This is a genomic window from Marinomonas hwangdonensis (assembly GCF_003721245.1).
Taxonomy (GTDB): domain Bacteria; phylum Pseudomonadota; class Gammaproteobacteria; order Pseudomonadales; family Marinomonadaceae; genus Marinomonas; species Marinomonas hwangdonensis.
Window position 1 is genome coordinate 1 of sequence record NZ_RIZG01000013.1, and the last position, 57671, is coordinate 57671.

The 57671-nt window shown below is 45.6% G+C and carries 51 protein-coding genes, 3 tRNA genes and 3 pseudogenes (1 of these 57 running past the window's edge); 9 read left to right on the forward strand and 48 right to left on the reverse strand.

Annotation, left to right across the window (positions count from 1 at the left end):
• Window positions 1-898, forward strand: a pseudogene (locus tag EBI00_RS14855) (hypothetical protein); the annotation flags it as partial.
• A 317-nt stretch (window positions 899-1215) separates the two neighbouring features.
• Here EBI00_RS14855 and EBI00_RS14860 read toward each other — a convergent pair.
• The 23 genes from EBI00_RS14860 to EBI00_RS14970 form a co-directional block, all read right to left on the reverse strand.
• Window positions 1216-1773, reverse strand: coding sequence for a hypothetical protein (locus EBI00_RS14860; protein WP_123096727.1), 558 nt, complete (start codon window positions 1771-1773; stop codon window positions 1216-1218).
• 156 nt (window positions 1774-1929) lie between these two features.
• A complete protein-coding gene (locus EBI00_RS14865) occupies window positions 1930-3252 on the reverse strand; it encodes a hypothetical protein (protein ID WP_123096728.1) in 1323 nt (440 codons plus the stop codon).
• Window positions 3253-3455: 203 nt separating this feature from the next.
• Entirely contained in the window at window positions 3456-4181 is a 726-nt protein-coding gene (locus EBI00_RS14870) for a DUF2971 domain-containing protein (RefSeq protein WP_123096729.1), read from the reverse strand.
• Between the two features lie 381 nt (window positions 4182-4562).
• Entirely contained in the window at window positions 4563-4880 is a 318-nt protein-coding gene (locus tag EBI00_RS14875; RefSeq protein ID WP_123096730.1) for an antibiotic biosynthesis monooxygenase family protein, read from the reverse strand.
• Between the two features lie 327 nt (window positions 4881-5207).
• Window positions 5208-5471, reverse strand: a complete 264-nt coding sequence (locus EBI00_RS16295) for a type II toxin-antitoxin system RelE family toxin (RefSeq protein WP_123096731.1) — start codon at window positions 5469-5471, stop codon at window positions 5208-5210.
• On the reverse strand, window positions 5458-5691 hold the full coding sequence (locus EBI00_RS14885; protein ID WP_123096732.1) for a ribbon-helix-helix domain-containing protein: 234 nt from the start codon (window positions 5689-5691) through the stop codon (window positions 5458-5460). The genes EBI00_RS16295 and EBI00_RS14885 overlap by 14 nt, the downstream gene beginning before the upstream one ends.
• Window positions 5692-6096: 405 nt before the next feature.
• A complete protein-coding gene (gene xdhC, locus EBI00_RS14890; protein ID WP_123096733.1) occupies window positions 6097-6969 on the reverse strand; it encodes a xanthine dehydrogenase accessory protein XdhC in 873 nt (290 codons plus the stop codon).
• Window positions 6966-9332 (reverse strand): xanthine dehydrogenase molybdopterin binding subunit, encoded by a 2367-nt coding sequence (gene xdhB / locus EBI00_RS14895; RefSeq protein ID WP_123096734.1) that lies wholly within the window; start codon window positions 9330-9332, stop codon window positions 6966-6968. The genes xdhC and xdhB overlap by 4 nt, the downstream gene beginning before the upstream one ends.
• Window positions 9325-10863 carry a xanthine dehydrogenase small subunit gene (gene xdhA, locus EBI00_RS14900; protein ID WP_123096735.1) on the reverse strand — a complete coding sequence of 513 codons (1539 nt, stop codon included), beginning with the start codon at window positions 10861-10863 and terminating at the stop codon, window positions 9325-9327. Before xdhA ends, xdhB begins: the two co-directional genes overlap by 8 nt.
• 354 nt (window positions 10864-11217) lie before the next feature.
• Entirely contained in the window at window positions 11218-12585 is a 1368-nt protein-coding gene (gene lpdA / locus EBI00_RS14905) for a dihydrolipoyl dehydrogenase (RefSeq protein ID WP_123096736.1), read from the reverse strand.
• A 3-nt stretch (window positions 12586-12588) separates the two neighbouring features.
• Entirely contained in the window at window positions 12589-13425 is an 837-nt protein-coding gene (locus tag EBI00_RS14910; RefSeq protein WP_123096737.1) for a 2-oxo acid dehydrogenase subunit E2, read from the reverse strand.
• Window positions 13426-13429: 4 nt separating this feature from the next.
• Window positions 13430-14866: an NAD-dependent succinate-semialdehyde dehydrogenase gene (locus EBI00_RS14915; RefSeq protein ID WP_123096738.1), complete on the reverse strand. Its 1437-nt coding sequence runs from the start codon at window positions 14864-14866 to the stop codon at window positions 13430-13432.
• Window positions 14867-14876: 10 nt separating this feature from the next.
• Window positions 14877-15881, reverse strand: coding sequence for a biotin/lipoyl-containing protein (locus EBI00_RS14920; RefSeq protein WP_123096739.1), 1005 nt, complete (start codon window positions 15879-15881; stop codon window positions 14877-14879).
• The gene (locus EBI00_RS14925) at window positions 15881-16864 is read right to left on the reverse strand and encodes an alpha-ketoacid dehydrogenase subunit beta (protein ID WP_123096740.1); all 984 of its coding nucleotides are present in this window, start codon (window positions 16862-16864) and stop codon (window positions 15881-15883) included. Before EBI00_RS14925 ends, EBI00_RS14920 begins: the two co-directional genes overlap by 1 nt.
• A gap of 19 nt (window positions 16865-16883) precedes the next feature.
• Complete coding sequence (locus EBI00_RS14930) at window positions 16884-17864, reverse strand: thiamine pyrophosphate-dependent dehydrogenase E1 component subunit alpha (protein ID WP_123096741.1); 981 nt, start codon at window positions 17862-17864, stop codon at window positions 16884-16886.
• A gap of 21 nt (window positions 17865-17885) precedes the next feature.
• Window positions 17886-18278, reverse strand: a complete 393-nt coding sequence (locus tag EBI00_RS14935; RefSeq protein WP_123096742.1) for an FmdB family zinc ribbon protein — start codon at window positions 18276-18278, stop codon at window positions 17886-17888.
• Window positions 18279-18346: 68 nt separating this feature from the next.
• A complete protein-coding gene (locus EBI00_RS14940) occupies window positions 18347-19648 on the reverse strand; it encodes a M24 family metallopeptidase (RefSeq protein WP_123096743.1) in 1302 nt (433 codons plus the stop codon).
• A 31-nt stretch (window positions 19649-19679) separates the two neighbouring features.
• Complete coding sequence (locus EBI00_RS14945) at window positions 19680-20480, reverse strand: SDR family NAD(P)-dependent oxidoreductase (RefSeq protein ID WP_123096744.1); 801 nt, start codon at window positions 20478-20480, stop codon at window positions 19680-19682.
• Between the two features lie 471 nt (window positions 20481-20951).
• Window positions 20952-21998: a LacI family DNA-binding transcriptional regulator gene (locus EBI00_RS14950; RefSeq protein ID WP_123096745.1), complete on the reverse strand. Its 1047-nt coding sequence runs from the start codon at window positions 21996-21998 to the stop codon at window positions 20952-20954.
• Window positions 21999-22196: 198 nt separating this feature from the next.
• Entirely contained in the window at window positions 22197-23702 is a 1506-nt protein-coding gene (locus tag EBI00_RS14955) for a sugar ABC transporter ATP-binding protein (protein WP_123096746.1), read from the reverse strand.
• Window positions 23699-24700 carry an ABC transporter permease gene (locus EBI00_RS14960; RefSeq protein WP_123096747.1) on the reverse strand — a complete coding sequence of 334 codons (1002 nt, stop codon included), beginning with the start codon at window positions 24698-24700 and terminating at the stop codon, window positions 23699-23701. Before EBI00_RS14960 ends, EBI00_RS14955 begins: the two co-directional genes overlap by 4 nt.
• Before the next feature lie 13 nt (window positions 24701-24713).
• The gene (locus EBI00_RS14965) at window positions 24714-25685 is read right to left on the reverse strand and encodes an ABC transporter permease (protein WP_123096748.1); all 972 of its coding nucleotides are present in this window, start codon (window positions 25683-25685) and stop codon (window positions 24714-24716) included.
• A 201-nt stretch (window positions 25686-25886) separates the two neighbouring features.
• Window positions 25887-26837, reverse strand: coding sequence for a sugar ABC transporter substrate-binding protein (locus EBI00_RS14970; protein ID WP_123096749.1), 951 nt, complete (start codon window positions 26835-26837; stop codon window positions 25887-25889).
• A gap of 163 nt (window positions 26838-27000) precedes the next feature.
• Between EBI00_RS14970 and EBI00_RS14975 the strand changes: the two genes are divergently transcribed.
• Window positions 27001-28809 carry an ABC transporter substrate-binding protein gene (locus EBI00_RS14975; protein WP_123096750.1) on the forward strand — a complete coding sequence of 603 codons (1809 nt, stop codon included), beginning with the start codon at window positions 27001-27003 and terminating at the stop codon, window positions 28807-28809.
• Between the two features lie 129 nt (window positions 28810-28938).
• Here the strand turns inward: EBI00_RS14975 and EBI00_RS16210 are convergent, their stop codons facing one another.
• The 3 genes and pseudogenes from EBI00_RS16210 to EBI00_RS16220 form a co-directional block, all read right to left on the reverse strand.
• Window positions 28939-30480: a GH36-type glycosyl hydrolase domain-containing protein gene (locus tag EBI00_RS16210; protein ID WP_338322930.1), complete on the reverse strand. Its 1542-nt coding sequence runs from the start codon at window positions 30478-30480 to the stop codon at window positions 28939-28941.
• Window positions 30481-30627: 147 nt separating this feature from the next.
• Window positions 30628-35338 (reverse strand): annotated as a pseudogene (locus tag EBI00_RS16215) (glucoamylase family protein); the annotation flags it as partial.
• Between the two features lie 27 nt (window positions 35339-35365).
• Complete coding sequence (locus tag EBI00_RS16220) at window positions 35366-37786, reverse strand: hypothetical protein (RefSeq protein ID WP_241557058.1); 2421 nt, start codon at window positions 37784-37786, stop codon at window positions 35366-35368.
• A 163-nt stretch (window positions 37787-37949) separates the two neighbouring features.
• On the opposite strand from EBI00_RS16220, the gene EBI00_RS14985 reads away from it, so the two are divergent.
• Entirely contained in the window at window positions 37950-38777 is an 828-nt protein-coding gene (locus tag EBI00_RS14985; RefSeq protein WP_123096751.1) for a PRC-barrel domain-containing protein, read from the forward strand.
• Window positions 38778-39054: 277 nt separating this feature from the next.
• Window positions 39055-39459: an MAPEG family protein gene (locus tag EBI00_RS14990; RefSeq protein WP_158600771.1), complete on the forward strand. Its 405-nt coding sequence runs from the start codon at window positions 39055-39057 to the stop codon at window positions 39457-39459.
• Window positions 39460-39551: 92 nt separating this feature from the next.
• On the opposite strand, the gene EBI00_RS14995 is transcribed toward EBI00_RS14990, so the two are convergent.
• Window positions 39552-40280: a VIT1/CCC1 transporter family protein gene (locus EBI00_RS14995; RefSeq protein ID WP_123096753.1), complete on the reverse strand. Its 729-nt coding sequence runs from the start codon at window positions 40278-40280 to the stop codon at window positions 39552-39554.
• A gap of 264 nt (window positions 40281-40544) precedes the next feature.
• On the opposite strand from EBI00_RS14995, the gene EBI00_RS15000 reads away from it, so the two are divergent.
• Complete coding sequence (locus EBI00_RS15000; protein WP_241557059.1) at window positions 40545-40766, forward strand: hypothetical protein; 222 nt, start codon at window positions 40545-40547, stop codon at window positions 40764-40766.
• A gap of 20 nt (window positions 40767-40786) precedes the next feature.
• Here EBI00_RS15000 and soxR read toward each other — a convergent pair whose 3' ends face one another.
• Entirely contained in the window at window positions 40787-41236 is a 450-nt protein-coding gene (soxR, locus tag EBI00_RS15005; RefSeq protein WP_067217913.1) for a redox-sensitive transcriptional activator SoxR, read from the reverse strand.
• Between the two features lie 131 nt (window positions 41237-41367).
• Between soxR and EBI00_RS15010 the strand changes: the two genes are divergently transcribed.
• Complete coding sequence (locus tag EBI00_RS15010) at window positions 41368-42561, forward strand: MFS transporter (RefSeq protein WP_158600773.1); 1194 nt, start codon at window positions 41368-41370, stop codon at window positions 42559-42561.
• Between the two features lies 1 nt (window position 42562).
• Window positions 42563-43084: an NADPH-dependent FMN reductase gene (locus EBI00_RS15015; protein ID WP_123096755.1), complete on the forward strand. Its 522-nt coding sequence runs from the start codon at window positions 42563-42565 to the stop codon at window positions 43082-43084.
• Between the two features lie 167 nt (window positions 43085-43251).
• Here the strand turns inward: EBI00_RS15015 and EBI00_RS15020 are convergent, their stop codons facing one another.
• The 6 genes and pseudogenes from EBI00_RS15020 to EBI00_RS15040 form a co-directional block, all read right to left on the reverse strand.
• Window positions 43252-43572, reverse strand: a complete 321-nt coding sequence (locus EBI00_RS15020; RefSeq protein WP_123096756.1) for a chaperone modulator CbpM — start codon at window positions 43570-43572, stop codon at window positions 43252-43254.
• A 3-nt stretch (window positions 43573-43575) separates the two neighbouring features.
• Window positions 43576-44547, reverse strand: coding sequence for a DnaJ C-terminal domain-containing protein (locus tag EBI00_RS15025; protein WP_123096757.1), 972 nt, complete (start codon window positions 44545-44547; stop codon window positions 43576-43578).
• Window positions 44537-44698 carry a hypothetical protein gene (locus tag EBI00_RS16320; protein ID WP_241557060.1) on the reverse strand — a complete coding sequence of 54 codons (162 nt, stop codon included), beginning with the start codon at window positions 44696-44698 and terminating at the stop codon, window positions 44537-44539. Before EBI00_RS16320 ends, EBI00_RS15025 begins: the two co-directional genes overlap by 11 nt.
• A gap of 60 nt (window positions 44699-44758) precedes the next feature.
• On the reverse strand, window positions 44759-45481 hold the full coding sequence (locus tag EBI00_RS15030) for a carbamate kinase (protein WP_241557061.1): 723 nt from the start codon (window positions 45479-45481) through the stop codon (window positions 44759-44761).
• Window positions 45456-45710, reverse strand: a pseudogene (locus EBI00_RS15035) (ornithine carbamoyltransferase); the annotation flags it as partial. The gene EBI00_RS15030 and the pseudogene EBI00_RS15035, both read right to left, overlap by 26 nt.
• On the reverse strand, window positions 45695-46279 hold the full coding sequence (locus tag EBI00_RS15040) for a hypothetical protein (protein WP_241557062.1): 585 nt from the start codon (window positions 46277-46279) through the stop codon (window positions 45695-45697). The pseudogene EBI00_RS15035 and the gene EBI00_RS15040, both read right to left, overlap by 16 nt.
• A 220-nt stretch (window positions 46280-46499) precedes the next feature.
• On the opposite strand from EBI00_RS15040, the gene adhP reads away from it, so the two are divergent.
• On the forward strand, window positions 46500-47534 hold the full coding sequence (gene adhP / locus EBI00_RS15045) for an alcohol dehydrogenase AdhP (protein WP_123096758.1): 1035 nt from the start codon (window positions 46500-46502) through the stop codon (window positions 47532-47534).
• A 43-nt stretch (window positions 47535-47577) separates the two neighbouring features.
• Window positions 47578-47823, forward strand: a complete 246-nt coding sequence (locus EBI00_RS15050; RefSeq protein WP_123096759.1) for a DnaJ domain-containing protein — start codon at window positions 47578-47580, stop codon at window positions 47821-47823.
• A 5-nt stretch (window positions 47824-47828) separates the two neighbouring features.
• Here the strand turns inward: EBI00_RS15050 and EBI00_RS15055 are convergent, their stop codons facing one another.
• The 14 genes from EBI00_RS15055 to EBI00_RS15125 all read right to left on the reverse strand — a co-directional run.
• A complete protein-coding gene (locus EBI00_RS15055; RefSeq protein ID WP_123096760.1) occupies window positions 47829-48569 on the reverse strand; it encodes a Crp/Fnr family transcriptional regulator in 741 nt (246 codons plus the stop codon).
• 152 nt (window positions 48570-48721) lie between these two features.
• Window positions 48722-49609, reverse strand: coding sequence for a F0F1 ATP synthase subunit gamma (locus EBI00_RS15060; RefSeq protein WP_123096761.1), 888 nt, complete (start codon window positions 49607-49609; stop codon window positions 48722-48724).
• Entirely contained in the window at window positions 49606-51138 is a 1533-nt protein-coding gene (locus EBI00_RS15065; RefSeq protein ID WP_123096762.1) for an alternate F1F0 ATPase, F1 subunit alpha, read from the reverse strand. The genes EBI00_RS15060 and EBI00_RS15065 overlap by 4 nt, the downstream gene beginning before the upstream one ends.
• Window positions 51135-51947: a F0F1 ATP synthase subunit B family protein gene (locus EBI00_RS15070; protein ID WP_123096763.1), complete on the reverse strand. Its 813-nt coding sequence runs from the start codon at window positions 51945-51947 to the stop codon at window positions 51135-51137. Before EBI00_RS15070 ends, EBI00_RS15065 begins: the two co-directional genes overlap by 4 nt.
• A gap of 3 nt (window positions 51948-51950) precedes the next feature.
• Entirely contained in the window at window positions 51951-52232 is a 282-nt protein-coding gene (locus tag EBI00_RS15075) for a F0F1 ATP synthase subunit C (RefSeq protein WP_067217971.1), read from the reverse strand.
• 17 nt (window positions 52233-52249) lie between these two features.
• A complete protein-coding gene (locus tag EBI00_RS15080) occupies window positions 52250-52981 on the reverse strand; it encodes a F0F1 ATP synthase subunit A (RefSeq protein WP_123096764.1) in 732 nt (243 codons plus the stop codon).
• Window positions 52978-53337, reverse strand: a complete 360-nt coding sequence (locus EBI00_RS15085; RefSeq protein WP_241557063.1) for an N-ATPase subunit AtpR — start codon at window positions 53335-53337, stop codon at window positions 52978-52980. The genes EBI00_RS15080 and EBI00_RS15085 overlap by 4 nt, the downstream gene beginning before the upstream one ends.
• Window positions 53324-53716, reverse strand: a complete 393-nt coding sequence (locus tag EBI00_RS15090; RefSeq protein WP_123096766.1) for an AtpZ/AtpI family protein — start codon at window positions 53714-53716, stop codon at window positions 53324-53326. The genes EBI00_RS15085 and EBI00_RS15090 overlap by 14 nt, the downstream gene beginning before the upstream one ends.
• Window positions 53713-54129, reverse strand: a complete 417-nt coding sequence (locus EBI00_RS15095; protein WP_123096767.1) for a F0F1 ATP synthase subunit epsilon — start codon at window positions 54127-54129, stop codon at window positions 53713-53715. Before EBI00_RS15095 ends, EBI00_RS15090 begins: the two co-directional genes overlap by 4 nt.
• Window positions 54104-55615 (reverse strand): F0F1 ATP synthase subunit beta, encoded by a 1512-nt coding sequence (gene atpD / locus EBI00_RS15100; protein WP_123096768.1) that lies wholly within the window; start codon window positions 55613-55615, stop codon window positions 54104-54106. The genes EBI00_RS15095 and atpD overlap by 26 nt, the downstream gene beginning before the upstream one ends.
• 830 nt (window positions 55616-56445) lie before the next feature.
• Window positions 56446-56522 (reverse strand) — tRNA-Asp (locus tag EBI00_RS15110).
• A 52-nt stretch (window positions 56523-56574) separates the two neighbouring features.
• Window positions 56575-56650 (reverse strand) — tRNA-Val (locus EBI00_RS15115).
• 32 nt (window positions 56651-56682) lie between these two features.
• Window positions 56683-56759, reverse strand: a tRNA-Asp gene (locus EBI00_RS15120).
• A gap of 214 nt (window positions 56760-56973) precedes the next feature.
• A protein-coding gene (locus tag EBI00_RS15125; RefSeq protein WP_123096769.1) for a pseudouridine synthase crosses the window boundary here: on the reverse strand, window positions 56974-57671 show its 3' portion. 4 nt of this gene lie beyond the right edge of the window; 698 of the gene's 702 nt are visible here — the last part of the coding sequence; its start codon lies off the right edge, out of view; it ends in the stop codon at window positions 56974-56976.

A 57671-nucleotide genomic window follows, 5' to 3' on the forward strand; every position in this document is an offset into this window, starting at 1 on the left:
TGTTACCGACTTAATCGCATGTTCCCTAGACGAAAGAGCGGACTTGATAATTTCATCATTAAACTCATCCTCAGAAAATGAATTCAATGCCCTCAGCGCTACTGGTTTTAAAGAGCTATTTTCAACATTAAAAACGCACTTCCCAACACTTACATCAGTGTTACATCAAACTTTTGAAATTGAAGATAATGGAGAGCTAGATGTCGATAAACTTAGAGCATTAAGTATCACTCCCCACGATATTCTTTATATGCTATCAAATGAAGACATTAAATCAGTTCGTGACAATATGGGGGTGAGCAGACGAGGAAATCCACGCTTAGTTATTTTAGAAAGCTTTGCTGATGCTACCGATAAGCTAATTGAAAATTACGCATTATTAGCAAAAAGAGATCTTGCAGGCCTAAAGAATGAGGGAATAGAGATTTCTGAAGTTGATATTGGAGTTAAATTTGAAGAGGTAACTAAAGCTATTTTTGAACAACTTGGTCTTGACGTAGATGAAGATTTAAGAAGGTCCATCAATACTTCAAAAGATAAAGCCGATATTATTATATCATTGAGTGAGGATGATATAATCATTGGTGAAGCTAAAACTTGTAAGAACGGGGATTTTGCTAAATATTCAACTACATCTCGCCAAGTTAAAGCCTACGTTAATCGCTGCGAATCTTCTGGAAAGCGTGTTGCTCAGGTATTAATTATTGCACCATCATTTTCGAATGATTTTGTAGAATCGGCCGAGATGGATACGGAAATAAACATTTCCTTATTAGAGGCATCGGGGCTTAAGCTGATATTTGATGCATTTAAATCTAGAAGAAATCCAAACTTTTCTGCTAAGCTCTTTACAAAGGGTGGTTTATTAAAAGCAGAATTAATTGCTAAAAATATTTAAGGATACATCAAGAACTGCTCTATATTGATAATATCATTTTTCTGATAACGCAGGCTAAGATCCTATATTAACATGTTGAATATGGTATTTTAGCCTACTAAACGAAGCGCAGCTGAAAGACATAGGCATAACCGCATCGGACGTGAATCAAGAGGCGAGAAACTGGTTTGGAATTGATTTTTTGGTTAGAGGATAAGGGCACGTGGTGCGGGTGCTCTTTTTGCAGGGTTGCGCTTTCTTTAAAAAAGGTTGTCCTCTAACACTTGCAACACACGCGAGTTTGCGAGTCGCAGTGCTTGCGATTGTTATGACACATTTTAAAAAGTAGGCCTCATCATCTCGTCTGGATATGGGAGACTACAATTGATATCTCTTAAAAAACCAAGATAGTTCTCTACATCTTCATAAAATTCGTATGCTGTTCCAATGGGACGGTCTTTAAATGCATGTATTGCATTTCGCCGTTGTTGGACTCTATCTAAAAAAGAGAACCACTTTTCATTGACTAATTTCTTTTTTCTAAAAAACTGCTTTAGCTTTTCAAAAGCCAAAATATCAGGATCAATCTGATCATTAGTCTTATAATTCAAATACTTATCTTCATCATTACTATAATCGTCAAGATAGACTGATACAAACAGTTTCATGCTACCTTCAACAAGTACCCCCAAGTTAACCCAAGCTAAAATTAGATCTCCACTTTCGTTTTCTTTGAGTGATGACCACTTTCGTAAGGAGTGTGATAAAGAGACCTGCCAATCCAATCGAGATTTCGACATTAACTTGGCAGCGTTGCTTGGCGCCCAGTCGTGGCTATTGCTCCAAAACTCTGCCAGTTGCACATTTCCGGAAATTATTTTCTCGACATTATCCATGCTCTTGTCGCTTCCTCCATTGGGTCATAACGCCGCCAGCAGAGGGTAGAAAACGCAGTGCGGAAGTTTCTCTAGTGCTATTTTCATCTGACCCTAAATTCCTCTAAATTCCTAAAAAATCAGTGCTAGTTACCTAAAGACAATTTAGATTTTTTATTATATCTTCAAGAACTTTGGATCCAATAAAATTTTCACACCACTTGGCATTAAGTAGAAACCTATCTTATTCGCTTTTCTTTTCTCTAAAAAGTCTACAGCTTTTTTATTTTCTGAAATTAGTGAAGCAGAATAGAGAGTTATAGAAATAGATATCGCATTGCTATTTAACCAAGCACCAGAGTAATAATATTTTTTATTCTTAGAATCAAAATTTTCAGCACCTGATGGTACTGTTTGATAGTATTTTTCTTCTAGAGCATCAGGAATTATATAGCCATATTTTTTCTCCATTCCTTTCTGCATTGACTTAAAAGAGGCGCCTTTTACGATATAATCGTCAACCTCTACTGTTCTCTCTATAAAAAGTTGCCAAAATGGATAATACATCACATTAGAAAAAAGGCTTAACTTATGCTCTTCCTCTAAATCTACAGCATCTAAAGACAAAAGATATTCTAAAATTTCTTCTGGGTTTTTCTTGTTTTGATGAACCATCTCGATAATCATAGGAGATTCATACTCTGACGCTTTTTTATTGACAGAACCTAAGTCGACATTTTTCGAAGAAAACTCTTTCAGAGTATTCAGATCTCCAGAAATCAGCGACTCTTTAAGAGATTTAAAAGATAGGAATGTAGCCGCCTCAATATTTTTAGTTTTGTTATTTATTGATATGTTATTTTCTAAATTCTTAATAGCGCTCTCGTATATATTTTTTTGAATTTCTTTTTGCTCTATAAGTGTTTTATTCGAGCTAGAAAGAACTTCATTTATTTTAAGCTGCTCCTCAAGCGATATAGCTAAAAGATTTTTTGATTTGTTTATGGCCTCATTTATTTTTATTTGTTCATTCAGAGAATCTAATAAAGCTTCTTTTGAAACCTCTAAAGTGGTATTTGTTTTTTCATTCTCACTCAGTATCTTCTCTTGAATCTCTTTAATTATTTCTAATGAAAGAGATTGATTTTGCAACACTTCAACCACTTCTATATTAGAAGCTAGAAATCCTTTATTCTCTCCTTCTATACTTTTATATTGAATTGAATAATAGTAAGTAGTCAGACAGACTATACTGAAAAATATAGTACTTAATGCTACTGGAGCAAACCATATCCCTTCATATCCAACTGGCGGTTTTGATGTTGGCACAGCTAATCTAAAAAGTGCCATAATAATGAAAAGTGTTAATGAGGCTAAACCAAGCCATAAAGCAAATGGTGCAATAGGTATTAAAAAATCACTAATAAATGAAACCACAGTACCGGCACCAATACCAACGCTTGATACTTGCTTTATGATTCTTGAACTTAAACTCTTCAATTTATAATCCTTTTTATGACTCTTAATTTTTTAGTAATAGCTTTTTCTTGCTGCTAACGCTCTAATTTTTGGCTGAATTACAGTACAGCAGAAAAGCAGCCTCAACTTGTAAAATTATGCAGTGTTAATTCATAAATTCTATTAACGCTTCTAACAGGTGATCATAAAAGCGCAGCGTTTTTGGGGTCACCTGCTTACTCTTGTTAAAAACCTTTCCAATCCCGATGCAACCCAACGAAGTTATCTTGAGTTAGCTTTATTTCACTGCATTGCGGGCAATAGTCTTTAGTTCCTGTTCGATCTGCCATATAGATTCGAGAACCAGTTGAGATAAATTGAACGCCCTTGACTAATCTCTGCTCACTCATTCTATACGTTTTCAATCCCGGTTTGCAGAGTTTGAGAATGTGTAAAAGCATATCAACTTTTGATTTGTCAGCTCTGCTCCCGAATGTTATCGACTTAATGCTAACTGGTAAGAATTCTTCATTTCCGTCCAATAAGCAACGACTCTCCCCCTCATACTTCCATGGCTTTTCTTTATATATGAGTATCTCAGCTGCTTTCTCTCGAGAGATATGGCGCTCAGTTAATGAAGGCTTCTTTAAATATGAAACCTTATGAACCTCTTGACCATCTAAGAGCTGAAGCTCAATAAGACATCCTCTCGCACCATCAGCATAGTGAGACCACATTAAAGGGTTATCCTTATCTCTACTGAAGCAAACCACTCGAAAATCCTTTATTAACTCATCCCACTCCTGTTCTTTTTCCTTAGGAATTGTTCCATCAATTTTTATCACCCCTTCCATAGGATCGTTAAGCTCATGATGTCGAGCTGCGTACAACCTTTCTTTCAGAAGTAAATCAAGTAAGAACTCAAAATTATTTAGTGATTTATATTTATAGAAAGTTTGCACCTTACTCACGATGAATTCCATTCTAAGGTTTTTAACAATTAAGGGTTATACTGCAGCGTAGCTGTGGCTATAACCCACTGTTGAACGGCTGCGTTGCTATATAGGTGATTTGCTTTTTTCATGGTAGGACTTCCCTGTTATATAACTCGCTCAATACCAAAGCCTGTTTGGACTATGCCGCTTCAGATCGTCGTTGATCGCCGCTATGTCGATTCTTTATTTGCTCTTTTTAGCGCGATTTGATCCGAGAGGCAAGTAATTCCCTAAGCCCTTATACCTGATCCGCTTTATACACTGATAGCACCAAGTGGTAACGCTTGCTATTTTTCATCTGACCCTAAATTTCCACAGAAAGAAGCGCAGCGTATTGAGATAGGATGCATTGGTTTGCTAAATACCGTAGTCGCGCTCTACTTTCGATATGCGAGTTTTGAATGATGAATACCATTTTTCATGGCCAAGTTTTTGGGCTTGTTGATGCTCTGCATGTGCTTTCCACTGCCTAATGGACTCAAGATCAGACCAATATGAAACAGTAATTCCAACATCCTCTCGTGCCGATTCTATGCCTAAAAAACCTGGTTGTTTTAAGGCTAGTTCGACCATTCGATCTGCCATTTGACCATAACCGCTATCACCTTCAGTGCGGTGAGATGTAAAAATTACCGCGTAGTATGGCGGATTAGGTGTGTTAGCGATGAGAGACATCTTTGCTCCTTTAAGTACTCAACATTATGTTCATACGCATACGCGCTATTCTCTTTATCCATTGATACTAAAAGACTTTCTAACCAGCCACCAGTAAAAGCTCGCAGTTTTTGATTGCTTTTCAGACAAGGCAGAGTAAAAACTCCGAAGCGCCAAAGAACCCCATCTTCCGTCTTCCCCTTGAAGAAAGGGGAAGAAACTTGTCCGCAGTTTGAATGAGTTATTCGTTAGAACAATGGAATTTCCTTAAAAAAGCTGCTTCGCTAATCGCGCGCTACGATTGAAGATAGTGGGTGTTGTGGGGCAAGGCTAACGCCGAGAGTGAAGCTAATTATTTTTATATACAGAAGATCTGTGTGCGACTTTGATCACGTTTATGATCAATATATCATCCCTTATCTCATAGATAATCCGATATAAACCTTGCCTTACACGATAGTTATCCAATCCCGATAGTTTGATGCAGCCTTCTGCTCTTGGGTTGTCAGCGAGACTTTCGATCTTTTGCAATATTTTGGGTACGTCTTTTTTAGGAATATTCTTAAAATCTTTGCTAACTGACTTTTTGAAAGAAATTTTATATTTTGCCATTCGCTTTTAGCTCATTTAGAAAAATTTCATAAGTCACCTCTGGCTCATTTACTCGTTCAGATATGGCAGCAAGGTCTTCTTGATCTTCTCTCATCAGCAAGCGTACCGCTTCATCAATTAGTTCTGAAATAGAAACATCTGATGATGCCGCTCGCATTTTTAGCGCTTGATGGATCGCAGGCTCAAAGTAAATGGTTGAACGTTTTGATAAATTACTCATGTCATACCTCGACGATTTTTTTGGAGTCTCAACATTGTAGCGCTATAACGTTAAAACATCAAAAAGCTAATTTATACGAGCAAAACGAACGCCAAGAGCGAGGTCAAACGGCTAGGCAATAACCCCTCCCTCGCCCTCCCCTTGGAAGGCATAAGGGGAGGGAAAAATTACGTTGTCGGGCTAAAGCCGCGACCTAAAAAAAAATTTAAATCAACAACTTACAAGGTTGATGCGGAGCAAGGCCAACGCCAAGAACGAGGTCAAAAGACTTTAACCACCGCTAAACAAGCTAGAATTGAAAAATGACATTCCTACGAGGTAGGCGGTACTTTTCTTTAAAAATACAGCGAAGGAGGAATGTCATTTGTTTCAATTCAACCCCAAAAGCTCATTTTAATCTGCTAACTAAACCACTGAGCTTTCTTTCACGTCACTTAAAGCGTTGTTGATTTCTTTCCAAGTCAGTCCGCTGCCCTTTTTCGTTTCTGCTTTGGTTTGGGTGATTTGGATGATTTGCCCTGCGATGGAGATGGCGATTTCGAAGGGTTTCTTGCCTGCGATTTCGTTTAAACCCACTGGGCAATGTACTGAGTCGATTTCCGCTTGGCTAAAGGAAGCGCTGACGAGGCGTTTTTTGAAGCGCAGGGCTTTGGTTTTCGAGCCGATTAGGCCGATGAATCGGCAGTCTTTTCGATCCAATAACGCTTCCACTAGCTGATAGTCCAATGCGTGGTCGTGGGTCATGACTAAGGCGATTTCGTTATGGCCCATGTGGTCGATGTGATCTAACATGGATTCATACAAAAACGGTGTGACGTTACTCGGTAAGCCTTTGATGTTGTGGTCTTGAGCGAGATTCTCACGGCTGTCGACCCATGAGATTTTTGCCTGCATGTTTCCCAATACACTCACTAAAGTGCTTGCTACGTGTCCCATGCCAAAGATGGTGATTTTGTTGGCTGGCTCTGGAAAATATTCCAACAATACGCTGACTGTGCCGCCGCAACATTGGTTGGTCTTGGCGGCGAGCGGAAAGTTTTCCAACACATGAGAAGGCGAAGACGCATCTTGCAACATCGCGCGGGCTTTTTGGCAAACAGCGTATTCCAGCTGTCCGCCGCCGATGGTGTCGAAGCTGTGTTCCTCAGTAATGATCATCTTGCTCGATGATTCCCGAGGCGCAGAACCTTGGGTGCCGATCACGGTGGCAATCACCCAAGCTTGCCCTGCTTTTTCTACTTCCTGTAAAGCATGAACCCAACTCATGGAAGACATCATAGGCTTGCTTCCTTCGCTACTTCTCCATTAACTCCTGCTTTATGATTTTGCGCGGCTTGCATGGCGTAAAAAACCGCTTCTGGTGTAGCTGGTACAGCTAATGGTGGCGAGATCTTGTGATCGGCAACCGAAGCACAGGCGTCTTTTAACGCACACCAAACGGAAATCCCTAACATCAATGGCGGTTCACCTACGGCTTTAGAACGATAAACCGATTCTTCACTGTTGGAACGATCAAACAGTTTGACGGTGAATTTTTCAGGAATATCCGCTGAAGTTGGAATCTTGTAATTCGCAGGGCTGTTGGTGGTAATGCGGCCTTTGTCATCCCAGCTTAATTCTTCTGAGGTGAGCCAGCCCATGCCTTGTACAAACGCGCCTTCGATTTGGCCGATGTCGATATCCGCGTTAATCGAATCACCCACATCGTGCAAGATATCAACCTGCGTGACTTTGTATTCGCCGGTAAAAGTATCGACGATCACTTCGGCCACAGCGGCGCCATTGGCAAAGTACAAAAATGGTCGGCCTTTGGCCGCTTTGCGGTCGTAGCCAATTTTGGGTGTCTTATAAAAACCCGTAGACGACAAAGACACGCGGTTCATGTACGCCAATTTGATGAATTCAGGAAAGCTCATTATCTCGCTGCCTAGAATGACTTGATCGTCTTCAATAGCGAAGGCATCGGCGGCGATAGCAAAATGCTCCATGGCGAATTCTTGCAAGCGACCTTTAATCGTCATTGCGGCATCCAGTGCCGCCATGCCGTTCAAATCCGTTCCTGCTGATGCCGCGGTTGGCGATGCGTTTGGCACTTTGTCAGTACGAGTAGAACCCACGTTGACACGTTGGTAATCAATGCCAAAGGCTTTGGCAACAATCTGCGCCACCTTGGTATAAAGTCCCTGCCCCATTTCCGTTCCGCCGTGACTTACATGCACACTGCCATCAGTATAGATATGCAGCAAAGCGCCCCCTTGGTTTAAGTGTTTCGAGGTAAAGGAAATACCGAACTTAACAGGCGTGAGCGCTAGACCTTTTTTCAGGAAAGGATTCTGTTTGTTGAAGGCGTTAATCGCCTCGCGACGAGCGCGATAATCTGAGCTTGTTTCCAATTCTTCGATAAGCGTCAGCAGCACATCTTCGTCAATTTTTTGCCCATACGGCGTGGTGTCTTTATCCGTTTGATAACAATTGAGTTTGCGAATATCCAACGAATCTTTGCCTACCGCGCAGGCGATTTCTTCGATGACATTTTCCGCCAGTAAAACACCTTTAGGTCCGCCAAAGCCTCGAAAAGCGGTATTAGACACCGTGTGGGTTTTGCCGCGATAGCCGCTGATGCGAGCGTTCGGCAAGAAGTAAGCATTGTCCGCATGGAACATAGCACGATCGACGACGCCGTCTGACAAATCTGCGGTACAGCCACATTTGCCCACCATGTCGTATTCTGCCGCGAGGATTTCCCCTGCATCAGAAAAGCCCACTTGGTAGCTGTTCCAGAAGTCATGACGTTTGCCAGTTTGCACCATGTCATCTTGGCGTGGCATGCGATATTTCACCGGACAACGGTTACGTACGGCGAGCACTGCTGCCATACAACCTAAAACAGCCGCTTGAGATTCTTTACCACCAAAGCCGCCGCCCATGCGTCGTACTTCGACAAGAACTTGTGCCACTGGCAATCCCAGCACACGCGCCACCAGCTTTTGCACTTCGGCAGGATGCTGAGACGAAGCGAATACTTGAACGCCGCCATCTTCATTGGGAGTCGCGACACTGATCTGCCCTTCCAAATAAAAATGCTCTTGGCCTTTGATGTACATGTCCGATTTAAGCTTGTTTGGCGCGCTTTCTAGTGCGCCCTTGGCATCGCCACAGCTGATGGTGTGAGTTGGCAAGACAAACTCTTGGCGCTCTAACGATTGACGAGGATGCAAGGTTGCTTCTCGCGGTTTATATTCAATCTGCGCCAGCGCAACCGCTTGTTTGGCAGCGCGTAGACTGGTGGCTGCGACCGCAAAAATCGATTGCCCGATGAAGTGTACAAAATCGCCAGCCAGCAGCAAGTCGCCACTCAAAACAGGCGATACATCAATTTCGCCGGGAATATCTGCCTGAACGATTACATCCACCACGCCTGGATAGGCGCGAACTTTGTCCAAATTAATCGACACAATATCGGCGTGTGCTTCGGTCGATAACCCCGTCGCCACATGCAATTCATTTGGCCATTCAGGCATGTCGTCAATGTAAACCGCTTGCCCAGTTACGTGTTTGATAGCCGATTCATGTACGGGCAACAGTCTATTATTAGCAGCGTTTTTTGCGCCTAAAGTAAAATCTTGTGGAAGTTTACGCATGATTGCTTGCCTCCGAACCAGTCGATAAAATTGAGTCGCTGACAGCATGACCTGAGAAAGTCACCACGTCGGTGCCGTTCAGTTCCAGCCACGCTTTGCGGATCAGGTTACAGGCCATATCCAATCGATAATTTGAGCTGGCTCGCATGTCACTCATTGGCGTTAATTCACTGCGCAATGCTTCGATGGATTGGTTTAACGCTTGCTCGTCATTGATCAGTTTACCTGTCAACGCCGCTTCGGCTTTTAATCCACGAATCGGTGTGGCTGCCATGCCACCAAATGCCAAACGCACGTCAGTTAACGTACCATTTTTCTCTTCAAATCGAACCGCCAACATGACACTGGAAATATCGTCTTCCATGCGTTTCGAGACTTTATAAAAACGATGGAATTGCGCGAGCTTATCGAGAGATACGTCAAACGAGGCGATCATCTCATCTTTCGCTAGTTGCGTTTGTTTGTAGCCTTGGTAAAAGTCCGCGATATTCACCACTCTTGTACTGCCGTCGTTTTTAAGCAATTGAATGTCTGCATCAAACGCCAATAATAATGGCGGTAAATCGGCAATCGGTGAGGCATTCGCGACGTTGCCGCCAATCGTGCCGCGGTTACGAATTTGTCTAGAGGCAATGCGACTTAGCAAAGCATTCATCTGCGGGTAAAGCGTCTTGCTGAAATCTTCCAACTCGCTGTAAGTCACCGAGGCGCCGATGGTCAAGGATGTTTCACCAATGTGTAAATGTTTTAGCTCGGCCACGCAAGATACATCGATCAAGGCGTCAAAATCACGATAGCGTTGAGTGTTTTCTAGCATCAAGTCTGTGCCACCGGCGATCAAGGTCGCTGCTGGATTGGATTTCAACGCGTGCGCGAGTTGCTCTAAATCGGTAGGTTGTAAATAGTTGCTGCTGTCATGTGGTTCTGTTTGTAAACCTTCAAGCTGAGTTTTGATACTGTCGTTTTTACTCATCAGCTCGACATAAGGCGTTTCATTAGAGCCTTCAATCATCGGCTCTTTAACCATTGACTCTTTAAACATGGACTCTTTAAACATGGACAAGCCCGCATCAATGATCGGGCGATAGCCAGTGCAACGACATAAGTTGCCAGAGATCGCATCGCAAACCGCTTCACGGTCGATTGGCTGTTCGCTGCTCTGTTTATTTTCATAAAGCCCAGCCAAGGACAATACAAAACCTGGCGTACAAAAACCGCACTGAGAGCCATGAGATTCTACCATGGCTTGCTGCGCTGGGTGCAATTCACCCGTCTTGGACAAATACTCAACCGAGACAACATGCTTTCCCGTCAAAGATTGCATTGGTGTGATGCACGAATTTAGCGTCGAATACGTCAGTTCACCGTCCTCCAATGCTCCAACAAGAAGCGTGCATGCACCGCAATCGCCAGATGCACAGCCTTCTTTTGTCCCCGTTAATCCACGCTTCTCTCTTAGGTAACGCAAAGCGGTAAAGTCGCTAGGGAGCGTGTTCTCTTCGATGAGCTCATCGTTTAGTATCAATTTCAAAGCGCTCTCCTTATTGAAAATAGTGTCTATGATGGTGGCTGTAATAATAGTTGAAATGCAAAAAGCTGACCAATCGTACAAGGTTTTAATTAAAAACTAATAATACTGACCTAACAAGCAATCTAGCACTTTTTATCTGCATTTTTTACGCTGGAGATCATCACAGTCTGCAATTTTGCGAACGCAATGTCGTGGCCGTTAGATACAAAAAGTCGCGAGCTTGCCTTTCACAGAGCCAAAAAAAACCAGCCTTAAACCCATAATAAAGGTTTAAGGCTGGTAAAAGACACTCATAGAGAGAGGTTAGATTAGGTAGATCGTAAGAAAACGAGCGTGATTTCGATCGTTACAGTACTATAGATCGGTCAAAGTACCGAGCGCTCTTTCAGCAGCAAAAGCTAGGGTTTCTGACAGTGTCGGATGAGCATGAACAACAAGGGCAAGGTCTTCTAGTGTGGCACACATCTCTATTGCCAATGTGAGTTCTGCTAACAATTCACCCGCATTCATACCAATGATGGTACCACCCAAAATACGATGTGATTCCGTACAGTAGACAATCTTAGTCAAACCGTCATGGCCGCCAGACGCCAGATTTCGACCACTGGCAAGCCAAGGAAAGGACGTTGTTTTCGGCTGATAACCCTGTTCTTTTGCCTCTTCTAGATTTAATCCAATCCAAGCCAATTCGGGATCGGTATAAGCCACAGAAGGAATCAAAGAGGTATTCATTTGCACTTTATGACCGCAAATAACCTCGGCTGCGACTTTGCCCTGATGCGTCGCTCTATGCGCTAACATTGGCATGCCGGTGACGTCTCCAATGGCAAAAATGTTCGGTACAGACGTACGACATTGATCGTCTATGGTAATAATGTCTTGCTGATTACGATGAATGCCAGCCGCATCACAATCAATCCCATCAGCATTTGAACGCCGACCAACCGATGAAATAACCACATCATAATCTCTGCTGTGCCCGTCGCTAAATGCCAGAGAAACCCCTGTATCCGAAGGAGTCACTTGGTCAACTGAAGTACCCAAAAGAAATTCACAACCAAAGTTACTAAGCTGTTGACGGAGTATTTTTACCGCCTCTTTATCCACCATGGGCAACAGATCTTTACTAAGCTCAACCAATGTGACCTTTGAGCCAAGAGCGCTGTAAATGGTCGCCATTTCCAAGCCAATAATGCCCGCCCCAACAATAGCAAGATTTTCAGGCACCTCAGGCATTTCCAAAGCGCGAGTAGAATCCCAAATTCGTTTGTGTGTTGGCCAGTTAGCTAACGCAACAGTGCGTGAACCCACGGCAATAATGGCATGCTCAAATGTAAAAACATCGTTCCCTGCTTGTAAGGTATTAGGCCCAATAAATACCCCTTTTTCATGAACCACTTTCACTTTTCGACGAGAAGCTAATCCGCCCAATCCACCCGTTAAATTGCCTACTATTTGATCCTTACTGTTGATCAACTTTTTAATATCAATTTTAGGAGGCTGGAACACAACACCATAATGTTCAGCCTGTTTGGCTTCGCGAATAATTTTCGCAACATGCAGTAAGGCTTTAGAAGGAATGCAGCCTTCATTAAGACAGACACCGCCTAGGGTATCTCTCCCTTCAACGATTAAAACATTTAGCCCAAGGTCTGCTGCACGAAAAGCGGCCGCATAACCTCCTGGTCCGCCACCGAGTACTAATAATTGAACGTCTGCCATGATTTACACCATCAGTCTTTTTGGCTCATCAAGTAGAGAGCAAAAATATTTAAGGAATTTGGCGGCTTCTGCCCCATTGATCACACGGTGGTCGTACGTTAAATCAAGGGGCAGCTTGCTTTCGGGTAAAAACACTTCACCATTCCACACAGGCTCCACTACCGTTTTTGTAATACCGAGAATAGCCACCTCTGGTGGATTAACGATCGGTGTGAAGTGTGTCCCTGAAATACCACCAAGGCTTGAAATCGTTATTGAGGCACCACCAAAATGGCTACTCTTCAACTTTTTCTCTCTCGCTGCAGTCGATAATTCAATGATTTCATTAGCAATTTCAACAAGGCCTTTTTTGTCTGCGTTTCGAATAACTGGCACAACCAAACCATAGTCCGTGTCGACCGCAATACCAATATGAACGTAACTTTTTAGTACTAACGACGAAAAGTCTGGGGTCAATGAACTGTTAAAGCGAGGGAATTGCTTCAATGCTTTTGCCAACGCTTTAACAAAAAACGCCAATGACGATAGCTTGACGTTTAACGACAGCATTTCATCTTTTAAGGAACGCCTAAAAGCTTCGAGTTGATCCACATTCGCTTTATCACCATGGGTAACTGTTGGAATCGTTTGAGAAGCGACCAACAGATTCTCTGCCGCCAATAAAGCAATTTTACTCAAAGGCTCTTGCGTCACTTCACCATAAGCACTGTGATCAACTTGCCAATATTTAGCCGCATTTGAAGCCGGATTTGATTGTGATGTACCCGTCGATTCTACATCGCCACCAGCAAAAGCCTGCGCTCGCTTGGAAGGCGTCGTATTGGGAATGAGTGTTTTCATCTGATCACCACACCGTTGAAATATATTGTGATTCCATGAATTCTAATAGACCTTCATGACCGCCTTCACGACCTAACCCTGACTGTTTTACGCCACCAAATGGCGCGGCTGGATCAGATACTAAACCGCGGTTTAAACCGACCATACCAAATTCAAGTTGTTCGCATATCTGCAAGCCACGCTTCATGTCTTCTGTAAAGACATAAGCGACCAATCCATACTCCGTATCGTTGGCTCTTTTTATGACATCCGCTTCGTCACTAAAAGTTTGAATAACAGCAACCGGACCGAAAATCTCATCGGATAAACACTCTGCGCCCTCTGGCACATTGCTTAGGACCGTTGGCGGATAAAAGAAGCCAGATCCGGTTGGTAATTCACCGCCCAACTCAACTTTCGCGCCACGTTGCACAGCATCGTTAACAAAGTGACTCACCTTGTCTCTCGTAGCCGCATTCACCAGTGGCCCAACATCCACACCCGTTTCTAAACCGTTGCCCATTTTCAACTTGGACATGGCTTGAGTGAATTTTTCTGTAAACACATCCGCAATAGATTCATGCACATAGAAACGATTTGCCGCTGTACAGGCCTCGCCTAAATTGCGCATTTTTGCCAGCATAGCGCCCGTCACCGCAACATCGATGTCGGCGTCATGAGCCACAATGAGTGGCGCATTGCCGCCTAATTCCATAGCAGGCTTTAAGACTTGATTAGCAGACTGCTTGAGTAAGTTTCTGCCAACCGCGGTTGATCCAGTAAAAGAAACCACTCTTACTCTAGGGTCATTCATAATGACCTCAGAAACCTCTCTGGGGTGTTGAGTTGGGATAACATTAACCACCCCTTTTGGCACACCCGCTTCTTCTAGTAAGGCAACCAACGCCAATAAGGTTAATGGCGTTTCCGTCGCTGGCTTAACGATAACGGTGCAGCCTGCGGCTAATGCAGGGGCGATTTTTCTTGTGCCCATTGCTGCAGGGTAGTTCCATGGTGTGATCAAATACGCGATCCCCGCCGGTTTATGGTGAACAAGAATTCGAGCACCACTCGACGGCGCGGTAGATAAAATACCATCTGCTCTCACCGCTTCTTCGGCAAACCAACGAAAGAACTCAGCAGCGTAAACCGCTTCACCCATGGCGTCGTTACTCGCTTTGCCATTTTCTAAGGTAATAAGTTTGGCAAACTCTGGCAAACGCGCCGTCATTAATTCAAACGCTTTGCGAAGAATCTCACTACGCTCACGTGGTGTTTTTCCGCGCCATGCTGGCGCCGCATTGGCCGCTGCGTCTAATGCCAAAGAGGCATCTTCTGTCTCCGCGGATGCACAATGGGTTAACACCGTCTCATCAGCAGGGTTGATCACATCAAACACCTTCTTCGAAGATGAATCACGCCATTCGCCATTGATGTACAGCTGATTTTTAAAAATAGTCATAACCAGATTCCTATAGCAATTGACGAAGAGGCTGCGAAATTCGACGTGTTATTTCAGATAACAACACAATGGCTTGTTTCGGACGAATAACGTTCGTATCAAAACGCAATTCAACCGTCCACTGCTCCCCGCCAAACACACTGATATTCAACTTAGCGTCGCTGTCTAATTCAAACCCGGCAATGGATGACTCGGTAAAATCCCAAAGACTGACAAAACCGTTTTCATCCTGTGATTTTTGCAAATCCCCCAACCCCACAAGATCAGGATTAAGCAGACAACAATCATCAGCTGGAATGACCACACTGCAGTCGAGATCAGACTCAATGACCTTGGTATAACGCAATGCACCAGCGACCAACACCGCAAGCAATTCGGCACGAGATACAGACAATTCATCCGACGCTAACCACTGTTCTGTTACGACTATCGCATCTGGACTGACGACACTGTGTACTTTCCCCATACTAGATGCGACGTGTTTTTGTCGGATTTTTGGCTCATAAGCCATCACGTCAGCCGCATGGATCGGTTGTTGTACCCCGTCATCCGTCAGATCCGATATCGCTATGCCGCGGTCTCTTAACAAGGATTTCGCTTTAGGAGACGCGAGAATTTTCCCACCAACGGACGGCAATTCTGTTTTTACCAATCCCGTATTATGAGATGGTTGTGGCGTTGTCACTTGAACAGGCGCTTTTTCAGCGACAGGGGCTTCAGTAGTGACCGCCTTGCTGGTATCTACTTCTGGGCTAGCTGAGTCAAGATCTGACTCAGGCTGCGCGGTAAGTTGAGCAATAACATCTCCAACGGGCACTTCCGCACCCGCCTCGTATTTCACATGAGACAGGTAACCTTCATACCTAGATTCAATGTCTTGAACGGCTTTGTCTGTCTCAACAGACATAACCACATCACCTGAAGCGACCCACTCTCCTGGCTGTTTAAGCCATTCAGCTATAATCCCGGTATCTTGGTTCATGCCAAGAACAGGCATAATAATATCGTGTGACATTAGCGTTCTCCCGTTACAAGCTTAACCGCTTTATCGGCCACTCCAGCAGCCGTTGGTACGGTGAGATCTTCTAATGCTGGAGAAAATGGAATAGGTACATCCATCGCGCCCATTCGAGTCAACGGGGCATCTAAATAGTAAAATGCTTGTTCATTTAATCGAGCCACAATCTCTGAGGTGACACCAAAACTTTGATGACCTTCATCCACCACGATGGCACGTCCTGTTTTCTTAACAGATTCAACCAAAGTGTGTTCATCTAATGGTGCGATGGTACGGACGTCAATGACTTCGGCACTGATGCCTTTTTCTGCTAGGATTAAGGCCGCTTCTTCACAAACCTGCACCATTGATGATGTGCCGATCAGTGTAATGTCTGTGCCTTGTGAAATAACATTAGCTTGTCCAAACGGAATGAAATATTCCTCTTCAGGAACAGGACCTTTCATTTGATATGACAGCTTATCTTCAAAAATAACCACTGGGTTGTTATCGCGAATGGCTGTTTTCATCAAGCCTTTAACTTCATAAGGCGTAGATGGCATCGCAACTTTAATACCAGGAATATGTGCAACAAGGGCTTGTAGACTTTGACTGTGTTGAGCCGCACTTCGTCGCGTAGCACCCATATTCGTGCGCACGACCAAAGGAACAGTCAGCTTACCCCCAGACATGTAATGCTGTTTAGCGGCTTGGTTAGCGAGCTGATCCATGATCAAGTAAATGAAATCCCCAAACATCAAATCCACAATGGGTCTCATACCTGTTAAAGACGCACCTACGGCCATTCCCATAAATCCGGGCTCTGAAATTGGCGTATCTAGAACGCGCTGTGTACCAAACTCTTCTACTAAGCCTGATGTAACTTTGAACGGCGTGCCCGCTTCAGCAACATCTTCGCCCATAATAAAAACCGTTTCATCGTGTCGCATCTCTTCAGCAATGGCTTCGTTCATTGCTTGCGACCATGTAATATTTCTCATTAAAATTCTCCAGTCTCTATTAATCGACGAACACGTGCATATCGACTTCGGATTCATCTGGATATGGAGCATCCAGCGCATAACTCACGGCATCGGCAGCCTCTTTTTTTATTGCCGCTTTGAACTCATCCAACTCTTGCTGAGTCGCCCATTCATTGGAAACAAGCACCTCGGCCAAAAGCAAAATGGGGTCACGCTCCGTTTTCCAATGCTGCTCTTCTTCTTTGCTGCGGTAATAGGTTCTATTAACATCACCAACGTGGTGACCATGATAACGATAAGTATCCAAGACAATAAAAAATGGACCTTCTCCTTCGCGAGCACGTGCCACTAATTTTTCTGACAGCGCATTCACTGCAACAAAATCTTGACCATCGACTCTATGTGTCTCAATGCCAAACGCCTCAGCTCTGGCTGTCAAAGAGCCAGCCGCCATCTCGTCAACATGCGTGTATTCCCCATACATGTTGTTTTCACAAGCATATATAACAGGGAGACTCCACAGCGCGGCCATGTTCATTACTTCATAGAGCAAGCCTTGCCCTAGGGCACCATCGCCAAAGAAACACACAGTAACATCGTCTTTGCCTAACATTTTAGAGCGAAGTGCTGCGCCCGTTGCTATCCCCGCACTGCCCCCAACAATCGCATTTGCCCCCAAATTACCGTTACTTTGGTCAGCAATATGCATTGAGCCACCTTTGCCTCGGCAGTAGCCTTCTTCTTTTCCAAGCAGCTCACAAAACATCAATTTAAGGTTGGCCCCTTTAGCAACACAATGACCGTGCCCTCGGTGCGTACTGGTGATATAATCAGTACTTTTTAAAGCCTCACAAATCCCTACGGCAACCGCTTCTTGGCCGCTGTACATGTGAGTTAAACCTGGCATTTTTGCGGTTAGGTATAATTCATTCGCATTGTCTTCAAATTCTCGAATGGTCACCATTTGTCGATAAGCTTGCAGTAAGCGTGGTATGTCTTTTGTTGTTAGATTTGTCATTTTCCACTCTCTCTAATTAAATTAATGATTGTGACCACAGCTTGAACCATGACTATGACTATGTCCGCAACCAGAACCATGACTGTGACTGCTGTGCTTTTGCTCACTGACACCGCCAGTTACTGTACGACGACTATCAATCGAGCCGTAGCGTGGCGTTTCACGAGAATTGGCAAACATTTGCTGTGCAAGCGCACTGTTTGATGCGCATCCACATGCTGTGGCGGCAGGGGATTTTTTATTCACCTTGACGTGCTCTCTGATTCCGTTGTAACGAATCGAAACACCTGGAACAATCACTCTAACGAGCTCTTCGCCCGTTTCTGGGTGTTGCGTGTATCGCGGATCGGCCATTTTTTGCATGAAGTCAAAGCGTTCGCCTGTTGCTGTAGATTCGTAGGTATAGATAGGCATAAAGCCTCCTTAAAAAAAATCGACGGCCAAAGAACCGAAAGGTCAATCAGCCGTACAGAAGCTCATGTTTAGTATGGATTCGCCACAAACAAATCTTGCGCAGGAAACAGGGTAATCACTCGACAACCCGTCGCCGTTACCACAATTTCTTCTTCAATTCGCGCGGCGCCGTTACCATCAGCAGCAGGGCAATAGGTTTCCAAAGCAAACACCATCCCTTCTTTAAGCTCAAATGGGTTACCGAAAGACACAAGACGACTAATAATCGGCCGTTCGTGCAACGCAAGTCCCAAACCATGTCCGAACTGCAAACCAAAGGCTTCCATTTCAGAATCAAAACCAAACTCTTGTGCTCGCGGCCAAACAGCGGCGATTTTGTCGGTTGTCATACCAGGTCTTACTAATGCAATGGCATTGTCAATCCATTCTCTTGCTTTAGCATAAGCGTCCACCTGAGCCTGTGTTTTGCTACCAACATTTAATGTGCGGTAATAACAGGTGCGATAACCCATGTACGACTGGATGATATCGAAAAACGCTTGATCACCAGGGCGATACATGCGATCGGTGAAATTGTGAGGGTGTGGTGAACAACGCTCACCTGAGACGGCGTTGATTGCCTCAACATCATCTGAACCATTGTCATAAAGAAACTTATTGGCAATGGCCACTAACTCGTTTTCACGTTTGCCAGGTTTTAGTTCGTCTGCAATCAACTGATACGCCCCATCGACCATAGAGGCAGATTGGTTGAGTAAGATGATTTCATCCATACTTTTAATTTGGCGTGCATTCAACATCACTTGCTGAACATCACGAACCTCAATACCCTCTTTCTGTAATGCAAACAGCATGGGGGGCTCACATACGTCGACACCGATTGGCATACCGAAGACGCCTTCCTGTTTTAGCAAGTCGGCAATCTCTTTCGCGGCATTGGCAAACAATCCTGCCTCTTCACCAACCGAACCACGCAACCCCAACATACCAGCACGCCAGTGGTCTGTTTCAAACCATGGATTGTGTAAACGGTGATGAGCGGCGGCGCTACCAAAGTCCCAAAGATAAGGATCTGAATTACCAGTAAATAACGCATAACGACAAAATTTGTCCCGCGACCACTCACCAATAACGCTGCTGGTTAAATAACGGATATTGTTATTATCGAAACACAACATTGCACCAAGATCTGACTCTTGTAGTGCCTTGCGTGCTCTGGCAACTCGATAACGATGAAGCCGTCTAAAGTCGACACGCTCTTCAAAGTCGACATTCATCCGACCTGGGGCAGGAATGGGAACATCCCAATTCCAACGAGGGTCTAGATCAGAAGTGATTATTTCTTTGTTGCCTGGAGTAATAATTGTCATAAATTCACCGTTATTTTTATTTTTGTAGCCGCTACTGCATTATCATGCCGCCGTCGATCATTAATAACTGACCAGTCATGTAGTCAGAATCCGGTGCTGCTAAGAATACAGCGGTACCCACAACATCTTTCGGATAGGAATAGCGCTTCATCAGAATCATGTCAGCCGCTAACTGATCCATTGAATCGCCTTCTTTCTCGAATTTACCGATGGCTACTAAGTCTTTATCTAGTTGTTCCCACAGCTCAGTTCTCACAACACCTGGACCATAGCCATTGACCGTAATGTTATGATCAACCAAGGCTTTGGCACCGCCATTGATCATGGCTAGCACAGCGTGCTTAGAGCAAGAATACGGAACCACATCATCAAAAGCTTGGCGCGAAAGAATAGAGCCCACGTTGATGATTTTATAAGGGCCATTTTCTTTACCCTGCGCAATCATCTGTTTTGCGGCTTCTTGCATACCCACTAAAACGCCCCAGGCGTTTACTTTCATGATCTGATTCCAGTTTTCTTCAGTGATATCTAAAAACATTAACGGTTTGTTGATGCCGGCATTATTGACGATGACATTTAAGCTGCCGAACGCGTCCACAGTAGCCTTTACCGCCGCAACCATTTGCTCTCGGTTAGTCACATCAAGTGACACTGCAATCGCTTCACCACCTTCAGATTGAATTCTTTTTACTACTTCTTCGCAGCCGCTAACATTCAAGTCAGCCACACATACTTTTGCACCTTGCTTTGCGTACTCTTCTGCAACCGCAGCCCCCATCCCTTGAGCAGCGCCTGTGATCAATACATTTTTTCCAGCTAAACGTTGAGACATTTTGTTTTCCTCACTATTTTTATTAATTATCGTTTTATGTAGCCGTTGCTCTTTAATCACTTCAGAAATAAAGAAAGGCTAACTGCTTTTCTTGTCGCGGTTTCTTCGCTTAGAAACACTTAGGCAAAAAAAGGGGTTTGCAACTGCATGAAAGACCAATTTCACTTCAGAATTTCATAATCTAATAACACAACTCTGTACTGGTGATTAATTATACACCCAAATTCATGCAATCGATTACACCAGCATTATGCTAAACGGTCAACCTTGATTTGGCTTTTTCATTAAAAAAACACTAGATAAATACCAATTTTTGAGTATTTATTAATCTAATTAGCGCTTTTGCCAATAAAACTAAACAAAGCTAGCTACTTTGAACAAATCAATCAAAAATCATTTAATGCAATCGATTGCATTGGAATTTAAATTTTTACTAATCCCGCAATCAAGCAGACCAAACAACAGAAGCGCTCAACGCTTACTGCCGTTTGCAGCGGCCGTCGACTGTCGAACAACCAAGTGCGGTGACATCAATAGTCGCTGTTTGCTGGGCCATGGTGCATTAATTTCTTGCAACAGCATTTTAGCCGCTTGAACACCAATTTCCTGAAAAGGCACCGATATCGTTGTAATGGATGGGTTCACTATGTCAGTCAGTGGCATATTGTTAAATCCGCAGATTGAAATATCCTCAGGGATTCTCAAATTCACTTTTCGACACGCTTCAATCGCACCCAATGCCATCAAATCATTTGCCGCAATCCAACCTGTTGCAGCACATCCTGAACGCAAATACTTTTCGGCCGCATCTCGCCCTGCCTCAACACTAAACGCGTAGGTATCGTCTTGATCATAATCGACGATATCAAAGGCGATATTTCTTTGTAAGCAGAAACCTTCAAACGCCTCACGACGCCTCAAACTTTGTAAAATTGTATTCGGGCCTGACAAATACACTAGGTGCTTATGTCCTAGTGAAAGCAAATGATTAACCGCTAAATCAATACCGTGCTGCTCATCGCTTAACACTTGATGAACTAACTCGCCTTTACGTATAGAACGATTAACCAAAACAAGTGGCACATTTTGTGAGATACACTCGTTAACACTCTCATCCTCTAAAAACGCGCTGGCAATAATAAGACCATCGACGTTGCGCATAATAAGACGCCTTACTTCTTCTAAAGCCTCGTCCTGATTGTTGTTGCTGGCAACAAAAATAGTCACGTAACCTTTACTGGACAAGTAACTCTGAATGCCTTTAATCATGGGTGGAAAGATAGGGTTGAGAATATCCGGAATCACAACCCCTATCGTGTTTGTCACCTGAGTTCTTAGTGAGGCTGCACCAATGTTGGGGATATAACCCAGCTTTTGTGCCATCTCACGTACACGTTTTATCTGGTCTTTTCCGATCAAACTTTCAGTCTTTGGGTTTAGAGCACGAGATACTGTTGCCGAGCTAATGCCCAACTTATCTGCTATGTCTTTAATTCGTACCCGTTCGCGCTTAGACATCTACCTTTGCCCCATTAGAGTTTTTCCAGCCGTCCATATTATGCAAACACAATCTGCATGATTCGGTTTACAGGCCGCTATTTTCATATACAACTCTTTCTTTGTCGCGCATTTCTAGTCGATCAAACCATTTTATTCGTGTAGAAACACCGCTATTTTTGAGTATTCGCTCTACATACAACCAACTATTCGACGCCATCAAGCTAATTTGGAAACCCCCGAAATCGCTTGAACTAGGTTATCTTCTGTTACTTCTCCACATTCAAATGTCCTGGTAACGCGGCCCGAATACATGGCAACAATACGATCAGACACATGCATCACTTCAGGCATTTCTGAACTAATCACAATAACTGCAAGCCCTTTTGACGCCAGTTTACGCAATAATTTGTGGATCTCTGACTTAGAGCCAACATCAATCCCACGAGTGGGTTCATCCACTATTAATACGTTAGGCTTCATGGACAGCCATTTTGCAATAACGATTTTTTGTTGGTTGCCACCAGAAAGGTTACCAACATCCTGCTTCCATCCTGGCGTGCGTATGTCCAAGCTGTCTCGATACTGATCGAAGATCGCAATTTCAGCGCCCTCAGCCACAAAAGGACCCGCCGTAATATCGTCGACTTGTGGCAAGGTCATATTGTCACGACAGTTCATCCCTAACACCAAGCCTTGCCCCTTGCGGTCTTCAGGTACTAAAGAGATCCCTTTTTCAATCGCGTCCCGCGGTGATTTAACGTCAATGACTTCGCCATTTAACAAAATCTCACCGCTACTCTTGTTACGTAAACCAAACAAGGTCTCAGCAATCTCTGTTCTACCCGCACCAACCAGTCCGTAAAACCCCACCACTTCACCACTGCGTACTTGAAAAGACACATCGTTGAAGGCTTTACCTGAACTAAGATTGCGCACTTCTAAGGCTATTTTTCCGAGTTCGTGGTTTGACTCTTTTCTGGTTAGATCAAGCTTACGCCCAATCATCATTTGAGTAACACCTTCTTCATCGGTGTCTTTGGTCGCGACAGATCCTTGGTATTGGCCATCACGAAGCACAGAAATACGATCTGTAATTTTAAAAATTTCTTCCATACGATGGGAAATGTAGACCACGCCAACATCATTTGCCTGCAAATCAGAAATCACGTCAAAGAGTACGCGTTTCTCAGCATCGGTGAGAGACGCCGTTGGCTCATCAAAAATAACGACTTTAGCCTCAACCGTAAGCGCACGCGCTATTTCCACCATCTGCTGATTCGCAATCGATAGATCTTTAACTAGCGTCTTTGCATCAAATCCCACTTTAAGCTTCGCCAAAATCGCGTCGGTCTTTTGATAAAGCTCATGCCAATCAACTCGGCCAAAGCCTTTTGTAGGCAGCTCGCCAAGGTACACGTTTTCAGCAACACTCAACTCTTCAGCAAGACTCAACTCTTGATGAATAAATACGATGCCTAATGCCTTTGCTTCAAGCGGACCATTCATTACCACTGGACGTTCGTTAACAATTACTTGGCCTTCATCTGGCTGGTGAATACCGCCCAAAACCTTCATCAACGTCGATTTACCCGCACCATTTTCACCCATTAGTGCGTGAACTTCGCCAGGAAGGACAGACAAGGAAACACCATCTAGCGCTCTAACTCCCGGAAAAGTCTTAACAATATTTTCCAGTCGTAAAACAGGGGTTGGAGTATTCATACTTTTAATTCCTCTCGTCCTTTGATATTAATCTGACGATCTAAAAAGAGCACAAGAATCAAAATACTGCCGATTACCAAATTAACAGTGGAAGTATCCGCTCCAATATGACCAAGCCCTTTTCGTAGTAGCTGAATAGCAATGACGCCGCCTAACGTAGACAGAATAGAACCTGAGCCACCTGTCAGTTTGGTCCCTCCTAACACGACCGCTGTAATAATCCACAACTCATAGAGCTGTCCATCATTGGGATTAACCGAACCACTTTCAGAATAAAAAACGACAGCGGATAACGCAGCTAAAAAGCCGATCAACATAAAGTTGATCATCATGTGAGGCCCAACACGTATACCTGCATTGACTGCCGCTTCACGATTGTTACCAATAGCATAGGCGTTTCGTCCGTGCACTGTGCGGTTCATTAGGTACCAAATGGCCGCCGTCACAACGAGTAGAAACCAAGTGGCCGTGTGCAAACCTAAAAACTGAGCTTCTGCAAAATCTACTAACGTCCAATTCAAATGCGACGTCGGATTTTCCCCATTGAACATGAAAACCAATCCACGAAAGCCCAGCATAGAGCCAAGGGTAACAATAAAAGCGTCAACCCCTGTCTTCCAAGCGATGAGTCCGTTGATCGCACCAAGGAGCGTACCGACTAGTAATGCGGCCCCCCAAGCGATAGGAATAACCCAGTCCCCAAGTCCTTCGAACATAGGAGAAGACATCGTCTCTAAGAGAACGATCGCTGCGATAGCAAAGGTCGCTCCTACACTAAGATCGATATTACCGTTTATCATTATGATGGCCATGCCCATCGCTATGATGCCTATGGGAGCAGACTGTTTAAGCAATAACAGCATGTTGTCTACATCCATAAAAGCCTTATCACTTAAAGATAAGTAACTACCAGCAACACTAAAGAACACCAACTCAAAAAGAATAAAGATCCAAATGGGGCTGGCTTTCAGGAGTACTTTTACATTAATTGATTTCATAACTACTCCCTACCTACGCCAGAGGTGACCACAATTTGCCTCGTTTACCCGCAATATCGAGCCAGACAGCCAAAATAATAATGACCCAGGTAACCACAAACTGCACATAGAACTGCAAACCCATTAACAACAGGCCATTCTGAATAAAACCTAACATCAAGACACCTACTACCGTTTTCGCTATCGTACCTGCACCGCCTAGTAACGAAGCTCCCCCCAAAATAACGGCTGCTAGCACTTCTAGTTCTAAACCCTGACCAACCGTATTTTGACTCCCCAATGAACGGCTCGCTTGAATCAAGCCTGCCGTAGCCACACAAAAAGAAGAGATTAAATAACAGAAAAACACGGTTTTACTGCGGCTAATGCCTGAAAATGTAGCAGCAGTACCATTACCACCAACGGCATAGATTTTTCGACCAAAAGGCGTTTTCGACAGAATAATACCGAGCAAGGCCGCCAGTAACGCAAATATCAGGATCGGCACTGGAATGCCCATAACACTGTCCTGCCCAAAAAAGCTGAACCAAGAGCTCTTATCTGAGATGTCCATATTTTTGCCGCCAGAATACGTCAGCGTAAGACCATGTATTGCGGACAACATCCCAAGAGTCACTATTAACGAATTGAGGCGAAGATAACCGACTAAGAAACCGATTAAAGCGCCTAATAAAAGAGTGAGGCTGAACATGGCAAGAATGGCGAGTACAGGGCCAATTTTGTCATGGAGATCTAACACAACGATAGTGGAGAAGGACATCATCGAGCCAATCGATAAATCTAGATTCCCACTCACTACCACGAACGTGACACCAAGCGCCATGACACCAATAATAGCGGATGAACGAATAACACTAAGTACATTGTCAGCCGATATGAATTTTGCTTCTGCCAGCGCAAAAACGAGCATAAAGATTACAAAGGCTGCGAGTATTCCCTGTTTACCGAGAAAACGTATCGCCTCATCTTTACTGAGTCTCAACATCCGATCCTCCAGTGAGTGCACATTATTTAATTTTTATTATTAAAACTGACCAGCACACTAATCAGCAACAAGATTATTAGGCCTTGCGTAGTTGATAACTAAGGGGGTCCAACTACGCTCGCCTTAATAAATAAAAAGCTAAAAACACAAAAGCCTAGGTAACAGTCATAAGCAAACGCCATAGACTGTTACCGATTATTTTTAAAAAACAGGCTTGGTATAGTTACTCATATTATCTTGCGTGATCTTAGGAGTATCGAAATAGTTCAAGAAGGGAACGTCTTTGCCATTGAGAACATCAACCGCAGTCTGCAATGCTGCTTTAGCATCATCGACAGGTGACTGATAAATTGAGCCCCAGTATTCACCGGCTGCCATGGCTTCATATCCAACCGCGAAATTAGTGGCGCCAACAAAAATAATACCATCACGACCAGCGGCTTTCGCTGCATTCAACGCACCCACGCCCATGTTGTCGTCACCAGCGTAAACACCATCAATGTTGTCGTATTTAACCAGGAACGCTTCCATCACCTGTTGTGATTTTTCACGGTTCCAGTCACCTGGTTGTGTATCAATCACTGTGACTTGAGGGCACACTTCAGGTAAACGATTTTCAAAACCTTCCGCTCGCTCAGTAGCTGTTGTGTAACCAGGTTGACCTGTAATGTGAACGACCTTTGCCGTACTGGCGATGCCCATTGACTTGAACTTGTCGCACATAATTTCAGCGGAACGCTTACCTTGAGTGACGTTGTCAGGGCCAGAGAAAGCACTTATAAAATCAAAACCCGCTTTAGAAATATTAGAATTCGTCACGATGACCGGAATACCCGCACGTTTCGCTTTACGTACCGCAGGCACAACCGCTTCGCCATTGGTCGGCCAGATAATGATCGCATCCACACCTTGCTGGATTAAGTCTTCTACCTGAGCAATTTGACGTGCCACGTCACCGCCCGCATCCAACACAACCGCGTCAATGTTAGGATTCGCTCGTGCCGCTTCAGTAAACGCTTTGTCATAAGTTGTCTGATAGCTATCAACGCCAACGTTGTTTTGAGTAATACCGATTGTCATGGCTGCAGCACCACCACTAAGAACCAAACTTGCCGTTGCTACCGCAGTAGCCAAAGATGTTTTAAATTTCACAGTGAATTCTCCCAGTTTATTGTTTTATATTTCGGGGTCGGTCTGATTAGAAACGCTTTGTTCCTGACCGTTGTATTAAACTAAAGCAAACACACACAGCAAGTCTCCCTGCCAGATATCCAAAATGAACACATAAATATCCATTTTGGATAAAATTAGTGGTATGCTCGAAAATGATGAAGAAATCCCTTTAAGAACAAACGCTAACAGCATAGGGCATAAAAACCAAAATAGCCTTGAAACATTCCCTTTTGTTGGCTTTAAACAAGATGGTACAGACAACATGGCAAAAGTAGTCACTTTTATAGAGGATATTCTGGAAGAGCTGCTGGAAGTATCAGAGCTTTTTTCACCCGATCCACGCTTAAAAATGTCACTGGTTATCCTGACCCGTCATTTTGAGGCAAAAAACACGACAGCCACTTTTTTAATTAATAGCAGCGGAGCGCCCTATGCAACGGCCTCTCGAAAATTAAAAGAGCTTATCGACGCAGGTTTAATCGAAAAGCGTGCACGCAAGGGCTTAGCCAATAGCTTCACCATGCACCCAAGCGAACTGTTGCTAGCCAAGTACAATCAAGTCTCAAGACGCATAGAACGATTAGTCGGTGATAACTTCGCCTCCAGCAAAAGCAGTGATTACTATTTTGGCAACACCTATCGCCGAGATAACGCAATACAGCCGTTAAATGTACTCCAAGAACCGCTTGGACTCGCGGGCGGCTTACGTGTCATGGTGCACGGCGATCCCACCTTTATGGTCATCGCAGACCTTAATAAGCATTTCGAGCAAGCTTTCGGCTGCTCGGTTCATCAAAAAGCCTTCTCTTTGGATGAGCTCTACCGAGAAAGTTGCAGCAATGCTGCTCGTAAACGCAGTCTTTTCGATATCGTTGCGGTTAACCTACCTTGGGTCGGAGAATTTGTCGAAAAAGACATGTTAATACCACTGGATGAAGTGGTCGATGTAGCAAAGCTTAACCCTGAAGATTTTTACCCTGAAGGCTGGAAAGCCGCTCATTGGGGCGGTCGATGTTATGGTATTCCAGCACAAACAACCACTGAAATGCTCTTCTATCGCACAGACTTATTTGAACAAGCCGATATACGCCCCCCTAACACAACCGATGAATTGCTAGACGCCGCTAAAGCCTTGCATGACCCAGAAAATAAACGCTATGGCATCGCTTGGAATGCCTCGCGAGGTACAGCACTTGGTCACACTTTTTTAACCATAATGGCCGATTTTGGGCAACCCATTATTTCACTCAGTAAAACACCTGGTGGTTACGATACGTGGAATTTACACAGTATCGAACCAAAACCCATGATAAACACACAAGCCGGAAGAAAAGCCGCAGAATTTCTATTAGAACTCATGAAGTACTCGCCACCATCCATTCTCTCAATGGCTTGGTATGAACGGGTAACCCAATACGCAGAAGGCAGCTGCGCAATGGCATACGGATACACACAAATTACCCCCTACTTCGAAACGAATGAAAACTCCCCCGCTAAAGGGAAAACAGGGTATCTAGCTCACCCGTCTGGCTGCGGATCAAAAGGAATCTCACCCGTCGGCGGCTACATTTTAGCTATTCCATCCAACATATCACCAGAAAGAATAGAAGCAGCAGGTCGAGCGTTAGCTCACTTGACCTCGCCACAAGCGCAAAAACTATACATTCAACATGGAAGCTGCGGCACACCCCGATATTCGGTTGTAGAAGATGCCGAAGTACAGGGCGTCTCTCCCATATTCGAAGTATTCGACAAGCTTTCACAAGACGATCTAATACAGAGCTGGCCAAGACCCGCAATTCCAGAATTAGAAGCCATCATACAAGCCTGCGGAACCTCCATACACGACCTACTGCGCGGTCAAATATCGATAGATGAAGCCCTAACAAGAGCGCAAGACGCCGCCTGCGAGGCAATAAAAAACAACAGACGTAATAGTCCATTTATGTAACACCAACATGCTTAGCCATTGTGCCCAATTACATTAATCCATTACGTTGGGCACAGTTAAGATTAAACAAGGTCAAATTTCATCCCCAAAAAAGCAAACAGAAGTGCACAAAGACACAATGTTGCATGCTTAATCGCTTTGAATTTTAACCACGCTTTTTATCTTATTTGATAGATGAATGTTTAATCTGTGCGCCCCACCATCTAGCGGTACACGCACTATGTTTTTGGTGATTTGAATATCCATACCGTCTACCACCGCTCTTACTCCGCTCCTGTCTGCCCTTTCGAGAGTATTTTTCTTTTTCAACAATTGAGTCTGATCACCCACTTGTTTGACAGAAATAAAGTATTCGGTCTTGTCGATTTTTACCGATGCTTCAAATCCCGGCCAATCTGACGGAATACAAGGCTGGATCGTCAGTTCTTTGCCTTCTCGGTGAATACCAAGAATGCCTTCCATGCCAGCTCGATACATCCAACCTGCCGAGCCTGTGTACCAAGTCCAACCGCCGCGGCCTGTGTGAGGCGCAACCGAATATACATCCGCTGCGACCACATAAGGTTCGACTTTATAACGCTCTGTGTCTTCCGCATTCAGTGCGTGATTGATCGGGTTAAGCAAATTAAACAAGTCACTGGCTTTGTTGCCATCCCCCAGTTTAGTGTAGGCCAAAATCGCCCACATAGCCGCATGACTATATTGCCCGCCGTTTTCCCGTAAACCCGGTGGATAGCCTTTGATATAACCCGGATCATGGCTGGTTTTATCAAATGGCGGCGTAAACAATAACGCCAGTTTTGACTCGGGTTGGATCAAGTATTGCTCGACCGACGCCATGGCTTTCGCGGCGCGTTCTGGTTCGCCCGCTTCAGACAATACCGCCCAAGATTGCACGATAGAATCAATTCGGCATTCATCGTTGTCTTTAGACCCTAACCAACTGCCGTCGTCGAAGTTTGCTCGACGATACCATTCGCCATCCCACGCTTTTTCTTCAATGGCTTCTCGTACTTTACTGGCATGCGTCACCCAGTTTTGCACTCGTTCGTCTTCATCACGAATTTGCGCCATGGGCGAGAATAAATTGATGGTACGAATCAGCAGCCAACCTAACCAAACACTTTCCCCTTGGCCGCCTTCGCCAACACGGTTCATGCCATCGTTCCAATCGCCTGTGCCCATTAATGGCAGGCCATTTTCGCCCGTCAGTTCAAGACATTGATCCGACCCGCGAGCACAATGTTCAAACAAGGTTGCCGACTCGTCCGATTCCGTAGGATGAAAATACGCGTCATGCTGATCCGCCGCCAATAATGGCCCTTCGATAAAGGCGATTTTTTCGTCCAAAATAGACACATCACCCGGGGTTTCAATGTAGGTCGCCGTTGCATACGCTAGCCAGACTCTATCGTCGGAAATATGCGTACGCACACCCTGACCGGTATGAGGCAACCACCAATGCTGCACATCGCCCTCGACAAACTGGCGACTCGCCGCACGCAAAATATGCGCTCTGGTCATATCCGGTCGGCGGAATGTCATCGACATACCATCTTGTAATTGATCTCGAAAGCCATACGCGCCGCTGGCTTGATAAAACGCCGAGCGCGCCCACATACGACACGCCACCGTCTGATATAGCAGCCAACCATTGAGCATAATATCCATCGCTCGATCTGGTGTTTTCACCTGAACCGCGCCTAACAAGGTATCCCAATGCTGTGTCACGTCAGCCAACACTTGATCCAAATCCTCATGGCGATATTGTTCGATCAAATCACGAGCTTTGCCAACTGAAGCACATTGCCCCAGCAAGATCACCACTTCCACCGATTCATCTGGTTCAAGCTCAACAATAGATTGTTGTGCGGTACAAGGATCCTGCCCCGCGCCAATGCTGCCAGACAAAGACGAATCCCTAAGCAAAGCCGCTGGTGCATTCATGCGACCATTGCGTCCCGCCCATATCGGCAAAAGCCACACGCCCCGGAAACGCCACATTCCAGCGATTACAAATAAATAAGGCGTTTGAACCAGCCGAATCCAAATCCGTGGTAATAAATGGCGCAGACGTTCCACGAGCCGTGCCTAACACCCATTCGGCGTAAGACGTAACGGAAAATCGACGACGTCGGCCCGTTTGGATATGCAAGGTTAAACGTGAAATTTTAATCGGATCTACCAAAGGCACATATTGCAATAATGTCAGCGCCAAACCATCCGCTTGATGTTCAAAACAGCTATAACCACGACCATGATGAGCAACAAACGCACTTGGATTAGCTTTGTTATTCGCTTGATTAATAGAACGAAGTGGCTGAGCCGTGGCGCCAAACAATTCCAAAGTGTCTTCATCGCGCACGTAAATCGCTTCGCCAGACGGATTAGAAACTGGATCATTACACCAAGGTGTTAATTGATTTTCACGGCTGTTTTCCGCCCAAGTATAACCACTGCCTTCGGCCGACACATGAAAGCCAAAACTCGCGTTGGCAATGACATTAATCCAAGGCGCAGGCGTCGAGGCTCCGTTTTCAAGAATCATCGTATATTCCCTACCATCTAAACCAAAACCGCCCAAGCCATTGAAGAACTCTAGCCCTTGTTTCAGTTCATCTAACTTTGCGGTGTCTCTTGAACTCTTCGCTTTAAATGGCGTAATTTCATCGCCAGTCGATTCATTCTTAGAGCGAATCTTCGGCGGCCAAGTCGACGCTGGCGACAAGCGATGAATGTGTTTACCAATGGATCCTCGACGAGCAATAAGCACCACCCGAGCAACCGATTTGAGCAAATCACGAACCGGCACATCCACCAAGTCTGCACGCAAAACATACACAGCGCCTTGTACATGATCACCGTTAGATTTATCGATTAATCGAGGTCGCGACTGGCTACTCCGCACTGCCGTTTCAATGGCAATTTGCAAATCTTGTAAATAAGAACACGCATGCTCGTTGATGATCACCAGATCCACCGCCAACCGCTTCATGCGCCAGTATTCATGGGCGCGCAATAATTGCTTCACTTGATCAATGTCTTCGACGTCATCAATGCGCAACAGCACAATGGGCAAATCACCACTAATCGAATGCGGCCAAAGCACAGACTGACCCGCCATGCCGCGATGAATGGCGTCGGCTGAAACACGAAAACGCGGATCAGCGTAAATAATCGGCGCAGCAAGTCGTTGGAAATCGCCCGCCTCGGTTGGGCTAATATCCAAATGGCGCAATTGCACTTGCGCCTGTGTCCACGCCAAGGTTTTCGCTCTGTCGTAGGCACTGCGGTCATGATGTCGATCAATAAGATCCATTAATTCTTCACGAGAAGACGCCACAACTGTCCAAAACGCCACTTTTGCCACACTGCCTGCTGGCACATGAACGGCATAGCGCAAAGAGAAAATAGGATCTAACACAGTCCCGATTGAATTGTTCAGGTCGACACTTTCAACGGACGAATCGTCACAATCAAACGCTGCGGCGGTGGCAATGGAATTACCTCGTCCAATAAACAAGGCGGTGGCAATGGAATTACCTCGTCCAATAAACAAGGCGCGGTTGGTTTCATATTGAGGATCGGCCGTCACTTCCCCTTCTACAATGGCAAAATGCGCTGCCCAAATTGAAGGTTCCTGCGCAGCACGTTTGCGTCGAGTCGCGATTAGCGCATTGTATTCAGGGACATATTCCGTTTGCACAAACATCTTGGCAAAGGCCGGATGAGCGTTGTCCGTGGCTGGCGTCGTTAATACCAATTCAAGGTAAGAAGTCAGTTCAATGTCATGAGCCGCTCGACCATTATTACTCAAAGAAATACGACGCACTTCGCCATCGTCTTCACCGGAAACCAAAACGTCCATCGTCGTGGTTAAATCGCCATCATGACGCACAAATTCCGCATGATCTTCTTCAAACACAACGGCTGGATAATGACCTTCGTCTTGCAAAGGCTGAGCAGAACTCGACCAAAGCTGACCTGTATTTTTATCACGCAAGAAAATGAAACTGCCATAATGATCGCATGTGGTGTCTTCCAGCCAGCGGGTCACCGCTATGTCGCGCCAACGGCTGTAGCCCGCACCAGTGGCGGTTAACATCACCACATAGCGACCGTTCGATAACAAATGCGTAATGGGCGAGCCTGCAGCTGTTGGACTTAGTCGTCGAACGATCGGCGCAATCACCGTTAAAGAAGAGGCAAAGGTTTTCACTTCTTCTGCCCGTGGATGACTAATACAAACATCCCTTGGCATACGTTCGTGCAATAAGAGTTCGCACGCCTGAATCATAGGTTCTTGCTGAAAGCGTTGTCTAAACACGCCTTCCAGCAAAGTATTGGCAATGGCCACAATGGTCATGCCCTGATGATGTGCCATGAAACTGCGCACAATGGCAACATGGCTTTCAACGGGTAAACGCGTCGGCGTGAAATCCAGCGCCTCGTAAAAGCCATAACACCCACAAGCGCCCATGCTGTTTAAGCGCTCATAATTATCAACCGCCGCCTGAGGATCAATCATGGTGGCAAGCCCTGTAGCGTAAGGCGCGATGACTCTATTTTCCGCCAAGCCGCGTTTTAGACCGAGTCCCGGCACACCAAAGTTGGAATATTGATAAGTAAACTCGATGTCACGGGCATTATAAGAAGACTCCGACACGCCCCAAGGAATGCCAAGCTGTTTGCCGTATTCCTGCTGACGTTCAACGATCAGCCGATTAGTCTGTTCAAGTAAACTGCCCGTTGGCGCTCGCATGATAAGCGATGGCATCAAATATTCGAACATGGAACCCGACCAAGAAATCAGCGCCGAGCCATTGCCCATGGGCGTTGCTGCACGACCAAGACGGAACCAATGTTTCGTCGCCACATCACCTTTGGCAATAGCAAACAAACTTGCCAATCTGGCTTCCGAAGCCAATAAATCGTAACAGCTTGGATCGAGACTGTTTTCGGCAAGAGAATAACCAATCGACAAAAGTTTGCGCTCAGGGTCGATGAGAAACGCAAAGTCCATGTCTAACGCCATATTACGCGCCGTGCTCGCCAGCGCATTTAATCTAGCCAGCAAAGAGTCGGGAGAATTACGCTGTTCAAGCGTATCGCGCTGCTGTTCAACCATCACTTTATTGGCGGCTTCAATCCAATAAATGAAATCAGCATGACGCCCTTGTTCAATCTCTTCGCCCGAACCCAATGGTCGCTCACGAGCCAATTTTGCGGCTTTATCAGTCAATCGAATTAAAATCGGCGTTAACACCTCGATAGTCTGTCGGCTGTTTAATCGACTCTCCATATCATCCAAGGTTGCCAACAATGGATGTTCGCTGTCCGTTGCAGTAACACTCAAATCTGGACTAACAGAATGGATTGCTTGTTTTGATTCAGCCACTAAGGATTGTCGAGCCAATGCAATGTTGTCCATAAACCCCGAGCGCACTGTGGAGCTTGGCTTAGCGATTAAAGTGTCTTGAGATAGTCCATCAGATACTCCAACCACAGATTCCTCGTGCCATTGCTCGCAACTGTTTGCCAGCGCAATCAAATGCCCCGCGAGGTTGCCGCTGTCCACCGAAGAAATGTATTCCGGCAACAAGGTATGCAAGCTTTGCGTGCCGTACCAATTGAAAAAATGCCCGTTGTGTTTTGGTAGTTTTTCCAGCGTAACAAAGGTCGTTTCCAGTCGCTCAATCGTTTCAATTAAACCTGTCCAGCCAAAATCTCGCGCCGCCACTGAAGACAACAAATACAAACCAATATTGGTCGGCGAAGTTCGATGCGCCACCACAGGCTCTGGGTCTTCTTGGAAATTATCAGGTGGTAAAAAATTGTCTTCCTCGGTGACAAAGGTTTCAAAATAGCGCCACGTTTTGCGCGCAGTAAGGCGTAAAGTCACCGCGCCAACATCCAGCTCATCAGGTCGCAAGACTTCCGGTGAACGACTAACAAACACGGCGACCAAAGGTGCAAGAGACCAAAGCAAAGCAAACGGCAACACCAGTAGCCACACTGCCGGATTCACCACGATGACATACAAGCAAACCGCCAAGGCAAGCAAGGTGCCACAGGCCATGTTTTGATAAAAACCCATCACCTTGAGTCGTGGGCTCGCATTAATCTGCGCCGCGGTTGCCCATTCCAAACAACGCCGATGTGTCACACCTAAACGCAACAAGGTGCGCGTGATCGCATCCAATGAACGCCAGCTTTGATCAGGCAGAAAGGCGATAGATAAAAAAGTCTGACTTAAGGCAAGACGTAAATCCCCTAGCCAAAGTCGAAAATGGTTGCTGGTATCCACGCCAGAACGGCGAGGAATCATTGAAAAAAGACACGGCAACAAAGGCGGAATCGCCATGACGGCCAATAATACAGCGCTAAAAAATAACGCCGACGACGGAAACAACAACCAACTTAACGCCAAGGCTAACAAGGTTGTTGGCGCCACCAGCGAACGCCTTAAATTGTCGAGTAGCTTCCAACGCCCCAAACTGGAAACGCCCTGCTCTGTTGGCTTGCTCATAATCCACGGCAACAGCTGCCAATCGCCTCACATCCAACGATGTTGACGTTTCGCAGCGGCATCGTATCGGGCTGGAAACTCTTCCACCACTTCCACATCTGACACCAAACCGGCGCGTGCAAAAATGCCTTCGAACAAATCGTGGCTCAGCATGGTGTTATTCGGCACACGATCCGCCAGCGCAGCTTCGAACATATCGACATCATAAATGCCTTTGCCAGTGAAAGAGCCTTCACCGAAAAGATCTTGATAAACATCGGAAATCGCTGCGGCATAAGGATCCATACCACCGGGAGCAGAAAATATACGCTGGAACAAAGAACCTTCCGCGCCCACCGACAAAGACGGTGTAACACGAGGTTGAAGAATGCCGTAACCCGCGACAACTCGCTGTTTGACTTTATCCAAACGTGGACGATTCAACGGATGCGCCATTTTACCGATTAATCGCAGCGCCGCTTCTCGTGGTAAACGCGTGTCGGCGTCAAGAGTAATCACGTAGCGAACATCACTCGGCACACTGGGTGCTTTGCCCTGAATGGCCATAAACGTGGTGTCCGTTGCGCCGCGTAATAATCGGTTCAGCTCATGCAACTTGCCGCGTTTACGCTCCCAGCCCATCCACACATTTTCGCTTGGATTAAATAATCTACGGCGATGCAACAAGATAAAACGCGGGCCGGATGGACCTTCTCCGTAACGTTGGTTTAATCGCTCTATTTCCAAAGTCGCCCGTTCTAACAATAAGGCGTCGCTTTCTAATTCTTCCAAATCAGCATCTTTGCCGTCAGTTAATAAGGCAAAGCTTACATCGCCGTCGATACCGCTCAGATAATGCACTTCCAAGCGTTCAGTTTGCTCTAATAAATCCGCTTCAGAGGTGAGCAAAGTCGGCACGGCGATTAAGGTTCGTAACGAGGTCGGCACGCCCGCTTTTAGTTCAAGTCCCGGCAACATTACCGCGCCAAAGCGCCAGGTCACTAAACGATTAACGATGGCAAACGCCACTTCTGTGGCGGGAATAAAAGCCACCACCGCCCACAACAACCAAGATTGCGCAGGAAACGCCATGAATCCCGCGAAAACAATACTCATGGCAAGAAAAGCCAAGGCAACAATGGCAATCGTGCCGCTGTAACCCGCGACGCCTAGACGCATATGAAAACGCCGGACTCTTAAGCGCATGGTGGGTTTATAGGCGATGGATTTTTCGAAAGCCAATCGGCCCTCTTCAATCAAATAATAACCTGGGTCACCAAGACGACTTTTTTCTACCTTGGCTTCTTCCGAAAGCACTTGTGCCGACTCATCATTCTTTAATTCCGCACTCTTTAATTCCGCATTCTTAGATTCAAAAGGCTTTACGCTGTCTTTCGCCATTTCTACGGCGCGCTGGGCAATGTCTATTTCCGAATAGTCACAACCTCGCGCCAGTTCTTCCACGGCGCTGCGGTACAAGTTACGTGGCGGGAAATCCATTTGGGCAAACAGGTCATAACGGTAAAATTCTTGATCGACCAGACTGACTTTCTCAAACAATTCCGACCAATCAATGTCGGAAATCAACCGCATGCTAGTGATCACATTTCGGATAGTGACGTTCGATGCGCCTTGGCGTTGCTGAGCATGTTGCACCACTTCTTCAACTGAAAGACCTTGCAGTTGTAAACGCTGCTCTAGCCAGTCGAGCGCGGGTGTAGTTTTCGGATCTTGGTCTCGTAATCGCTTCGCCAATTGCGCAGCAAACACTTCAGACAGCGGTTCCGATGAACGGGATGCGATGTCTTCTTGTAACGCTGAATGAGCACAACCTGCCACCAAAAGCCGCTCGGTGAAATGATCGGCATCGTGGCGAGCTTCACGTCCGACGGCAATTTGATCGGCCAAACGTCGCAGGTTTTCAATCAACACAATGCGCAGCGTAATCGCCACCGCCCATAATTCACCAATGGTGAGCGGTTGAACTTTTTGATAAGCATGAATAAAACGAACCAGAACATCAGGATCAATATGGCTATCGGTGTGCGCTACAAACGCCCAGGTTAAACCAAATACCCGCGGATAACCGGCAAAAGGTCCATCAGCTAGCTTAGGTAATTGTCGATAATAACTGTCCGGCAAATCATCTCGGATCTCGCGAATCTGCTCTTCCACCAAATGATAATTATCAAGCAGCCATTCCGCGGCGGGAACCACATTTCCGCCACGTTCTAACTCAGCAGCACTTTCACGATAGGATGCCAAAAGCGCCGTGGCATTTTCATCCAAACGCGTTTGCAAAGGCAACACGGAAGGCTCGGAACCGAATACTTGCTGAGCCATAGCCAAACTTTCTGCATGCTCTTCAAGCCGTTCTAAGCCAAACAACTCCTCTCGAACAGGAATCGTGCTGTCCCAAAGCGAGTGAGAAAATCGTCGTCCAAGTAGAGTGGAAAAAGTGTTTAACATAATCGCCTTAAAATCATCTGATGAATGGCGCAATCAAGCGTCTTTTCATCTTAATGAAACAAGCGGTCTAGCGTCTGTACGCCAGCGAACTGACACCATAAGGCAGGAAGGTTAGTTTAATAGGAAGACAAATCCGTCAGACAAGACAAAAGGACAATCAATTATGTTACGCAGCATGCACGACTTAGAGAACTACACCATTGCCGCCACAGATGGCAATGTGGGCGAAGTGACAGATTTCTTGTTTGATGACGAGGAATGGGTCGTACGTTATTTCGTGGTTGAAACCGGCAGCTGGCTATCGAGTCGCAAGGTACTGATTTCCCCTATCGGAATAGAAAAAGCCAACTGGCGAGAAAAAGTTTTTCCCGTAGCCATCACCAAAGAACAAGTGAAGAACAGCCCTAAAGTTGATACAGACCAACCCGTTTCCCGCCAACACGAGATCGATCATCTAGGCTACTACGGCTATCCGTATTATTGGGGCGGCACCGGCTTTTGGGGCGGCGGCATGTATCCATATTCGTTGTATCCAGGCTTTGGCCATTACCCAGACACCAAAGAAGAGTCAGACAGTGCAACGCTTGCTCATGAAAAAGCCAAACGCGAGTTACATCAAAACGATGATCCAAACCTACGCAGCTGCAAAGCCATCATCGGCTATAAAATCCACGCCATCGATGGTGAAATGGGGCATGTTTCTGGTCTATTAATTGAAGACAACACCATGGCGGTTCGCTACTTCATGGTCGACACTACCAATTGGTTTGGTGGTCACAAAGTGCTTATCTCGCCAGAGTGGATAGAAGACATGGATTGGACCGATAATTCCGTGACCATCAACTTAACTCGCCATCAGATAAAAGAAGCACCCGAGTACCACACTACCAAGGACCTAAACCGAGAGCACGAGCTAGCGGTTTACGATCATTATGGTTTAACTGGCTACTGGGCGAGAGGCGAAAAAGCCAATCTAGTAAAGCAAGATTAACCCTTAGAAAACCTATTATCTAAGCTCTAAAAAATGGACTGCACAATGCAGTCCATTTCATCTCGACAAGCAGTCCAAGTAATACTAAAGCAATATCGTATCTATAAAATCTATCGTTCATGTCTCGCTCAATTTTTTAACGAAAGTACACAAAATTGTTGCATTGAGTAGCCATTATTTGCTCGTAGACTGACTTTAACTATGGTTAATTAGTACGCGCAGAAAAACAAGAAAACACGCACAAATGATAAAAAAGAGAGGTTTCAACGAAATGTCAATGGAATTACTAAGTGTCGTAATTTACGCTGTGCTCATCTTTATAATGGTGCTTTTACAGTCAACTTATATGGCTAAAACTGCTGGCTTGGTCTTTAGTTTTGGCAACAGAGAAAAAGCGCAGCCCAGTAAAAAACCTTTGGGTAATCGTATCGATAGAACGCTAGAAAATTTAAAGGAAGGCGGCATCATGTATGTACCGCTGGCAGTTTTAGCTGTCAGTACCGATGTCTCCAATCCTTGGACGTATTATGCCGCGCTGGCCACCATCATTTCACGAGTTCTGTATGTACCAGTCTATATTTTCGGTGTGCGGATTGTCCGTTCTCTCGTCTTTGCACCTAGCTTAATCGCTATCCCGGTTATGGCTTACGGTGTTATTTCAGGCCTTGCTGGTGCCATCTAACTATCTGAATTGTTAAAAATATTGATACTTTAAAAACGATTAACAAAGGACTGTATCTCGCAGTCCTTTTTTAAAACCCTTTTACTCAATTCTTAAACCGCGACATCAAAAGCAATTCCAACCAATGCCGTCGTCGCCATGGCTAATGCGCCCCAAAAACCGACCCGCACTATGCCAGTAAGCATTTTTGCACCACTCAAATACGATGACATTGCCCCTAAAATAGCGAGAAACACCAGAGACAACACAGCGGTAACGACGGATAAATTGGCATCATCATGATAAAAATACGCCGTCATCAAGGGCAATGCCGCACCCAAGGTAAAACTCAACGCTGAGGAAAAAGCGGCTGTAATGGGTTGTGCTGCTGATAAGTCAGAAATCCCGATTTCATCTCGAGAATGCGCCGCCAGCGCATCGTGCGCCATCAGTTGTCGCGCCACAGTGACCGACAATTCTGGCTCCAAACCTCGTTGCTGATAAATTTCCGCTAACTCGATTACCTCTTCTTCATAGTGCTGTTCAAGCGCCTGCTTCTCTTGTAGCAAATCTGACTTCTCTGTATCGGCCTGAGAACTCACCGACACATATTCTCCCGCCGCCATAGAAATAGCGCCAGCCACTAAACCTGCCGTACCTGCGACCATGATCGCCGTGTGTCCAGAATTGGCCGACGCCACACCAATAATCAAACTTGCCGTAGACACAATGCCGTCATTCGCGCCTAAAACAGCGGCCCTTAACCAACCCACGCGATGTTGACGGTGGTGTTCTTGATGAGACCCAGTGGTTTGATTAGACCCTGTCACTTGATGAGACATAAAAACTTTATTCCTCTGGCTATGCGCCTACCATTTATCCCTACAATTAGGATATTCGACTGAAGAAGAAAATTAAGTGAAAAAGTCCATACATAGTCACAGAGTAAGGGGATATTCCACTCGGATACTCTCTCAAGCTTCTTAACCTAAACGTTGGAAAGAGAGATTTGCATTCTATCCGCCACACCCGTAGTGTAATGATCAGAAACAAGTAGCGTGGTGATTAAAAACAAGCTAAACCTTTAATTTAACTAAAGAGGAAGCATGAAAATGGAAACTGACAATACTCACAAGCACAACCAAAGCATCGCCAACTTTGCCGCGATTAAAACCGCCATCGTCAATAATGAAGCAGCATTACTCAAAGAATTGCTAGCAAACCAAGCCATACCAGAACTCGAAAAAAGCTACCTCATTGACCTAGCAGGGCTCAGCAATGATCCTGCGATCTTGAAAATAATCAAAGACATTCCGTTAGAGAAATAAGCGTTAACAAGTCGATTGGGTTATTCGGTCATCAGTCGTGGGCCAGTGCCTTTTTCGCCCAGTTCATCGTATGGGTTGAGAAGCCGGCACCTTTCAAGGGACAAACAACCACAGCCAATACAATCGGCCATCATGTTTTTCAATTCCGTTAATTGAGTAATCTTCCTATCCAGCTCGCTTTGCCATCGGGAACCCAACGCTTCCCAATCTTCTAGGGTGACGCGAGTTCGGTTTGGTAACCCTTCAAGTTCTAACAAAATGTCTTCCAAGGAAAATCCTGTCCGCTGAGCAACCTGAATCAGAGAAACTATCCGAATAACATGTTTTGGGTATTGCCGATGGTTGGATGTGTTTCTTTGACTCTTGATCAAGCCTTTCCTTTCATAGAAATGCAACGCCGACACAGATACGCCGGTCCTTTCACTTAACACGCCCACCGAAATCCACTCAGGCATTATTATTTTTCGCATTTTTCGCTTGACCTCAACTTAAGTTTAGGGAGCAGAATAGACTCAAATTCAAATCAGCTCAAGTTCAGCACTTATTAAAACCGCTGATAGAGCCGTGAAAAATACTATTTATGCCTAAAAAGAGAGCCTTAATGAAAACCAATCTATTAGAATCCAGAGCAGTTTGCCTGCTGCTGATTTCCACACTGACCGTCATGTCCAATGCCACTATTGCTCCGGCGTTACCTAGTTTAGCGAATGAATTCTCAGGAACACCCTCAGCCGATTTTTGGGTAAAAATGCTATTGCCCATCCCAGCTTTGTTTGTGGTGATTTTTGCGCCGATCTTAGGCTGGACAGCGGATAAATTCGGTCGTCGAAATCAAATAATCATTGCGACTACCGTCTTTGCCATCGCCGGTGCTGCTGGCGCACAGCTGCAAGACTTAGAAGCCATTATTATCAGCCGAGCCATTCTGGGTATATGTGTCGCTGGACTTATGGCCGCTGTAACAGCGTTAATAACCGATTATTATTCTGGTCCGAAAAGAAGCCAATTTATGGGACTGCAACAAGCTTTCTCTAATATTGGCGGCATTCTTTTCATCGTTACAGCGGGCTATCTAGCAGGCATCAGCGCTCGACTGCCTTTTTATATCTACGCAATCGCTATTCTGTTGCTTCCGCTTATATTCCTGTCTATTCGTGACAGCAAGCAAACCAATCAGCCAAGCGATAACCCGCAAGACGATACCAATACCAGCTGGACACTACCGCTCATTGGCTGTTCTATTCTCGTTTTCTGCCACTTAATCGTCTTTTATGTCCTACCAACACAAATTCCATTTTTTATGGCAGATATTGGTATCACGGATCCAAGTAAATCAGGCTTGGCAATCGGAATGGGAACATTAATCGCCGCGATAACAGGCGTATTCTTTGGCAAACTGGTTGCCAAAATCCAAAGCTATGGCGTCGCACTCATCGGCTTTATTGCCATGAGTATTGGCATGCTCGTGCTATCACAAGCCACATCGTTCAGCTTGGTGATTCTCGGTTGCGGCCTGATGGGCGCTTGCATGGGATTGGTAATGCCAAATTTCATGGTAAAAGGCATGGAGCTTGTGCCAAGCCACAAACGCGGACTCGCTTCTGGCGTACTGACCAGCAGCATCTTCATTGGGCAATTTGTTTCACCTTTTGTCACCTCAGCTCTTATCGCCAAATTGGGATACAGCGATTTTTACTTATTAGCAGGGGCTTTTACTTTAGTACTAGCCATTGCAGGCGCCGCCACCCTGAAAAAACAATCTACTCTCACTACAAACGTTAACAAAGGAAACTAAAATGAAAGTACTGACCTTCAGCACAAGCAACAGCAAAAACTCTATCAACAAGAAACTGGCTTTTTATGCTGCCCAGCAAATCAACAACGCACACGTGTCGCGAATCGACATTAACGACTTTGAAATGCCAATCTATAGCGAAGACAGAGAAAAAGAATCAGGCATTCCACAATTAGCACACGACTTTTATAAAGCCATTGGCGAAGCCGATAGCATCGTGATGTCATTCGCTGAATACAACGGTTCTTATACTTCTGCCTATAAAAACCTATTCGATTGGACATCCCGAATAGACATGAAAGTCTTTCAGAATAAACCCGTTCTTATGCTATCAACCTCACCTGGCCCCAGTGGAGCGCAAAGCGTTTTGGCTGCCGCACAAGCCTCAGCACCCTACTTCGCCGCAAACGTCATCGGTGCGATCTCGTTACCCAGCTTCTATGACAATTTCGATGCGGAGAAAAACGTCGTGACGAATGAAACATTCAACCAAAGCTTACTTGCTGCCATTAGCAAGCTATAACCTTGCCTGAGTTAAAAGGGATATTTTTGTCTAATAAATGGCAAGATCTAGGACTTAGAGCTTCGTAGAGGCATCTTATTATGATTTGATGAACACGCTGAAGTGTTCATCAAATTAAGTGCGATCTGATTTCCAACCATCTCCAATATTTTTTGATTTAAAAAGCATCAAGGCAACTGATTTCTAAGAACAACGATGTGCTTTTGCAAGCCGTCAATTTCATCCAATAACTCTAAGCTGAACGCGACCCCAGACAAGTTTAGTTTCAGTCCATCCATGAGTCGTTGAGCACGCTGCAAGCGCATTAAAGCTTGGCTATTAAAATACCAAATATCTAATAAAGACTTTTCAACCGGATCAACGATACCATACTCCACCATTTCAATAATCATTTCAGTATGGACATTACAGCGTTCACAAACCTCTTCTAAGGTAAATAATATATGCTCATGTTGGGAGTCAATTATCACTATCTCTGATTTAGACATTACCTACCTCTCGAAAGCTTGGCGTGGATTAAAGTGAGATTCACACTCAGCTAGTTGTCGGTAAAGCGCTTTAGCTTCACTGCTGCGCTCTTTTGGTAAACTGACCTGCAGGGTCACAATTTGATCACCAGATATTTCCCCACCCTTACTAATCAAACCTTTGCCTTTGATACGCAGCTTATTACCACTATTCGCTGCTTGAGGGATTTTTAATTTTACTTTACCTCTGAGGGTTGGCACTTCCACCGTTGAACCTAATGCAGCCTCCCAACACGTAACGGGCAACGTCAGTAAAATATTCATCCCGTCGACCGTAAAGTAAGGATGTGGGGCAAACTCAATTTCTAGTAGCAAATCACCAGCTTTACCGCCACCAATACCTAGCTCTCCCTGACCAGTCAAACGAATATGCTGACCTTCTGTTACTCCTGCTGGAATTTTTACGTTTAATGTTTTGTCTCTTTGTTTTATCGATCCATTTTGGTCTGGTTCGGAAACTCGCAAAGCTATTTGTCGTTGACAACCAACAAACGCCTCCTCAAGAAACAAAGCGATTTTATAATGTAAGTCTCGTCCACGGCGATTCGTCGACCTTTGAAAATCCTCTGCTTGACGAAAGTCGCTGCCATGAGCGCCAAAAATCGAATCAAAGAAATCACTAAAATTCTCATCAGTCCTCTGACTGTGTGTTCGATTGCCTGCATGAGAAGATTGCCAATCTGGTGGTGGCTGATAGCTGCCACCAGCAGATCTATACGTTCCTTGTGCTCGCAATAAATCGTATTCGGCACGTTTTTCTGGATCTTTTAAAACGGCATAAGCTTCACCTACTTCTTTAAATTGTGCTTCCGCGTTTTCTTCTTTACTAACATCTGGATGATATTTTCTAGCAAGTTTTCGATAGCTTGCCTTGATAACGGAAGCATTTGCTTTTTCATCGATGGCCAAAATTTTGTAATAGTCTTTAAACTCCATGCTGCCTCATCTCCATCGCCCCAACCAGCTTGCTTACTCGTGTCCCAGCTTCGCCTTTAACAATTTGTTCTAGCTCTTCCAACGACCCAATGGCGGCGACTTTGCCGGTCTTCTCAGCAAACTGCCTGGCGGCGTTAACTTTCGGCCCCATGGAACCAGTAGCGAAGTCGTAGTTGGCGAGATTGGCAGGATTAATGCTTTTAATGCCGCGCTATTGTGGCATTGCCCAGTCCAGATACACCGCCTGAACATCGGTCGCCATGATGTATAAATCGGCCCCCAGTTCCCGCGCGAGCAGTTTGCTGGATAAGTCTTTGTCTATTACGGCTTCGACGCCTTTTAGATGATGATCCGCGTCATACATGGTAGGAATTCCGCCACCACCACTGGCAATAACGATGGTGTTTTTTTCTAATAACCAACGAATCGGACGAATTTCAAAAATACGCTTTGGCAAGGGCGACGCCACGACTCGACGCCATTTTTTGCCGTCAGATTTTATCGTCCAGTTATTGTCTTTGGCGAGTTTATTGGCTTCCGCTTCTTCGTAAACAGGACCAATAAACTTTGTAGGATGGTTAAACGCCGGATCTTTTGGGTCGACTTCTATCATGGTTAAAAGCGTTGCCAATGGTCGTTCTGCGGGAACGAGATTGCCCATTTCTTGTTCTATCATGTAACCGATCATACCCTCAGTTTCGGTACCGAGAACATCCAGCGGATAAAGCTCATCCGGCTTATAGGCGTTGCCTTGCAATGCTAACAAGCCGACTTGCGGGCCATTGCCGTGAGTAATAATTAACTCATTATTGATGGCAATTTTTGCCAAAGCTTGTGCTGCAATTTTAATGTTCGCACGCTGAGCTTGCGCCGTTAATGGCTCGCCACGTTTCAACAAGGCGTTACCACCCAAAGCCACGATATTCAATCGCATCGAACATCCTACCCAACACTCGAGCGGTGTCTTTTATGGATTCTTTCTTACCGATTTGCGAACCAGAAGGGCCTAAATAAGTGATCTGAGTTCCTTGATCAAACGACGCCACTTCAAATGCACACAGAGTACGAGTTGAGGACTTCTCAAAAATCAGACAGATGTTCTTGCCCTTCAAGCCCTGCTGTTCCATGCCTGAGTACTTTGCACGCTTTAAATCGCGGGACAAGTATTGGCGGCAATAACGGTCGCAAATGGATTAATGGTGGAACCAAGCGTTCCTATGCCAGCACCCAACAAAATAATGCCCACCACCACGACCGAGTCGTAACCTGCGGCGATCATCACTGGAATCAACAAGGCATAAAATGCCAGCGATTCTTCCGCCATTCCATAGGTGCTGCCGCCGATAGCAAACAGCGACATCAGAATCGGAATCATCCATTTTTCATGGCCTTTAAGCTTCACCATTGCGCGGGAAATGCCCGTATCAATCGCACCGGTTTTGGTGACGACACCTAAGAACCCACCAATGATTAACACGAACAAAGCCACATCAATGGCCGCTGCTTCGTAACTGTCTGGATTATAAAAACCGGCAATCGGTGCAAGGAAAACAACCACACCTTGCGGGTTTGAATCCACTTGCTGATACGTACCGGGAACCGGTACTTCCTTACCCAGTGTCACGTTTTCGACGCGGTCATACTGCCCTGCTGGCACCACCCAAGTACCAGCTGCTACCAAAGCGATTAGCAAAAACAGAATGGTATAAGCGGTTGGAAATTTAAATGTCATTGTTAACGTCCCGTCCAAAACGAAATGCTTTCAGAATAAAAGCCTCGAAGAGCTGGCGCTCACTCTACATGGCTTGTTTCAGGCTTGTATGTACGCCAACACACAGAGGCGATTGATCCAAAAATAGCGGACAAATAAGCTCTGTTCGCAAACGCACTGACGAGATGAATTAATAGGAATAGGCTTTGGTCAAATCTAAATCAACAAAACGGATTTCATTATGACTAAAAAAATGCAAGCGGCTGTCGTCGAACAATTCGGCGAAGGCCTCGTTCTTAAAGAAATGGACATTCCGACTCCAGGTCCAGGGCAAATTTTGGTTAAAACCGAAGCCTGTGGGGTCTGTCACACCGATTTGCACGCTGAAGCGGGCGACTGGCCAGTAAAACCCTCTCTTCCGTTTATTCCCGGTCATGAAGGCATCGGGATTGTGGTGGCATTGGGCGAAGGCGTTACCGCGGTAAAAGAAGGCGATCGTGTCGGTGTGCCTTGGCTCTATTCTGCCTGTGGTCACTGTGAACATTGTCTTGCTGCTTGGGAAACCGTGTGTGGCGAAGCCGAGTTCGGCGGCTACACCAAAAACGGCGGTTTCGCTGAATACATACTCGCTAACCCAAATTACGTGGCTCACATTCCTGCTGGCTTATCTGCCACAGAAGCTGCACCGCTGATCTGCGCGGGCATTACCACTTACAAAGGCCTTAAAGAAACCAAAGCGCATCCAGGCGATTGGGTAGTTATTTCGGGTATCGGTGGCCTTGGTCATTTGGCGGTTCAATACGCTAAAGCAATGGGCTTGCACGTTTGTGCGGTTGATATTGATGATAAAAAGCTCGAACACGCCACCCAACTTGGCGCGGATGCAGTGGTCAATGCCAAACAGGAAGGTGCAATTGAGGCCGTGGTCAAAGCAACAGGCGGCGGTGGTCATGGCGTATTAATCACAGCACCTTCACTGATTGCTTTTAATCAAGGGGTTGCCATGACACGTAAACGCGGCATTTGTGTATTGGTTGGTTTGCCACCGGGTGAATTCCCAGTGCCGTTATTCGATGTGGTTGCTAACTGCGTCACCATTCGCGGCTCGTTCGTGGGCACACGCCAAGATATGGCCGAAGCATTAGCCTTTGCCGCCGAAGGCAAAGTAAAAGCTGACATTGAGCTACAGCCATTGTCTGCCATTAACGATGTCTTTAAACGTCTGGAAAACGGTGATGTTCCGTCAAGAGTGGTCATTGATTTCGCAACGATTTAATAAATATTTGAGTTCATCTTTCTAAATAGATAGGAGACTAACCATGCCATTCAATGATTATTATAAAACCTTAGAAGTTGAACTCACCGCATCGGCGAAAGAAATAAGAGAGTCTTATCGCAAACTCGCCCATAAATATCATCCAGATATTTCTGAGCAAACGAATTGCGAACCCTTGTTCAAAGAAATTACCGAAGCCTATGCGGTACTCAAACCAGTAAACAAACAATCAGCTCACAGAAGCTCGTCAATGAATGATGTAATCACACTAAAACATCATTTCAGATGAGCGAATCAGGCTGACTTTTTAGGCAATGCATAGGGCAATAAGCGATCCGTTTCTGTTTTCACCACGTCGTAACATTCGCAGCTCAATTCTTCAAGTTTTGATCTGTCTAACACGGTGATATGACCTCGGTGATAATCGATCACCCCGAGCTTTTGCAATTTTCCTGCGGCTTCGGTAACACCTTCACGGCGCACGCCTAACATATTGGCAATCAATTCTTGGGGCATGGTGAGATGGTTATCGGGCAAACGATCAAGTGACAATAGCAACCAGCGACACAATTGCTGGTCAATCGAATGATGACGATTACAGACAGCGGTTTGCGCCATTTGCGTGATCAAGGATTGCGTATAGCGCAGCATCAGTTCTAGCAGCTTACCGTGGCGATTAAATTCTTCCGTTAACATACTGCCTTTTAGGCGATACGCATGTCCCGCGCTTTGCACCACCGCTCGGCTCGACGTACTTTCGCCGCCCATAAACAAGGCAACGCCAATCAAACCTTCATTGCCCACCACGGAAATCTCGGCAGACGCGCCACTCTCCATGACGTAAAGCAAAGAAACGATGGCATCAACAGGAAAGTGTACATAGGCCAGTTTGCCACCCGCTTCGTATATCACCTGCCCTAATTCCAGTTTTTCCAACTCAAGAAAAGGAAATATTCGCGTTTGTACTTCCTCAGGAAGCGCAACTAATAAATGATTCTGTAACGGCGAAAAAGTCGTATCGATTGCATCATGCATAAGATAATTCTTAAGTTTTTTTCAAGTGAAAATCAGGTCGCAATAAAGCGAGAGAATGACATATTCATCTTTTTGCTACTCAAAGTTCTGTGCGCTAGCGAACACACTACTCTTTATTTTATGAATTACTCACTGAAATCATGATCTAAATTCTAACTTAACGCATTAAATCCAGATAAAACATCGGATAACTCTTCATCGATGTCACTTTGACGCAGACGGTGAAAGGTTTGATTGAGGTTTTCTTGTATTTCATCGATGTTTTTTTCGGCTCGCTGCATGGCGGCAAGTCGGCTGGCGTTCTCACTGGCAAGCGATTCCGCACAGGCTCGAAAAAGACTAACAAACAGATATTCACGTACAAAAGAACGACGTGTTTGATCTTGATCTGGCATCACTTCCACAAGGTTATTACTTGGCCAATCAATCGCTACAAGCTCTTGTTGCCAAGCCGCGTCCAAAGGCAAAAGTTGCTGACTCACGGGGCGAGAAACCGAATTGACCTCTGGTTTATGATGAAACAAAAATACTTGGTCAATCAGTCCTTGATCTCGTTTTGCTTCCAGTTCGATTAAAATCTCGCCTACCAAAGCCGTAATCGTATTGATCGAATGAGGTAACTCAAAGCTTGCTTCGGTCTTTAAATCCGTCTCTATCAAGCGAGACTCAACCCGCTCGCCTACGGCCCAAAGCATTTTATTACCCGATAATTTTGCCAAAGAATCGACCACAAACTCGACCATGACTTCATTGAATTGGCCGACTAGACCTTGATCCGAGCCAAATACAATCGCGCCGATGGCGGGTGCATGTTTCTGAGATCGATTAACGATCACCGCAGGCTGCTCTAATTGGGTACTTTGCGACAAACACGCCGACAATCCCAATTGCACGTTTTGATAATAATCATCCAGCGAATGCACGGCTTTTTCATATTGACCAATGCTCGATGACGCAATGGTTTTCATACTGCGCACTACAGATTCTAAGTCTTGTGCGCTGGTAATTTTGTGACGCAAACTGGCGATACTGTCTGTCATCTTGGCTCACCTGAATCTGTGTCAGTGTTAAAGGTTTCAAGCGCTTGGCGTGCAAGTTCTAAAATCACGGTTTTATCTTCTTTGCTTAATTTGTCGGTGCTTTCTAAACGCTCAACCATATCATCAGTAATACTAGCGGCGGCATCCCGAACGGCTTGCTCTGCGGCGGGCATATTGTCTAAGTCAATGTCATCAAACAAATCTGCAGTCAAGGCGACTAACACGGCGATTTGCTCCGCCATAGACACGGGCGCAAATTCAGGCTGCTTCAAGCAGGCTCGAATGCGTCGACCATGTTCAATGATTTTCAGCGTATCGTCGTCTAACCTCGCGCCAAAACGCGCGAAGGTTTCTAGTTCCTCGAACTGGGCATAAGCCAATTTAAGGTCCACCGTCACGCCTCGATACGCGGCTCTTTGCGCTTTACCGCCCACACGAGACACTGATTTCCCTACATCAACCGCGGGTAAAATGCCCAGCTCAAACAACCCCGGCGAAAGGTAAATCTGCCCATCGGTAATAGAGATAAGATTGGTCGGAATGTACGCCGAAATATCCTGCGCTTCAGTTTCGATAATTGGCAACGCCGTCAATGAACCGCCGCCGAGTTCCTCACTCAGATGGGTCGCTCTTTCTAACAAGCGCGAATGAATATAAAAAATATCACCGGGAAAGGCTTCTCGCCCTGGTGGACGACGCAACAACAAAGACAATTCACGATAAGCGCGAGCGTGATGCGTCAAATCATCGTAGACAATCAGTACATCACGGCCCTGTTCCATAAAATATTCCGCGATGCTGGTCGCGGCATAAGGCGCAACATAGGCCAAGCCCGGTGGCTCGTTGCCTTCTGTCACTACCACAACCGTATATTCCATCGCGCCTTGTTCGCGCAACGTGGCAATAACTTTGGCAACACCAGACGCGCGCTGACCAATAGCACAATACACACACAAAACGTTTTTGCCACGCTGATTGAGAATCGTGTCCATGGCAATCGCTGTCTTGCCGGTTTGTCGGTCGCCAAGAATCAATTCTCGCTGCCCGCGTCCCACGGGTATCAAGGCGTCAATTACCTTAATGCCCGTTTGCAACGGCACACTCACGCCAGCTCGATCCATAATGGCTGGCGAAGGTCGTTCGATGGGCAAACGCTCGGTAGTTCCCAGATTGCCCTTGCCATCCAAAGGTTTACCGATTGGATTAATAATACGGCCAATCAAGCTATCACCAACCGGCACATCGACCACGTGACCAAGCCGTTCGACTTCATCACCGGCTTGCAAATGCCAGTATTCGCCAAGCAACACCACGCCAATTTCGTCTTCATCGACATTAAACGCGATGCCATAAATGTCACCGGAAAAAAGCAATAACTCGTCGTAGCCAACATTGGGCAAGCCAGATACTTTGGCAATCCCCGTGGCGACACTGGTAATCTTGCCGATTTCTCGTAGTGACAAAGCGGGTTCGAAGGATTCCCGAGCCTGTTTTAAATCAGCAAATAACCCGTCAAACATCGACATCATGAAGCCTGCTCTTGGCTTTTCTCAAGCTCAGGGCTTTGATCTTGAACGGCATTATGAGAAAGCATCACGTCATTGACTCGCTTGGTCAGCGTGGTCAGGTAATCAGCGATGCTCCAGCCAATTTTCTGGCCGTGGGAATTGATCTCAATCCCGCTAATCAAGTGAGCATCCGTGGCAAATTCAATCGCCACACCATCGCCCAATAAGCCATGTAACGCCTTGGTAATCTGGATGCTTTGTTTTTTAGGCAGATCAAACGCCGTATGCACGATTAATGCTTCAGTCGACTCTTGAAAAGCCGTTTGCAAACTGGTCTTTTCAGCGTCCGTTAATGCGTCTAAACGCTTCACAAAAACATCGGCCATACTGGCTTCCAAACTGGTGCCAGCCAGATCACTAAGCGCTTTGCGGACGATAGCAAACACTTCTTCTCGTGCTCGTTGACTTAGGGAATCTTTCAAACTCAGTTGTTCGTTTTTAAGCGCCAGCTCTAGTTTGTTGCGCAGCGCGTCGGACTCTTGTCGCACTTCTTCAAGCAATCGCGTCCGCTCGGCTTTCACTTCCTCGCAGACTTTGTTCATCTGCGTCGTACGTTGTTGGTCGAATTCCGCGTTCTTTTGTTGGAACGCTTCACGCTGTTGTTCCGCCTCGGCTCTTTTGCTATCGGCGTCGGCCAGTTCATCTGCAATGCGTTTTTCACGAGCGTCAATCGTATTCAGAATAGGACGGTATAAGAAATGCTTAAGCAACCAAACGAGGACCAGAAAATTGATCAGTTGCGCAATGACGGTAAACCAATCGATCAGCATAATTTATTGGCCTGCCGCTTGAGCAATGCCGTAATTCCAAAAAGGATTGGCGAATAGCAAAATCATCGATACGACAAAACAATAAATCGCCGTCGACTCGATCATCGCCAAACCAACAAACAAGGTTCGCGTAATCGTCGCCGAGGCATCCGGTTGTTGAGCTAAAGAGGTTAACGCCGTCGCCACCGCTTTACCTTCCCCTAATGATGGCCCGATTACACCGATGGCAATTGTTAGCCCTGCCGTAATAATCGAAACCATTGCAATCATTGTCATGCTGTCCATAGTTACTCCGTAAATGTTCATAGGTTTGATTCGTTTGTTTTTTGGGTTTCTGGTTGTTGAGCGGCTTTTTTCTGCGTTTGTGTTTTGGAGGAGTGAGTCGCCGCGGCGATGTACACGGTGGCGAGAATGAAAAAGATGTAAGCCTGCACAATGCCCGTTAGCAAACCGAGCAAGGTCATCACAATCGGAAATAAGAACGGTGTAATAGTCAGCAGAATCGCGATGATCATCGCACCACTCATCATGTTGCCGAACAATCGCACCGCCAACGCCAAGGTCCGCGATACTTCGCTGATAATATTAAACGGCAGCATAATGATGGTCGGCTGAGTATAGGAAGACAGATAACCACCCAAGCCCGTTTCCTGAATACCAAACAAAGGCACCGCAACTAACACACACAGAGCCAACGCTGCTGTGGTAGAAAGCGAACCTGTTGGTGGTTCAAAGCCCGGAATAATGGTGCCAAGAGCAGACACGGCGATAAACAAAAATAAGGTTCCCAGAAAACCGATGTATTTTTGCGGTTGGCTTAAACCTACTTCTTCGATTTGTTTATTAATGGTGATCACCACCACTTCTAGTGCATTTTGCCAGCGCGAGCGTTGCAAATTGTTGGACAGATTTCGAGTAATTAGAATCGACCCAACCACCAGCACTAACATCACCAACCAAGTAAACACTATGGTGGCATTAAGCTTTAGAAAACCCATTTGCCAATACACAATTAGATCTGGAGTCAGGTTCATAAACGCTCTTCTGTGTGAGAATGTTTTTCTTTAAGGGTATGAATCGGCTTGATAATGACTGGGTTGTCTTTCAAACGAATCAGCCGAGTCGCGAACAAACGCAAGATTATGAAGCCAAGCAAACCTAACAATAATTTCTGCCAATCATTGCCCAGAAACACATAAAAACTCACCATCACGACACTGATTCGAAACAACATGCTGAACAAAAACAAAGGCGCGACCACGCGACTGGAACCCAATCGGCGCACTGTCCACCACAATCCTGCAAAATAAAAAATCCCTAATAGCACGCCAACCAAGATTGCATAGGCAACGCCACCCCAAAAGTTGTCACCAAAATCAATTAACATCATCGCTGTCCTCCGGTTGGTGAATGTCTTTGTCTTCTTTTTGCACCCAATGCCACGCATTGAAGCAGCCTAAACACAGGCCCAAGACCAGCAACGCCAGCGTCCACGAACGATCACTTGGGTAAGTATCATCCAACCAAATGCCCAACGCCGCGCCAAGCACAGTTGGAATCGCAACCGACCAGCCAACCAAGCCCATCATCCCCAAACCAGACCAAACGGTTTTAGTCACATGTCGCTGTGCTTTTAGCTTACGCGCCGCGACCGAGCCCACTTGCTTGCTGTAGTTATTCTTCGCTTTCTGATTTAGAGAGCGATTTAGATTGCCCTCTAAATTGCGCTCCGTTTTGGGCGCGCTTTTGTCTTCATCATCGTCTTTCATGACACACTCGCATCCTGCTTAAACGCCACTAAACGCTGAACAAAACCGCTTTCCATCTTGGTCAATGCCGAACGCATTTTTTGCTCCTGCTCATCAAGCTGAATAAACTCGTCTTCCAGGGCATGACGTAAATCTTCTAATCCCATGCCATTCATGGCGTTACGCACGGAAATCCGCACATCGGCTCCAGCTTTCACCAACACGCCTTCATCAACAGCGATATAGGCTTCTTCTTCGCCTTCCACTTCAACCACTAAAATGCCCGCCGACAAAGACGCCACACAATCCAATCGATTCGGTAAAATACCAAACGCCCCTTTTGGCGTGGTTGCGACGATTCTCAGCACTTTTTTTTCTTCGCTAAATACTTTATGAGGCAGTAAAACCTTAAGCGTCATGTAGGCTTGTGGCATTTTCGTCCTCCTCGGCTTTTGGTTTATCTTCTGTTTTTGGTTGTGTTTTATCGTCTTCTTTTGGTTTATCTTCCGAGGCTTGCTTGCTTTTTTTATGGGCTTCGTCAATCGCGCCAATCATGTAAAGCGCGCTTTCCGGATAGTCTTCAAATTCATCTTGTAAAATCCGTTCGCAGCCATCTAAGGCATCATCAAGACTGACCAATTTTCCAGACATGCCAGTAAACTGTTCGGTGGTAAAAAATGGCTGAGTGAGAAAACGCTCTAAGCGACGAGCACGACCGACGACTTTGCGATCTTCAGGTGAGAGCTGCTCCATGCCCAGCATGGCAATAATGTCTTTCAATTCGCTGTATTGCGCCAAGGTGCGACGAATCTCTTGCGCGAGACCGTAGTGGCGTTTACCAATAATGCTCGGCGTCGCCATTTTGGAACTGGACTGCAAAGGATCAATGGCGGGATAAAGCCCTTCGCTGGCGCATTTACGGGATAACACGATGGAAGCGGAAAGGTGAGAAAAAGTATGCACAGCAGCAGGATCGGTAAAATCATCAGCAGGCACATACACCGCCTGAATCGAGGTAATCGCGCCGCTGCCGGTATTGGCAATGCGCTCTTCGAGTTGAGACAACTCGGTGCCCATGGTTGGTTGATAACCCAAACGTGCGGGCATTTGCCCCATCAAACCAGACACTTCCATGCCCGCTTGAATGAAGCGAAAAATATTGTCCACCAGCAGCAAGACATCACGGTGTTCGTCATCACGGAAATATTCCGCCATGGTCAAGGCGGCATGACCGACGCGAAAGCGCGCGCCCGGTGGCTCGTTCATTTGACCGAACATCATCACCATGTTGTCCAGCACACCTGCTTCTTTCATCTCGCGATAAAGTTCTTCACCTTCTCGACAACGCTCTCCGATGCCGCAAAAGATACTTACGCCCGCGTGTTGGCCGACCATGTTATGAATCATCTCAGTCAGCAAAACGGTTTTGCCCACGCCCGCGCCGCCGAACAAGCCGGCTTTACCACCACGCTCTAATGGCATTAAGACATCGATCACCTTGATGCCCGTTTCGAATACTTCGGTCTTGGTGGAACGTCTTGCTAACGGTGGCGGCTCGTTATGAACCGAACGCCATTCAACGTCGGTCGGCGCGTCTTTTTTATCAATCGTGTTACCGAACACATCAAACATACGCGACAAAATTCCTTTTCCCACGGGTGTTTGTAGTGGCTCGCCAGTGTCTTCCACTGGCATACCACGAGCAAGTCCTGGCGTCGGTGTTAACGCAATACCGCGCACCCGCTGATCATACAATTGGGAAGACACTTCGATAGCAATGCTGCTGTCTTTGCCTGTACGTAATAAAGTACGAATCGGAGGCAACTGATTGTCTGACGACATATTGTCAAAGTGGATGTCCACGACACTGCCGCGAATCGAGGTCACGGTGCCGATGTTTTGAGACGTAGTGGATGGCATAGGCTTCGAAAAATCCTTGATCTAAGAATGGAGACAGAGAAATGCCAACACAGTGTAATAAAAAAGCCTTTGTTCGCTCTGTGCACTAGCGAACAAAGGCACGGTTTACTCGTGATATTTAACGGATCGTCATGACGCACATTGCGCCAAGATGCTTCGCTGGTGATGAGTTGCCCTGTCATCTTCCAAGCGACCCTGTGATGGTTTTCACGCCGGTTTGCAGTAGTCGGTCAATCACGCCCATAACAAGATGAAAATGTTTCCAGCGTTAACACAACATCACAACAGGCCATCCACCACGTCCGTTTGGTTATGTCGATTTAAACCTATGTCGTTGCCCGCCTGCTGCCGGATGAATCAATTAAGGATCGCTTCCTTCAACAAAAATAGGTTTACCACCATAACCGCGCAATAACTGTTCTAACTCTTGGTGACTGATTTGAACCAGAACTGTTGTGCACGTAGATAGAATTTTGACCGGGCGTCGTACCCAAGATTCGTTTGATATCGGCAAGCAGCAAAGGCCGCGACAATAGCGGGTTATCGTGAAGGTAAATTTGACCAACTGACTATGGCAGAAATAATAGAGTTAAAATCGTGGCTTTAGGCTTAATAAGGGGGGGTGATCATTTATAACGCGTATTTATTTAAATGCACACCAGATTGAATGCTTTTATAAAATCTATTGTGATAATTTATACTGAAAAGCCTTATTATAGAAAGGTATGTATTAACTGTGCCATGTAAATAACAAATTTAATATCATAATTTGGATAGGATTTACTTAAGAGGATTTTATTAACATCAACAAACTATTAACCGTTTAAAAATGGCGGAATGGACGGGACTCGAACCCGCGACCCCCTGCGTGACAGGCAGGTATTCTAACCAACTGAACTACCACTCCAACACATTGTGCGTTTAACGTCTCAACAGACGTACTTTTTACATCAGCAAGATGGTGGGTGTGGAGGGGTTCGAACCCCCGACATTCGCCTTGTAAGGGCGACGCTCTCCCAACTGAGCTACACACCCGCTCGTAAGTTTTACATCCTCTGAGAGGAAGATGGCGGAATGGACGGGACTCGAACCCGCGACCCCCTGCGTGACAGGCAGGTATTCTAACCAACTGAACTACCACTCCAACACTTAACATCACATGTTGTCACAACACGGTCAACAAACAATTAGTACAACTCGCTAAGCAAGATGCCCTTCACTTGAAGACGGAGCGTATAATACATCAACCAAAAGTAATGTCTAATCTTTTTTTGAAAAAATTCAATTTTTTATTAGAAACAAGCATTTAACCAAGTCTGCGGTGTATTTTAGACAACCCATATTGTCAAGAACCTCGATTAACGATGAAAAGACGCGACTTCACTTTTTGATAAATAGCGCCACTGCCCAATATCAAGATCAAGGTTAATTTCGCCTATCTGTTCGCGGTGCAAACCGACCACTCGATTTCCAACAGCCGCAAACATACGTTTCACTTGATGAAACCTACCTTCGGTAATGGTTAACAGCACTTCTTTGGGGGCTACTTGCTCAAGCTTGGCTGGTCGCGTTAGCTCTGACTCCCCTTGAAGCAAAAGACCATGTTTGAACTGCATAATTAAACCATCAATGGCTTCTAAAGGAATCGCTCTCGACAGCTGGACACGATATACCTTGCAACAATCGCTACTAGGCTGTGTGACAGCAAAAGACCAACGCCCGTCATCGGTAATCAACACTAAACCGGTGGTGTCTGCGTCTAAACGACCGGCAATATGCAGTTCAGAAACTTTATCGACATTAAGGTGGTGAAATAGAGAGGGATACACTTCGTCGATATTAGAGCAAACGGTACTGGCAGGCTTATTCATCACTATATAACGAAAATCGCGCGGTGTTAGCCTGACACCATTTAAAAGCACTGTATTGTTCTCATGCACTTGCATCGACTCATTCGTTGCGGTTACCCCATTCACGAGAACAGCACCGCTACAGATACACTGAACGGCTTCTTGTCTGCTCAACTCGGTACTTTTACAAACAAACTTATCAAGAC

What these genes read in the sequence shown, in the direction of transcription:
- EBI00_RS14860 (WP_123096727.1), bottom strand. Translation starts at nt 1,773, where the DNA reads ATGGATAATGTCGAGAAAATAATTTCCGGAAATGTGCAACTGGCAGAG.
- EBI00_RS14875 (WP_123096730.1), bottom strand. Translation starts at nt 4,880, where the DNA reads ATGTCTCTCATCGCTAACACACCTAATCCGCCATACTACGCGGTAATT.
- EBI00_RS16295 (WP_123096731.1), bottom strand. Translation starts at nt 5,471, where the DNA reads ATGGCAAAATATAAAATTTCTTTCAAAAAGTCAGTTAGCAAAGATTTT.
- EBI00_RS14885 (WP_123096732.1), bottom strand. Translation starts at nt 5,691, where the DNA reads ATGAGTAATTTATCAAAACGTTCAACCATTTACTTTGAGCCTGCGATC.
- xdhC (WP_123096733.1), bottom strand. Translation starts at nt 6,969, where the DNA reads ATGATGTCTTCCATGAGTTGGGTTCATGCTTTACAGGAAGTAGAAAAA.
- xdhB (WP_123096734.1), bottom strand. Translation starts at nt 9,332, where the DNA reads ATGCGTAAACTTCCACAAGATTTTACTTTAGGCGCAAAAAACGCTGCT.
- lpdA (WP_123096736.1), bottom strand. Translation starts at nt 12,585, where the DNA reads ATGGCAGACGTTCAATTATTAGTACTCGGTGGCGGACCAGGAGGTTAT.
- EBI00_RS14910 (WP_123096737.1), bottom strand. Translation starts at nt 13,425, where the DNA reads ATGAAAACACTCATTCCCAATACGACGCCTTCCAAGCGAGCGCAGGCT.
- EBI00_RS14915 (WP_123096738.1), bottom strand. Translation starts at nt 14,866, where the DNA reads ATGACTATTTTTAAAAATCAGCTGTACATCAATGGCGAATGGCGTGAT.
- EBI00_RS14920 (WP_123096739.1), bottom strand. Translation starts at nt 15,881, where the DNA reads ATGTCACACGATATTATTATGCCTGTTCTTGGCATGAACCAAGATACC.
- EBI00_RS14925 (WP_123096740.1), bottom strand. Translation starts at nt 16,864, where the DNA reads ATGAGAAATATTACATGGTCGCAAGCAATGAACGAAGCCATTGCTGAA.
- EBI00_RS14930 (WP_123096741.1), bottom strand. Translation starts at nt 17,864, where the DNA reads ATGACAAATCTAACAACAAAAGACATACCACGCTTACTGCAAGCTTAT.
- EBI00_RS14935 (WP_123096742.1), bottom strand. Translation starts at nt 18,278, where the DNA reads ATGCCTATCTATACCTACGAATCTACAGCAACAGGCGAACGCTTTGAC.
- EBI00_RS14940 (WP_123096743.1), bottom strand. Translation starts at nt 19,648, where the DNA reads ATGACAATTATTACTCCAGGCAACAAAGAAATAATCACTTCTGATCTA.
- EBI00_RS14945 (WP_123096744.1), bottom strand. Translation starts at nt 20,480, where the DNA reads ATGTCTCAACGTTTAGCTGGAAAAAATGTATTGATCACAGGCGCTGCT.
- EBI00_RS14950 (WP_123096745.1), bottom strand. Translation starts at nt 21,998, where the DNA reads ATGTCTAAGCGCGAACGGGTACGAATTAAAGACATAGCAGATAAGTTG.
- EBI00_RS14955 (WP_123096746.1), bottom strand. Translation starts at nt 23,702, where the DNA reads ATGAATACTCCAACCCCTGTTTTACGACTGGAAAATATTGTTAAGACT.
- EBI00_RS14960 (WP_123096747.1), bottom strand. Translation starts at nt 24,700, where the DNA reads ATGAAATCAATTAATGTAAAAGTACTCCTGAAAGCCAGCCCCATTTGG.
- EBI00_RS14965 (WP_123096748.1), bottom strand. Translation starts at nt 25,685, where the DNA reads ATGTTGAGACTCAGTAAAGATGAGGCGATACGTTTTCTCGGTAAACAG.
- EBI00_RS14975 (WP_123096750.1), top strand. Translation starts at nt 27,001, where the DNA reads ATGCTCGAAAATGATGAAGAAATCCCTTTAAGAACAAACGCTAACAGC.
- EBI00_RS16210 (WP_338322930.1), bottom strand. Translation starts at nt 30,480, where the DNA reads ATGGATATTATGCTCAATGGTTGGCTGCTATATCAGACGGTGGCGTGT.
- EBI00_RS16220 (WP_241557058.1), bottom strand. Translation starts at nt 37,786, where the DNA reads ATGTTAAACACTTTTTCCACTCTACTTGGACGACGATTTTCTCACTCG.
- EBI00_RS14985 (WP_123096751.1), top strand. Translation starts at nt 37,950, where the DNA reads ATGTTACGCAGCATGCACGACTTAGAGAACTACACCATTGCCGCCACA.
- EBI00_RS14990 (WP_158600771.1), top strand. Translation starts at nt 39,055, where the DNA reads ATGGAATTACTAAGTGTCGTAATTTACGCTGTGCTCATCTTTATAATG.
- EBI00_RS14995 (WP_123096753.1), bottom strand. Translation starts at nt 40,280, where the DNA reads ATGTCTCATCAAGTGACAGGGTCTAATCAAACCACTGGGTCTCATCAA.
- EBI00_RS15000 (WP_241557059.1), top strand. Translation starts at nt 40,545, where the DNA reads ATGAAAATGGAAACTGACAATACTCACAAGCACAACCAAAGCATCGCC.
- soxR (WP_067217913.1), bottom strand. Translation starts at nt 41,236, where the DNA reads ATGCGAAAAATAATAATGCCTGAGTGGATTTCGGTGGGCGTGTTAAGT.
- EBI00_RS15010 (WP_158600773.1), top strand. Translation starts at nt 41,368, where the DNA reads ATGAAAACCAATCTATTAGAATCCAGAGCAGTTTGCCTGCTGCTGATT.
- EBI00_RS15015 (WP_123096755.1), top strand. Translation starts at nt 42,563, where the DNA reads ATGAAAGTACTGACCTTCAGCACAAGCAACAGCAAAAACTCTATCAAC.
- EBI00_RS15020 (WP_123096756.1), bottom strand. Translation starts at nt 43,572, where the DNA reads ATGTCTAAATCAGAGATAGTGATAATTGACTCCCAACATGAGCATATA.
- EBI00_RS15025 (WP_123096757.1), bottom strand. Translation starts at nt 44,547, where the DNA reads ATGGAGTTTAAAGACTATTACAAAATTTTGGCCATCGATGAAAAAGCA.
- EBI00_RS16320 (WP_241557060.1), bottom strand. Translation starts at nt 44,698, where the DNA reads ATGGGGCCGAAAGTTAACGCCGCCAGGCAGTTTGCTGAGAAGACCGGC.
- EBI00_RS15030 (WP_241557061.1), bottom strand. Translation starts at nt 45,481, where the DNA reads ATGCGATTGAATATCGTGGCTTTGGGTGGTAACGCCTTGTTGAAACGT.
- EBI00_RS15040 (WP_241557062.1), bottom strand. Translation starts at nt 46,279, where the DNA reads ATGACATTTAAATTTCCAACCGCTTATACCATTCTGTTTTTGCTAATC.
- adhP (WP_123096758.1), top strand. Translation starts at nt 46,500, where the DNA reads ATGACTAAAAAAATGCAAGCGGCTGTCGTCGAACAATTCGGCGAAGGC.
- EBI00_RS15050 (WP_123096759.1), top strand. Translation starts at nt 47,578, where the DNA reads ATGCCATTCAATGATTATTATAAAACCTTAGAAGTTGAACTCACCGCA.
- EBI00_RS15055 (WP_123096760.1), bottom strand. Translation starts at nt 48,569, where the DNA reads ATGCATGATGCAATCGATACGACTTTTTCGCCGTTACAGAATCATTTA.
- EBI00_RS15060 (WP_123096761.1), bottom strand. Translation starts at nt 49,609, where the DNA reads ATGACAGACAGTATCGCCAGTTTGCGTCACAAAATTACCAGCGCACAA.
- EBI00_RS15065 (WP_123096762.1), bottom strand. Translation starts at nt 51,138, where the DNA reads ATGATGTCGATGTTTGACGGGTTATTTGCTGATTTAAAACAGGCTCGG.
- EBI00_RS15070 (WP_123096763.1), bottom strand. Translation starts at nt 51,947, where the DNA reads ATGCTGATCGATTGGTTTACCGTCATTGCGCAACTGATCAATTTTCTG.
- EBI00_RS15075 (WP_067217971.1), bottom strand. Translation starts at nt 52,232, where the DNA reads ATGGACAGCATGACAATGATTGCAATGGTTTCGATTATTACGGCAGGG.
- EBI00_RS15080 (WP_123096764.1), bottom strand. Translation starts at nt 52,981, where the DNA reads ATGAACCTGACTCCAGATCTAATTGTGTATTGGCAAATGGGTTTTCTA.
- EBI00_RS15085 (WP_241557063.1), bottom strand. Translation starts at nt 53,337, where the DNA reads ATGATGTTAATTGATTTTGGTGACAACTTTTGGGGTGGCGTTGCCTAT.
- EBI00_RS15090 (WP_123096766.1), bottom strand. Translation starts at nt 53,716, where the DNA reads ATGAAAGACGATGATGAAGACAAAAGCGCGCCCAAAACGGAGCGCAAT.
- EBI00_RS15095 (WP_123096767.1), bottom strand. Translation starts at nt 54,129, where the DNA reads ATGCCACAAGCCTACATGACGCTTAAGGTTTTACTGCCTCATAAAGTA.
- atpD (WP_123096768.1), bottom strand. Translation starts at nt 55,615, where the DNA reads ATGCCATCCACTACGTCTCAAAACATCGGCACCGTGACCTCGATTCGC.